The following is a 41788-nucleotide window of genomic DNA, read 5'->3' as shown; positions in this document are numbered from 1 at the left end:
GAAAAGCCCCGTCGCCTTCGAGCGGAAAGTAGCTTAAACGAGCACTTGGGGCGGCACAGAAGCGTGACAGGTCCAATTCTCGCCGAGATCGAAGGCGAGACCAGTGCTCGTCTGATTGCCGAAGCGCAGGGTAGCCCCGCGCTAGACCGCCGCGAACTGGCCTTCGCGAGGCGGTCGCATGACCTGACCCTCTACGGGCAGAGCCATATCAACGCGGCATTCACCTATACCCGCTCAACGGGCAACCGGTTCAACACCGGCGACCGCGGCGCGTGGTACTGCGCCTGGGAGATGCTGACGAGCGCGCAGGAAGTTGGGTTTCACCGGACCCGCGAGTTGGGCTTCATCGGCCGCTACGATGACGAGGCACGCTACGTCGAGTTGCTGGCGGATTTCATCGGCGATTTCCCGGATCTGCACGGGGAGGCGCATCCGGGGCTCGATCCGGCCCCCGAGCGGGGCTATCCGGCCGGGCAACGCCTTGCCGCGGATCTGAGATCAGAGGGGCATCGCGGGCTGATCTACCCATCCGTGCGTCACCCGGGCGGGCGGTGCTTCGTCGCTTTCGATCCTGGCATCATCCAGAATGTCCGCCCGGGCGCGAGCTGGAAGCTGGTCTGGCAAGGTGTGCCCGAGTTCACGATCGAGGGGCTATAACGCCCCTCGACATCTTCATTCAGTGCTTGAGATTATCCCGATAGGCCGTTGATACGAATGCATATTCAATACAATCAAGCTTTCTCCAACAACACCTTCGCCTTGCCCTCCATCACCAGCCGCGCATCCTGCTGCGGCTTGGACCGGGCCACCGCCGTGATCCCTTGCACGAAGTCGAAGACGCTCTCGGGCGGGCGGCCTTCCTCGGCCAGCACCGTCTCGACGATCCGCCCGGTTTCAGCCTTCGAGAACCCGCGCTTGCGCAGGAAATCCTGACGGTCCTCGTCCGACCGCGCGACGATCTTCTCCCGCGCCGCGCGGATGCCGTCGATGAAGGGCGCGGGCGAGGACTCGGCAAAGCGGCTGAGCGCAGGCGCAGCCTCGTGGGCAAAGCGTGAGGCTGCGTATTTGGAGTGACGGATCTTGATCTCCTGGAAGTCCTCGACCCCCCAGAGATTGCGGTTCTGGCAGACCGCGCGCAGGTAGAAGCTGGCGATGCCCAGCGTCTTGGCCCCCACCTCCGAATTCCAGCAGTAAAACCCCCGGAAATAGAGGTCGGGCGAGCCGTCGGGCAGCAGCCCCGCCTCGATGGGGTTCAGATCGTCGACGAGGAACAGGAACACGTCGCGGTCCGAGGCATAAAGCGTCGTCGTCTCCTTCGTCACGTCCACGCGCGGATTGTAGATGCCGGTCGACCAGTCGAGCACGCCCGGCACCTTCCAGCGCGTGTCGCCCGTGCCGTTGCCCGCGATGCGCTGTACGGCGGAGACAAGTTCATGGTCGTAGATGCGGCCATAGTCGGGGCCGGTCACGGCGCGCAGCTCCGTGCGGCCATCCGCGACCTCCATGGTCTTGATCTGCTCGGCACGGTGGTTGGTCAGCCCGTACTGCAGGTTGATCCCCGCCAGCGGCGCGGGAAGTTGCCGCAAGTATGCTGCGGGCGCGCCGACGAGGCCCGAGAGCTGGCCAAAGGACCAATGCGTCGGCGCAATGGGTTCATCCGCACCGGGCAGGACCAGCCCCAGCTTCTCCGGGTTGTCGCGATGCGCCTCGACCCGGATCGCCGCGCTCTCCACCGTGCGCGTCCGGCTCCGCTCCGCCCGGCCCTTTACCGAGGCGAACAGATCGTCGAGCGACAGATACCGCTCATCGTCGGGCCGCGAGAACCATTCGGACGACACCCGGTCTACATTCGTGCCGCGCGACACATCCACCTTGTAGCCGCCGCTGATGTCACGCCCGGCATCGATAATCTCGGTATTCATGGGTTTTCTCCCGCGACGGGCGGCCGAAAGCCTCTCTCTCGACCTCCAAACCCGTCACGGGCAGGGACGGCACCCCTCTGACTCTCTGGTCACTCGGCTGCACGGGTCTCGAGCGGGGAAGGGGCGCGCGACGCGGCAAGCCGGTGCAGCGTTTCCGGGCGGATATGCGTGTACCGGCGCAGCATTTTCCAATCCTTGTGGCCGGTGACCAACGAGACTTGTTCGATCGCGAAGCCGGCCTCGAACAGGCGGCTTGTTCCCTCATGGCGCAAATCGTGGAAATGCAGGTCCTTCACGCTGACCTCGACGCAGGCGCGCCGGAAGGCCGTTCCGACCGATTTCGAGTTGTAGGGAAATATCCGGCCTCTTGCGTGCCCGAGCTCCTTGGCCTGTTCGGTGACCAACGCCCAGGCATCGAACCCCGTGGCGGCGAAGAGTGGGATCCGCTGGTCGTTCCCGGTCTTGTTGCGCGGGTCCTTCCTGTCGCGGATCATGAGCATCCGGCGGTCGACGTCGAGATCGGCCCATTCGACGCGGCATATCTCGTCGAGCCGCATGGCGGTGCCCACCGCGAACTTCACGATCCGCGTCATCGGTGTCGTCAGACGTTCGTTGTCATCGAAGCAACGGAAGAGGCGGTTCAACTCGTCCGTGGTGGGGCGACGATCCCGCTCTGTTCCTTTGCCGATCAGGCCGAGACGCTTTAGCGCGACACGCGCCAGATCAACGGGTTCCGGAGAGATGTCGAGCCCGTGCACGGCTGCAGCGTGGGTTATGATCATCTTGGTAACGCCGATATCGATGCCAAGCGTCACCGGTCCCGCACCTTGCTCCGCGCGCATCTTGCCATAATCGATCATCTTTTGGCGATCGAGGTGCCCGATCCGCTCCTTGCCCAGATCGCGCTTCAAGGCGGCAAGGGTCGCGGCCTTGCTGCGGCGCGGTGGTTTGCCTACCTCGCACATATCGATTATGTGAAGATCGATGAGATCGCCAAAAGTTGCAAGGCGGGACACGGATGACTTGTTCGGGGCTAACCCCTGATCCACCCGGGTCTCCGCCTGACGCGCCCAGCGATGGGCGTCATCGCGCAGGAGAAATGTCTCGCTCGCGTAGCGGCCCTTTCGTCTGATCTGGACCCGGTAAGCACCGGAGGGGAGTTTTGTGATGGAGGCCATTTTCGTGTGCGCTGTGTGTGCAATGAGTCGTCGTAGAGGGGCAAATTCGGGGATATTGGGGCGTAGTGCAGCGTAGCAGCAACCGCCGCCAACAGTTTGAAGATACACAAAAAATGCAAATAAATCAACATTCTAGATTATCTATTGCGCCTATGATGGATTGGACCGACCGTCACTGTCGCTTCTTCCACCGGCAGATCAGTCGGCATGCGCTGCTCTATACCGAAATGGTGACCGCGCCTGCTTTGGTGCGGGGTGGTGCGGTGCATTTGTTGACCTACAGTCCTGACGAACATCCTGTAGCCTTGCAGCTTGGCGGGTCCGATCCGCAAGAGCTGGCGCAGGCCGCGCGGATGGGGGCAGAGGCGGGGTATGACGAGATCAATCTCAATGTTGGTTGCCCCTCGGACCGGGTCCAATCGGGGACGTTTGGCGCGGTGCTGATGAAATTCCCCGGCCTTGTCGCAGACTGCGTGCGCGCGATGAAGGCCGTCGTGGATGTGCCGGTTACCGTCAAATGCCGGATCGGTGTTGACGATCAGGATCAGGCACAGACCTTGCCGGACTTTATCACACAGGTGCAGGACGCGGGTTGCGATGCGCTGACCATTCATGCGCGCAAAGCGTGGTTGCAAGGGCTGTCTCCGAAAGAAAACCGGGACATCCCGCCGCTCGACTATGATCTGGTGTTTGACATGGCCGCGCGGTTCACGGAGCTGCCCATCTCGATCAATGGCGGGATTGAAACGCTTGAGGCGGCCGAGGCCCTGGTTGATCGCGGTCTTGCCGGGGCGATGATCGGGCGCGCGGCGTATCATCGGCCTTGGGATATTCTGGCCGACGTGGACCGGCGCCTGTTTGATGCACCGTCTCCGTGCGCGCGGCGCGAAGATGCGGTGGACGCGATGCGCCCCTACATCGCGGCGCATTTGGCCGGGGGGGGCAAACTGCATCAGATCACCCGGCACATGCTGGGGCTGTTTGCAGGTCAGCCCGGCGCGCGCATGTGGCGGCGGGTCTTGTCGGAAAAGGCCAACCGTCCCGATGCGGGCGTGGCTCTTCTGGACGAGGCATTGGACCGGATGCAGCAACCCGACATGCTGGCTGGGTAGGCCATGGTCACGGACTGGCCGGATGCCGGGTATATCGTCTTTCCGTGGGACGCACAGACTTATGCATGGTCGCAGGCGGCCGCCCCCATCGGGCGACAGGTGACGCAGCAGCCCGACATGCGCGCGCTCTGGCTGCAATGCGATGGCACATGGTTTGTCGGCGTCGACGCGCTGCCCTCGGCACCGGATGGCGCGATGGGGGGCGTGCCTCTGGCGGGCCCGGCGGCGGACAGGATCGGCCCAAGGGAGGATCTGCACCCGGCGCAGCTTTCGGTCATGTATCCCGGCTATCCACGCCCCCGCGCAGGCGACAGCGATGCCGCTTTCCGTTTTCGCCGTGACAGGGATGCGGCCCATATGGACGGGCTTTGGGCCGAAGGCACACCCAAGCGCCGCTTTCTGCGCGAACGCCATGATTGGATCTTGGGCTTGCCCCTGACCGACGCGTCGCCCGGTGCCAGCCCACTGGTGGTCTGGGCGGGCAGCCACCACATCCTGCAACAAGCACTGATCGATGCGCTAGGAAACAGGCCCGAAACGGACTGGCCGCAGATTGACCTCACCGACACTTATGTCGCCGCGCGCCGACAGGTTTTTGAACACTGCCCCCGCAGTGAGGTCTTTACACGCCCCGGAGAGGCGGTGTTACTCAACCCGTTTCTGTTGCACGGCGTTGCTCCTTGGCAGGACGGGGCGACAGCGCCGAAGGACGGTCGGATGATCGCGTATCTGCGCCCGGAAACAATGGAATCGGGTCAGGTCTGGCTGAGGCAGAAATAAGGCACCGCCACATTCCACAACCCGATCCGCGACAATCCCAGCCACCCGAAAAAGACTGTCCCGTATTCCCGGACAATACATGTAAAATTGTCGATTTTATTAGGGGCACGAGGGTTGCCAAGCGTACGTTGAACGCCATTCGGTAATCTTGGGATTAACGTGCTATGGAACTTGCAGCGCTTCTGGCTCTCACGCTTTTAGGTATCACCGCCAGCGTGTTCGCCGATACTGGTGATGATGACGACGACTCCGACACGGAAACGGTTGGGGCTGGCGATGGTGGAAATGGTGATGACAGCACTGATACAGGTGACGGCACGGGTGTCGACACCGGTGTGGTGACAGCGGACGGCGTGACCTTCGGCTCAGAGGGTGGAGACACCCTGACGGCCTCTGACGGTGACACGGTTGTTGGCGCAGGTGGCGATGACCAGATCACCGGCAACGGGGGTGACAACATCCTTGACGGCCAGACCGGTGACGACAGTGTCTTTGGCGGTGACGGCAATGATCAGGTCTTCGGCAGCGAAGGCAACGACTCGCTCGACGGCAATGACGGCGACGATCTCGTTGCGGGCGGTGTCGGCGATGATGAACTCTTTGGCGGTCTCGGCGAAGACACATTGTTTGGCGATGCCGGCAATGACCGGATCGACGGTCAGGACGGCAACGATCAGGTGGTCGGCGGTGACGGGGATGACACCATCTTCGGTGGCGCTGGCAATGACACGCTCTTTGGCAACGCAGGCAATGACAGCATCATGGACGGCGGCGGGGACGATTCCCTGATCGGCGGCGCGGGTGCAGACACGCTTGACGGCGGTGAAGGCAATGACCAGCTCTTTGGGATCTGGGATGGCAACACCGACGATATGATCGAAGCGCAGGACTTGGCAGACCCGGACGTCCTTTTGGGTGGTGACGGCAACGATGACATCCAGATGGGCAGCGGCGACATTGCGTATGGCGAAGCCGGGTCGGATATCTTCTACACCGGAACATGGGTCGATCCGTCGAATGCCCCCGTGGTCTTTGACCTTGAAGCCGACGAAGTGGTGATCGTGTCCGTGCCGGTTGGCACATCGGCAGACACGTCGATCTCGCTCGAAACGGATGAAGACAGCGGCGATACGATCGTTCAGGCCAATGGCCAGACCGTTGTTGTGATCGCGGCCGATGCGGGGCCTGTGTCTCTTGACCAGATCCTTGTTGTCGAAAGCGTCAGCATTGTCCAACCTGTGGAAGACGGTGCAGCGGCCGACGATATGGCCGAGGAAGACGACACTGACGAGGACACCTTTGTCGATGACGAAGATGTTGCCGCCGATGAAGACGAGGACATCGCAGACGAAGATGACGAAGACGTCGTTGCCGATGCAGACGAAGACGAAGACGAAGACGAAGACGAAGACGACGACCTCCTCGACGAAGATGATGCGCTTCTGGCCGACGACGAAACCACTGTGGTTGCGGCCTGATCCAACCGATAACGACCACGCGCCTGAAAGTGTGATTTCTGGACGGCGCGTGGGCATGATAGACACGTTCCGCACCACTCGCGGTTCTTTGAGGGAAATGACATGAGACTTGCCCTGCTGATTTTTGCGCTGATCGCGTCACCCGCGCTGGCGCGGGATCTTCCCCCGGAGCAGCCCACATACGAAAAGCCGACATTCGAGCGCCCGACAACGCCCGAACGTCCGCCCACCACGACGCATAACGACACCGATGAACCACGCGAACCGCGCAAAGTGACCGTGTCACCAAAGCCTGCTCCGGTGTCGTGCCCAAAGGTCAAATGCATTACCGACGACAACGGCCATCGCCGCGCGATGTTCACCGCCGATGTGCAGCCGGATATGTATTACCTGGGCCGCAACTTTTGCGCCACCGCGCCGAAGGATGTCGAAGTGACAGCGTGTTGTCTGGCCAAACCAGATCACACCTATCAAATTCTCTATAATGTAGAGGTCAGCAAGAAAGCGCACAAAAAGGCCAAGTCCTTCTGCACCTGTGTGCTGGGCCTCGACTGATCAATCTGATTTTAACTTTGACGATCGAAAACTCCGGGGCCGCGCGCCCCGGTTTTTTGCCCTCTGATGCGCGCGTCAGCGCAAAAGCCGCGCAGCCCGTCCGCCCCGGCGTTTGGTCAATTGACCGGCCCGCGTCGGCAACTCCGCCATCACGGCACGTCGCGCCTCGGGCGACAGTTTCGACCATGCGCCGATTTCGTCGATGGTGCGCAGACACCCTGTGCACAACCGGCTTTCGGGATGCACAACGCAGATCTTCACACAGGGGCTTTCGATTTCGTCGCGGGCCCAGATGTCGTCCTTCATCGGTGCGCGCTCCTTCATGCCCCGGCCTCGATATGGCGCAAACGGTCCAGCGCCCCTTGCAGGATATAGCTTGCCGCCACATGGTCGATCACCTCTGCGCGACGTTTCCGTGTCGTATCCGCCTCAAGCAGTGCTCTTTCTGCCGCAACCGTGGACAGGCGTTCGTCCCAAAAGCCGATGGGCCTGTCCCAAAGTGCCGCAAAGTTTCGGGCAAAGGCGCGGGTGGATTGACAGCGTGGTCCCTCGGACCCATCCATATTGCGCGGCAATCCCAGCACCAGACCGGCAATGTCGCGCTTTGACAGGATCACCAGCAGCGCCTCGGCATCCAATCCGAATTTGCGCCGCTTGACCGTCTCCAAAGGCGTACCAACGCTGCGCATCCCATCCGACACCGCAACGCCAATGGTCTTGGTCCCAAGGTCCAGACCGGCAATCGCCCGCATCGGGGGCAGGGCAGCCGCAAACTCAGAGATATCGTCGTAGATCAACGCCTTACAACACCAGACCGGCAGCCCGTGCACCATCGCGCACAACCTCAAGCGCGCGGGGATTGTCGGCAAACACCTCTTGCGCATTGTTCCAGACCGCGATGGCCTGCGCCTCGTCGCCCAGAACACCCAGTGATGAAATCAGCCGCGCCCATTCCTCGGGAGAGCCGCCTTCGGTGGCCAGACGATCAGAGAGTTGCGAGACCATTCCTCGGATCATCTCCAGCCGATCCTCTTGGGTCATCTCGCCTGCGGCATCCATGTCCTCGGCGCTTGGGCCGGGCATTCCAGCGATCTGCGGCAATTCGTAATCGCCGACACCGGCACGAAACGCCATTTCCTCGATCTGCGCCACGATCGGCGGCAGCCATGGCGAATCCACGGCGCTTTGACGCAGCAAGCGGTCCCACAGGCGGAACGCCACATCCGGGCGTCCGGTCTGCGCCATCATCAGACCCATGTAATACTGCGACACACCGTTTTGTGGCTCACGGGTCAACGCGCCTTCCAGCACGCGCTCGGCCTCGGGCGACACATACCCGCCTGCCGCAAGGATCATCATATCGGCCAGGTCGGCATAATCCTTGCCCGTCGCATCATCGCCCTTGATCGACAAAACCTGCTGTTGCGCGGTGTAGGCCTCGATGTAATTGCCCATCGCCGCCTCGGAGCGCGCCAAAAGAACATGGCCCTGAAGATCGCCCGGACGCTCTGCCACGGCCCCGCGCAAGCGTTGCACCAGCTCGGCATATTCGGCCTGCACTTCGGTGCTTTCGGTGGGGGGCAGCTGGGTCTCGGCCTCTTGTTGGCTGGGGCGGGTCTGGCGGGCCTGCTCGGCCATCTCCAGCCGCTCTGCCAGCCCAAGGTCACCATACCCCGGCGCACCGATTTGCGCGTAAATCCAATAGCTTCCGCCAACAACCACAGCCGACATCAACCCGGCTGCCGCAAGCCCAAGCGCCTTGGGTTGCGTGCTTGCGATGCCGGTTTCGGTGGCCTTGGCATCGGCGGTCAGAATGCGGCGCGAAATCTCTGTGCGCAGCCGCTCTGCATCCTCGTCCGAGATCACACCGCGCTGCAAATCGCGGTCCACTTCGGTCAACTGGTCGCGGTAGACCTGAACGTCAAACGCCTCGGCAGGGCCGGTGTCGCGCTGCCCACGCATCAAAGCCTTCACCAAAAGCCCGGCCATGCCGAAAGCCATCAGAACGGTCGCGATCCAGAAAAACGTCATCTTTTGCCAAACCCATAAGCTGTTTCGATGTCATGTATAGTCGCAAGCCGCTTGAAAAAAGGGTTAATCCCCGTGACAAAGCGCCATGTCGCAAAAACACGGTAAAAGGGCGCTGTGAGTATCCGCCTCTTGGCCAGTTCAGTCCACATATCCGTCAGATCACCCCAAGCCTCGAGTCGCCCATGAAACGCTATTCCGCCTTTGCTGTTGCCCGAGAAGCCTTGCGCTACCAGACAGGCTGGGAACGCGCCTGGCGCAAGCCCGAGCCGAAGAAGAAATACGACGTGGTGATCGTTGGGGCAGGCGGCCACGGCCTCGCCACGGCCTATTACCTTGGCAAGAATTTTGGCATCACCAACGTGGCGGTGATCGAAAAGGGCTGGCTGGGCGGCGGCAACACCGGGCGCAATACGACGATCATCCGGTCCAACTACCTGCAAGACCCATCAGCGGCGATCTACGAAAAGGCCCGCTCGCTCTATGAAACACTCAGCCAGGAATTGAACTACAACGTCATGTTCAGCCCCCGTGGCGTGATGATGCTGGCCCAGACCGAACACGAGATCCGCGGCTACCAGCGCACCGCCCATGCCAACAACCTCCAAGGCGTCGAGACGAAATTCATCGGCCCCGCCGAGGTCAAGCGTCTGTGCCCGATCATCGAGCTGAAAGGCCCGCGCTATCCCGTTCTCGGCGCGCTCTGGCAGCCGCGCGGCGGCACCGCCCGCCACGACGCCGTGGCCTGGGGCTATGCACGCGCCTGTTCCGACATGGGCATGGACATCATCCAGCAATGCGAAGTCACCGCCGTGCGCCGCGAGGGTGGCAAGGTCGCGGGCGTCACCACCACCAAGGGCGACATCGACTGCGACAAGCTGGGCATCGTCGTCGCCGGTCACTCGGGTGTGCTGGCCGAAATGGCGGGCTTCCGTCTGCCCATCGAATCCGTCGCGCTTCAGGCGCTGGTGTCCGAGCCGATCAAGCCCTGCATGGACGTGGTCGTCATGGCCAACACCGTGCACGGCTACATGAGCCAGTCCGACAAGGGTGAAATGGTCATCGGCGGCGGTGCGGACGGCTACAACAACTACACCCAGCGCGGGTCGTTCCACCATGTGGAGGAAACCGTCCGCGCATTGGTCGAGACCTTCCCGATGATCTCCCGCCTCAAGATGCTGCGCTGGTGGGGCGGCATCGTCGACATGACCGGCGACCGCTCGCCCATCTTGTCAAAAACCCCGCTTGAGGGCTGCTTCATCAACTGCGGCTGGGGCACCGGCGGCTTCAAGGCCATCCCCGGCTCCGGCTGGGGCATGGCCGAGCTGATCGCCAAGGGCTATTCGCCGCTGACGTCCGAGTTTGGATTGAACCGCTTCCGCGAGGGGCGGTTTATTGATGAATCCGTCGCCGCTGGCGTCGCGCACTAGGGAGAGATTAGATGCTTTTGATTAACTGCCCCTATTGCGGCGTCCAAGCCGAGGAAACCGAACTGCACGCAGGCGGCGAAGCACACCTGACGCGCTTTGGCCCCGAAAGCTCGGACGCCGATTTCACCGCCTACCTCTTCCACCGCGAAAACCCCAAAGGGGTGCATTTCGAACGCTGGCGGCACGCGAACGGCTGCGGCAAGTGGTTCCACGCTGCGCGCTGCACAAACACGCTCGAAGTCTTCGGCACCTACGCCGCACAAACGACCGAGCCGCCGAAAGACCTCCTCGACACGATCCGCGCCAAACGTCCCGGATTCACATGGAGGGACATCGCGTGATCCTTCATCTTGCCCAGAAAACTCCCGCCGGAGGCTCCGACACCTCCGCCAGCGCCAAGGTCTGACCTATGAGCACCCGCGTTCAAACCCAAGGCCGCCTGATCAACCGCGACCGCCCCGTGTCGTTCAAGTTCAACGGCGCCTTGCTGAAAGGCTATCAGGGCGACACGCTTGCCTCGGCCTTGCTGGCCAATGACCAGATGCTGATGGGCCGAAGCTTCAAATACCACCGCCCACGCGGCGTTGTGGCCTCCGGGTCGGAAGAGCCGAACGCACTGGTCGGTCTGGGCACTGGCAATCGGTTTGAGCCGAACCAACGCGCCACCACAACCGAGCTGTTCCCCGGCTTGACCGCCGCCAGCCAGAACCACTGGCCGACGCTGAACTACGATGTGGGCATCGTCAACAACACGCTCTCGCGGTTCCTGAGCGCGGGCTTTTACTACAAAATGTTCATCCATCCGCGCCCGTTCTGGAAACATGTCTACGAGCCCTTCATTCGCCATTCTGCCGGTCTGGGCAAAGCCCCGGTCTCCGAGGCGCGCGATGCAGACCGGTACGAGCATTTCTACGCCTTCACCGATGTGTTGGTGATCGGCGGCGGGGTCGCCGGTCTGCAATCCGCCCTGACCGCTGCACGGGCAGGCGCAAAGGTGCTTCTGCTCGAACAAACCGCCCATCTGGGGGGGCGTGCGCCTGTTGACGGCGGCACGATCGACGGGATGGACCCCGACACTTGGGTGGCGGAAGCCCACGCCGAATTGAACGCGCTGCCCAACGCACAGGTCCGCACCCGCACCATGGGGGCCGGGGTCTACGACCACGGCTACGTCCTTGGCTACGAACGCCTGACCGATCACGCGCCCGACACGCCCGGCCCGCGCCATCGCCTGTGGCGTATCCGCGCGCAACAGATCATCACTGCAACCGGCGCCATCGAACGCCCGCTCAGCTTTGCCGGAAACGACATTCCAGGCGTGATGCTGGCCTCTGCGGTGCGCGATTACCTTGTCAATTACGGCGTCAGCCCCGGTGATCGCACCGTGGTTGTGACGAACAACGACGACGCCTACCGCACTGCCATCGCGCTTGTGCAGGCTGGCCTCAAGGTGCCGGTGATCCTTGATGCGCGCGCCAAAGGCGGCGGCGCGCTGATGAATGAGGCCAAGGCGCTGGGTATCCGGGTTGAAACCGGCGCGGCGGCGGTCAAGGTCAAAGGCGCAAAGCGGGTGCATTCCGTTTGCGTCGGTGTGCAGGCCGGGGAAGGCGCTGTGCTGGAAGAGGTGTTCTGCGATGCGGTCGCCATGTCCGGCGGCTGGTCACCCGTGGTGCATCTCTGGTCCCATTGCGGCGGCAAGCTTGCGTGGGACGACAGCCAAGCCACCTTCCGCCCCGATCCTGACCGCGCGCCGACCAGCCATGATGGGGCCGCGTTTGTGATCACCGCCGGTGCGGCGGATGGTGAAATGCACCTGAACGCCGTCCTGCAAAACGCCGCGAACGCTGGCAAAATCGCCGCCGGTCGTGTGGGCGCGAAACAGGCCAGCGCCGACGCCTCCACAGCGGACGCACCGCATGAGGCCGCGCTGGAGCCGGTGTGGATGATGCCGCAAGGCGCGCCATTCAAACTGCGCTCCAAAGCATGGCTCGACTACCAGAACGATGTCAAAGTGTCTGACGTGCAGCTTGCCGCGCAAGAAGGGTTCGAATCCGTCGAGCATACCAAACGCTACACCACGCTGGGAATGGCAACGGATCAGGGGAAGCTCAGCAATATCAACGGTCTTGCGACCCTTGCTGGGGCGCTGGGTGAAGATATTCCGCGTGTTGGCACCACCACGTTCCGTCCGCCCTATACCCCCATCTCGATGGGCGCGATCGCGGGCGAAGCGCGGGGCGCGATCTTTCAGCCGATCCGCAAGACCCCGATGCATGACTGGCACGAGACCCATGGTGCGCATTGGGAACCGGTTGGCCATTGGCGCAGGCCGTATGCCTTTCCGAAAACGGGCGAGGGCGTGCATGACGCGGTAAAGCGCGAAGTCACCGCAACCCGCACCAGTCTTGGCCTGCTGGACGCGTCGACCCTTGGCAAGATCATCGTCAAAGGCCCCGATGCGGGGCGTTTTCTGGATATGCTCTACACCAACATGATGAGCAGCCTGAAACCGGGTAAATGCCGCTATGGGTTGATGTGTTCGGAAAACGGGTTCCTGTCCGACGATGGCGTGGTGGCGCGGATCGACGAGGACACGTTCCTCTGCCACACGACCACCGGCGGCGCGGATCGCATCCACGCCCATATGGAGGAATGGCTGCAAACCGAATGGTGGGACTGGAAGGTCTGGACCGTCAATGCGACCGAGCAATTTGCCCAAGTGGCCGTGGTTGGCCCCAATGCCCGCAAGCTTTTGGAGAAGCTGGGCGGCATGGATGTCAGCAAAGACGCGCTTGGGTTCATGGAGTGGAAAGACGGTGCATTGGCCGGGTTCCCGGTGCGTGCCTATCGCATCTCGTTCTCGGGCGAACTCAGCTATGAAATCGCCGTACCCGCCAATCAGGGTCGTGCGTTCTGGGACACGCTGCTAGAGGCCGGGAAGGACTGGAATATCACGCCCTACGGGACCGAAGCCTTGCACATCATGCGCGCCGAAAAGGGCTTTATCATGATCGGCGACGAAACGGATGGCACGGTGATCCCGCAGGATTTGGGCCTCGGCTGGGCGATCTCGAAGAAGAAGGACGACTATATCGGCAAGCGCGCCCAGATGCGGACACACATGACCGATCCCAAGCGCTGGAAGCTGGTGGGGCTGGAAACGCTGAATGGCGCAGTCCTGATGGACGGTGCCTATGCCATTGACGACGGTGTCAACGAGAACGGCCAGGCCAATACGCAAGGACGTGTGACCTCGACCTATCACAGCCCGACGCTGAACAAGGGGATTGCCATGGGGCTGGTGCTGAACGGGCCGGACCGGATGGGCGAGGTGATCACCTTCACCCATGGGGGCGACGATACCATCAAGGCAAAAATCGTGAACCCGGTCTTCTTTGATCCGGACGGGGAGAAGCAGAATGTCTGATGTGCAACTGCCGCTGGGTGGCGCGTCGTTCGACGGTCTTGTGAAGATCGAGGAATTGGCCGGGCAAGGCATGATCACCCTGCGCGGCGATCTGACGGACAAGAGCATTGTGAAGGCGGTCAAGGACGTGTTCGGCGTGACCCTTCCGGGCGTCCGGCAGACCGCGCTTGACGGCGCAAACGGTGCGCTTTGGATGTCGCCGGACGAGGCGCTCTTGTTGTGCCCTTATGCCGACGCACAGGCAATGGCCGATGCTTTGACCGACAAACTGTCCAGCGCCCATGCGCTTGTGGTCAACGTGTCCGACGCCCGCGCGGTGTTTCAGCTCAAAGGCAGCATGCTGCGCGAGATGATTGCCAAGCTGGCCCCGGTGGACATGGCCCCCGATGCCTTTACCCCCGGCATGGTGCGCCGCACCCGGATGGCACAGGTCGCCGCTGCGTTCTGGATGGATGACGCCACCACCGCACGCATTGTCTGCTTCCGCTCGGTCGCGGGGTATATGTTCGGGATTCTGAGCACATCGGCAGACGAGGCGTCTGCGGTGAACCATTTCACCCGCTGACGCGTTAATACCCGGACAGACGGGTTAATTGCCGGATTGGCACACCACCGGGCTTGACCTTGGCGGTGTGCCACATCAGGTATGCCTGTGTAATATGACGCACCAACGAGGGGACAACACCATGGCTTTTGAACTTCCTGATCTGCCCTACGCCCATGACGCGCTGGCCAGCAAGGGCATGTCCAAAGAGACGCTCGAATATCACCACGACCTGCACCACAAGGCCTATGTCGACAACGGCAACAAGCTGATCGCCGGCACCGAGTGGGACAGCAAGTCGATGGAAGAGATCATCAAGGGCACCTATGATGCCTCTGCCGTGGCGCAGAACGGGATCTTCAACAACATCAGCCAGCTTTGGAACCATAACCAGTTTTGGGAAATGATGGGTCCGGGCGACAATTCCATGCCGGGCGCGCTTGAGGCTCGGATCAAGGACGCGTTCGGCACGGTCGATACGTTCAAGGAACAGTTCTCGGCGGCAGGCGCTGGCCAGTTCGGGTCCGGTTGGGCATGGCTGGTGGTCGACACCGATGGCACGCTCAAGATCACCAAGACCGAAAACGGCGTGAACCCGGTCTGCTTTGACCAAACAGCGCTTTTGGGCTGCGACGTGTGGGAACATTCCTACTACATCGACTTCCGCAACAAGCGCCCCGCGTATCTGGCCAACTTCCTCGACAATCTCGTCAACTGGGAAAATGTGGCAGAGCGGCTGTCCAACGCCTGATCCGGTTACATCGCATTTCGAAAAGCCCTGTCAGACTGGCAGGGCTTTTTGTATTCTGGAAAGCCAGTGCCCATGCTGCTGATCTACACTTCGGATCATTCGCTTTATTGCGCCAAGCTGCGGATCATTCTGCGGCACAAGCAATTGCCCTTCGAAGAGGCACCGCCGCCCGGTGGGGGTGGGTCGCCCGAATACCTGTCCATCGTGCCGTCGGGCAATATCCCTGCGCTGTTGGATGGGGGGCTGGTGCTGAGCGATAGTGAGGCGATTGCCGAATATCTTGAGGAAAAACACCCAGAGCCAAAGATGCTGCCCGACACGATTATCGGGCGGGCGCTGTCGCGGGAACGGTCGCGGTTTTCCGACACGCGGCTGGAGCCTGCGCTGCGGCTTACGTTTCCGCATGTCAACCCGACGACCCGCGATGCCGACGCGATCCGCGCCGCGCATGCTGTCATCAACACGCGGCTGGCGGCGATTGGCGTGATGCTGGGCCGGTCCACCCTGCCGCGCGACCAATTGTGGATGGGGGATGCGGGCACGATCGTGACGCTGGAATGGATTGCGCTGTTCGAAGGCCCTGTGATCCCGGCGCTGGACTGGCCCGAGGCAGTGACCACCTACCGGAGCCAGATGTTGAACCATGCGGCCGTTGCAGATGAACTGACGGCCTACCGTCCCGAGATGCTGCGCTACATGCACGAAAAAGGCGCGCTATGACGCGACAAAGAGCACCTGAAATGGAAGACTGCGCGTCGGTCCTACCAGACACGGGGCGCAGAGCTATATGACTGCCAAACAAACCAAGGCTGTGCCGTGACATTGATCGACGTCCCCGAGGCTGAAGCCGACCCCATTGATGCGGTGATCACCTGGGTCAACGGAAACACCGAGACGCATCGCCGCAAACGTGCCCGCTACATGGCCGACGCGGGCGCATCCCTGCTTGAGAACGCGATCAATCCGCACCGCTGGAACAGCGACGACGAAATCCTTTATTGCCTCCAATCCATCGAAAATTTCGCCCCCTGGACGCGCACAATCTGGATTGTGCTCGACAGCGACCCTCCCGATCTGTCGCGCCTGTCTGACGCACTGCGCGCAAAGATCCGTTTCGTCGATCACCACGATATCTTTGGTGCGTTCAGCGCGGTGCTTCCGACGTTCAACTCGCTCTCCATCGAAAGCATGATCTGGCGTATTGAGGGACTCAGTGATCGGTTCATGTATTTCAACGATGATGTGTTCCTGTCAGCCCCGTTGGCACCTGAGGATGTGTTTCTGGGTCCGAACCCGGTTCTTCGGGGCAAATGGGTTGATTACACTGCGGTGCTCGACGCGCCAGAGATGCGCCATGATCCGGCGAAATTTCATCATTTCATGCATATCAATGCGGCCAAGATGGTCGGGTTCGAGGCCAGTCGGTTGTTCGCGTCTGCGCATGTTGTCCACCCGCTGCGACGTTCGGTTATGGCGCAGCTTTTTGATCAGCACGCCGATGCGTTTGTCGAAAACATCAAGTACCGCTTCAGGGATCTCAATCAGTTTCTGCCACAGGGTTTGCACAATCACGCGTGCATTGTGGCGAGGACGGCAGTTGTTCAGTCCGCGCAGGACCACCTTCATATCAAGAGCGGGCATGGCAATGGCCGCCCGCCGGACGAAACATGGGCGAAGATGCGAAAGGCCATTCAGCCGGGTGTGAAATTCGTCTGTGTCAATGATCTGCCCCAGTTGGAGATCCTGATCCCGGACCTGCGCGTCTGGCTGTGCGATGTCGTGGGCGGGTTTCCGGGGGTCGCGCAATCAGGTCCGCGCTAGGCGGTCTTTCACGCCCTCGTTTGCAATGCCTTTTCCCGTTGCTCCGCAGGCTTTTATAGCCATCGGCCCCTTGTCGTTGCGCGACCCAACGGCTACCGCGTTGGTCAGAGGATCTGATATGACCGACACGAGCAAAGGCATTCTGGCGCTCATCGCCGCTTGCACCATCTGGGGGCTGTCGCCGCTCTTTTACAAAGCGCTGAGCGATATTGCCCCGCTTGAGGTGCTGGCGCACCGGACCCTGTGGTCGCTTGCCTTTTTTGCGCTGGTTCTGATGCTGCAAAACAGGTTGCGGGTGCTCTGGGCAGCGGTGTCTGATTTTGCATCGGTGCGGGTCATCGCTTTGGCAGCGATCATGATCTCGACCAACTGGTTCTTGTTCATCTTTTCGATCCAGGTGGGCCGCGCGACCGAAGCGTCGATGGGATACTATATCTTTCCGCTGGTGGCCGTCCTGATCGGGCGTGTGGTTCTGGGCGAACAGCTCAGCCGGGCGCAATGGAGCGCGATTGTGCTGGCGGCGGTGGCGGTGCTGTCCTTGACCATCGGGCTGCACATCGTGCCATGGATATCGCTGATGCTGGCGACCACCTTTGGCGTCTACGGCCTGCTCAAGAAGCGGCTGGATCTGGGGCCGGTGGTGTCGGTCACCGCCGAGGTGCTGATCCTGTCGCCGATTGCGGCGGTGTGGCTGATCTATCTGCATTTCGGGCAGGGCGGGGTGTTTGGCGACGACACGGTGCAGACCGCGCTATTGATGACCTCCGGCCCGCTGACCGCGTTGCCGCTGATCCTGTTCTCCTATGGGGCGCGCCGGTTGACCCTGTCGACCGTTGGGATCGTGCAATATATCAACCCAACACTGCAATTTTTCTGCGCCGTGGCGATCTTTGGCGAACCGTTTGGTCCGATCCACATGATTGCGTTTGCGCTGATCTGGACGGCGCTGGTGATCTATTCCAGCAGCGCCTTTCGTCAGGACAAGGCGCGGCGCAAGGCCAGGATGGTGTCAGAAGCCGAAGTTGTGGTCTCAACGAAGTCCAGCAATGACGAGTCGGCAAAGCCCTGATCCACGATATGTGCCATGAGCGCCGACAGTGGGGTCCAATACCCGTCCACGTTCATCAGCAGGATCGGTTTGTCATGCAGCCCCAATTGCCGCCATGTGAGCGCTTCGAAAAATTCGTCGAGCGATCCTGCGCCGCCGGGCAGCACAACAATCGCATCGGCGTTCATCAGCATGACCTTTTTGCGCTCGTGCATGGTTTCGGTGACGACAAAGCGGGTGAGATCGGTTTTGCCCACTTCCATGTCGATCAGATGTGTCGGGATCACGCCGAACGTGTCGGCCCCCGCATCCTGCGCCGCGCGTGCGGTTGTGCCCATCAGCCCGACATCTCCCGCGCCGTAGACAAGCCGCCAGCCTTCGGCGGCAATGGCGCGGCCCAAGGCGTCGGCCTCATGCGCATAGGCCGGGTTCTGGCCCGAACGTGAGCCGCAATAGACACAAATGGATTTCGAGATCATCGGCGGCGTCCTTGACAAGAGGGGCGAAGTTGCCTCGTGATACCTGCGTTGATAGGAACGCTCAACAGCGGGATCAGCACTGTGCCGCGTTTTGACAAACACTTGGGGAATGATGGGTAAATCGGCTTTGACACAAGGCGCCTCCGGGATGGTTCTTGGGGGTGTGGCGGCAGCAGGGGCTGTGGTGTTGGCGGTGTATGCCAGCGTACAGTTGTTCCCCGCTCAGGACACTGTGCCTGCCGTGCCGGTGATCGCTGTTCCCGCAGGTGAACCTGCGCCAGCACCCGAGATGGACGTGGTAGCCCAGAGCGACGCATCCAAAAGGGACGCTGTTCCGCCAGAGGCAGAGGCCGTTGCGCCGCCAGAGGCAGCGGCAGAGCCCGCCGCTGATGGCGCGCCGACCGAAGTGCCCGCACTGCCGCTTTTGACGCCGCCTGCTTTTGACATCGTGCGCGTTGCGCCGGATGGGCAAACGCTTGTTGCGGGGCGCGCGGCGGGGGCGCGGGATGTGACGATCCTGATTGACGGCGTCGATGCGGGCCGCGTCGAAGTGGATGCCTCGGGCAAGTTCGTGGCGTTCCTGGATGTGGCGCAAAGCGATGCACCGCGTGTTGTCAGCCTTGTGGCAGAGGGCGATCTTGGCCGCATTGAAAGCGACGATCAGGTCATTCTTGCGCCGGTCCTGCGTATGGCCGAGGCACCTGTCGAGGCGGCGAACACAGACGATGTTGCGCCGGATGTCGCTGCCGCCCCCGAACCTGCCCCCGAGGTGCCTGCCGAGGTGGCGGTGCTGCCGGATGCAAACGCCCCCGAAGATGAGGCGGACCCTGTGACGCCAGCCCCGGCTGTGGTCGAGGGCGCACAGGCTGAACCCACAAAACCCGTTGCCACCGTAGAGCCCCAAGCGCCTGCGGTGATCCTGTCGACCCAAGAGGGGGTGAACGTGCTGCAATCGGCGGGCAGTGCGCCACAGGTGCTTGACCAGATCGCGCTTGATGCCATCACCTATGAAGAGGCCGGGGCAGTTGCCCTGACCGGGCGTGGCATAGCGGACGAGTTTGTGCGGATATATCTGGACAACCAGCCGGTGCAGACGACATCGATTGGTGTGGACGGCACATGGCGGGCTGATCTGCCCGATGTCGACAGCGGCACCTATACGCTGCGGGTGGATGCGGTGGACGCCGCAGGTGACGTGACCTCGCGGGTTGAAAGCCCGTTCCGACGCGAAGATCCGGTGGCGCTTGCTGCGGCGGTGGACGGGGCGCAAAGTGCGTCAATCATTCAGGTGGTGACGGTCCAGCCTGGCAACACGCTTTGGGCGATTGCGCGCGACCGCTACGGCGAAGGCCCCTCCTATGTAAAGCTCTTCGAGGCCAACCGCGACCGAATCCGCGATCCCGATCTGATCTACCCCGGACAGGTGTTTTCGATCCCCGACTGACCGATTGCGTTGCAGGCCTGTCATATCCCCGTCATTTTCAACCGGTAGGGGTGCCATACACACTGTATATTGCGGGGCTTGCCCCTAGGTTTCCCCGATATATAGTATACCTATGTGATTGGGGCGGGGCTCCCGTCCTGATGCTGAAACAGGCAGACAGGGCAGGAGACGAGTCCCCCGATGGATGGCAATTTCAGAACAGCTTTCGTACGCGAACCGGGTGCGTTGCGACATCACCCGGCATTGGTGTTGAACGCGGATTATAGGCCGTTGTCCTATTATCCGTTGTCACTTTGGCCTTGGCAGGATGCGGTCAAGGCGGCGTTCCTCGACCGTGTGGATATCGTCGCGGAATATGACGAGGTGGTCCGCAGCCCGTCGATGACGCTCCGAATACCGAGCGTAGTGGTGCTGAAAGATTATGTAAAACCGCAAAAGCGCGTGGCCTTCACGCGCTTTAATCTTTTCCTGAGGGATGAATTCCGCTGCCAGTATTGCGGTGCGAAGGGTGAATTGACCTTTGACCATGTGGTGCCGCGCGCATCAGGTGGGATCACCTCTTGGGAAAACGTGGTGGCGGCCTGCGCGCCGTGCAACCTGCGCAAAGGCTCCAAGAGCCTGAGACAGGCAGGATTGTCACTGCGCAAACCACCGCGCCAGCCTGCCGCCAACGAGTTGATGAACATGGGACGCAAATTCCCGCCCAACCATCTGCACGACAGTTGGATGGATTTCCTGTATTGGGATGCGGAATTGCAGGCGTAGCCTTCGCCTGCGCGCACCGTGCCCGGTTGGGCAGGGCGGTCTGGTCAAGGTAGGCCGGGCTGGCCCGGTTATCCTGTTGTCAGGGTCCTTGGGTCAGGCCCGAGGAGGATTTTTTGGTCCGGCGTGGACCTGAAAAAGAGGTGACGTCACCTGAGTTGGGTGGACATCCTCTCCCCCGTGCAGAGCGGCGTAGACCGCTCCGAACCTGTATCCCGGCAGACCGGGACCTGTGAAACGCGTCTCTCATGGTCTGAACGCGCAAAAAGCGTCCGCAGAGAGAGGGTAGTCGCCTGGGGTGTTGCGCCAAAAGGGGCAACGGGTATCGGATCCAATGCGACGGACATTCGGCGCTATGGGTTAAAGGGGTCGAAATACACCGTACGCCAGGACCGTGCCCTGCGGTCGCGGTTATCGGGGCAGATGCGCGGCTTCGCGGGCCAGATCCTCGATCGCTTTCCAGTCGCCTTTGGCAACCAAATCTTTCGGCGCGACCCAGCTTCCGCCACAGCACAGCACGTTGGACAGGCCAAGATAGTCACCCGCATTCTTGAGCGATACGCCCCCCGTGGGGCAGAACCGCACCTGCGGGATCGGCGCGCCGATGGCCTTGAGCGCGGGCGCGCCACCGTTGGCCTCGGCGGGAAAGAACTTTTGCACGGTATAGCCCCGCTCGAGCAGTGCCATCGCTTCGGATGCGGTGGCCGCCCCCGGCAGCAGCGGCAGGTCGGCGGCTTCGCAGGCATCCAGCAGTCGGTCCGTGGCCCCCGGTGCAACGCCAAACCGCGCGCCTGCTTGCACAGCAGCCTGAACGTCAGACGGGGTAAGCAGGGTACCGGCCCCCACTACACCGCCTTCGACCTGTGCCATTTCGCGGATCACATCAAGGGCGGCTGCGGTGCGCAACGTGACTTCGAGCACGGGCAATCCGCCCGCAATCAGCGCCTCAGCCAAGGGGCGGGCGATGCTGGCATCCTCGACCACAAGCACCGGGATGATCGGCGCCATGTGGCAGAGTTTTTCGGAGTCGACGCTGGCTTGAAGAGGCGTGATCATGTTTTTTCTCAATTCACTAGAGGGCGTTATGGATGTGATGCGTTACACGACCACACCGGCACCATATTCGGCAAGACCGACATTGGCACGGAAGGCCGCGAAGAGTTCGCGCCCGACACCGTGGCCATTGCCGCTCAGGTCAGCGGTGACAGGCTCGCGTGTGTCGAAATCTTCGGCCAGACAATCAATCGTGCCGGTGACCGCATCAACCCGCACCAGATCGCCGTCGCGCACCCGTGCAAGCGCGCCGCCTTTGGCCGCTTCGGGCGAGACGTGAATGGCGGACGGCACCTTGCCGGAAGCGCCGGACATGCGCCCATCGGTGACCAGCGCTACCTTGAGGCCACGGTCCTGCAAGACAGCCAGCGTCGGCGTCAGACTGTGGAGTTCCGGCATCCCGTTCGAGCTGGGGCCCTGAAAGCGCACGACAACCACCGTGTCTTGGGTGAATTCACCGTTCTTGAACGCGACTTTGACGTCGTTCTGATCGTGGAAGACACGGGCCTTTGCCTCGATCACATGGCGTTCGGGGGCGACGGCTGAGGTTTTCATCATGCCTTTGCCAAGATTGCCCGCCAATTGCTTCAGACCGCCCGTGGCCTGGAACGGATCACTGGCGGGGCGGAGGATCTTGTCGTTCTGGCTTATCCCCGCACCGGGGCCATAGACGACGCGGCCATTGGCGAGTTTGGGTTCCTGCGCATAAAGATGCAGCCCGTCACCGGCGATGGTTTTGACGTCTTCGTGCAAAAGCCCGTTTTTGAGCAGGTCACCGATCATAAAGCCCAGACCACCTGCGGCGTGGAAGTGGTTCACGTCCGCCAGACCGTTCGGGTAAACCTTGGCCATCAGCGGCGTCACCGAGGAAATGTCTTCGAAATCCTCAAGCCGCAGTTCCACCCCGGCGGCGCGTGCCATGGCAGGCAGGTGCAGCACAAGGTTGGTCGACCCGCCCGTCGCCATAAGGCCAACAATGCCGTTCACATAGGCTTTTTCGTCCAGCACATCGCAAACAGGGCGGTAATCATTGCCCAGTTGCGTGATTTCAAGCGCGCGTTCGGTGCCCGCGATGGTCAGCGCCTCGCGCAGCGGCGTGCCCGGATTGACAAAAGACGCGCCGGGCAGGTGCAGGCCCATGAATTCCATCAACATCTGGTTGGAATTGGCGGTGCCGTAAAATGTGCAGGTGCCAGGTCCGTGGTACGAGGCCATTTCGGCCTTCATCAGTTCTTCGCGGCCCACTTCGCCGGTGGCAAATTTTTGCCGGACCTTGGCTTTTTCGTCGTTGGGCAGGCCCGAGACCATGGGTCCGGCGGGAATGAAGATGCCCGGCAAGTATCCAAAGGTGCCCGCTGCGATGATGAGGCCCGGCACGATCTTGTCGCAGACGCCCAGATAGAGCGCGGAATCAAAGGTGTTGTGGCTAAGCGCGACACCGGCAGCCAGCGCGATCACGTCGCGCGAAAACAGCGACAGCTCCATCCCGACCTGACCTTGGGTGACGCCGTCGCACATGGCGGGTACACCGCCTGCCACCTGTGCCGTGCCGCCTGCGGCGCGTGCGGCGGTGCGGATGATATCAGGATATTTTTCAAACGGTTGGTGTGCTGACAGCATGTCGTTATAGGCTGTCACGATGCCGATATTCGGGCTGGGTTTGGTCGCCAGCGTGCCTTGATCCGGGCCCATCGCGGCATAGGCGTGGGCCTGGTTGCCACAGCTCAGATGGGCGCGGCGCGGGCCTTCGGCCGCAGCTTGGCGCATCCGTTCCATATAGCGGCCGCGTGACGCCTCAGAGCGTTCCTGAACACGGTCCGTGACCCGTTTGATCGTGTCATTCAGCGAGTGTGCCATGTTGCCTCCGCGCAAGATCAGCGTTTGATTGGCCAGTGATGTAGTCAAGTTAGCGCTAACAGTAAAGGTCTAACAATTGAGAACGCTCAAAGCCGCAGGCGTATGGTTTTGTCACGCGCCGTTCGGATCTCCATACAACATTTGCGCGAAATTGTACGGGTTTTGCCCTGATACGGCCCATATCCGCGATCATTCTAGCTGAAATGAAAAAGCATTCGCTTTGCGATGGAGGCGTCATCATGACATTGATTTTCAAGACACTGACCGGGCTGGTTCTTGCGGCGACGTTGACGGCCTGTGGCACTGTGCCGACGGCAACACGGTCTGCGATGCCCGACAGCGCGTTTGTGGGCATCCCGCAACCGAACCTGCGGGTCGAGAGCTTTACCGTCTCTGTGCCCCGGTCGCTTGAGGTGAATGAGCGCAACACCTATTACCCTCGCGGTGACATTGTGTGGCGCGGCGACCCCATGGGCGACCGTCACAGCCAAGTGAAAGCGATGTTCGAAGCTGGTTTGCGCAGTGCGTCCCCGCAGATTGACGGCACCCGCGCGGTGCGTCTGGATGTGCAGGTCACGCGCTTCCACGCGCTGTCCGAAAAAGCGCGCTATTCCGTAGGCGGTGTGCATGACATCGAATTCAAGTATCGGCTTGTGGACGTCATCACCGGCCAGCCAATTGGCCCCACCAAGGATGTCAGTGCCGATCTTGCAGGTCTGGCAGGTCAGGCGGCCATGGCTGCGGATGCCCGTGGCGAGACCCAGAAGGCGCGGATCGTTGCGCATTTGAACCGGGTCTTTATCGAGGAACTGACCTTGCCCGGAGGCCACCAAAACGCGCAACTTGGCCTGTTGCAACAGATCAACGACCTCTGACATCAAAAGACGGCTTCCCCCTTTTGAGTGAGGGGCGTAAAGGGGGCGGTATGACACTGTCCCCTTTGCCGATTATTCGCCTTTTGCCCAAAACCAAACCGCAAGCCATTCGGCGCGGCTATCCTTGGGTCTATGCCAACGAAGTGGTCACCGACCGCCGGACCCGCGCGCTTGAGCCGGGCACGATTGCCGTGCTTGAGGATGCAGAGCGCACTCCGCTGGCCTTGGTGGGGGTGAACCCGAACTCCAAGATCATTGGCCGCGTGCTGGATGGTCCCGAGGGCACAGCCCCCGATCAGGCATGGTTCGAAGCCCGTCTGAGCAAAGCGCTGAGCCTGCGGGAACGCATGTTCCCGACGCCTTTCTACCGCCTGATCCACGCCGAGGCCGATGGCCTGCCGGGTGTGATCATTGACCGGTTTGGCGACACTGCGGTGGTGCAGCCGAATGCGGCTTGGGCTGATCTGCTCTTGCCGCAGCTGACGGCTGCGCTGGCCAAGGTCACGGGCGTGACCACCATCCTCAAGAACGCAGGTGGCCGGGGTCGGTCGCTTGAAGGGTTGGATGATGTGGATGCGGTGCTGTTGGGCGATGCCCCCACCGGGCCGATCTCGGTCGAGATGAACGGCGCCACCTACATGGCGGACCTTCTCGGCGGGCAGAAAACCGGATTGTTCTTTGACCAACGCCCGAACCACGCCTTTGCCGCACGGCTGGGCGCGGGCGCGCGTGTGCTGGATGTGTTTTCGCATGTCGGCGGCTTTGGTCTTGCCGCGCTTGCGGGCGGTGCCGTGTCGGCCCATTGCATTGACGGGTCTGACCCGGCCTTGGCGCTTGCGTCAGAGGGGGCAAGACAGATGGGCGCGGTTGACAAGCTGACCGTGACCAAAGGCGATGCGTTTGATGTGCTGACGACCTTGGGCACCACCGACGACCGGTTTGAGCTGGTGGTTTGTGATCCGCCCGCCTTTGCACCGTCGAACAAGGCGCGCGAAGCCGGGTTGCGGGCCTATGAACGGGTTGCGCGGCTGTCTGCTCCGCTGGTGTCAGAAGACGGCTATCTGGTCCTGTGTTCCTGCTCGCATGCCGTTGATATGACTGCCTTTACCGGCGCATGTCTGCGCGGGATCGGGCGGGCTGGACGGCGGGCGCAATTGATCCACACCGGACAGGCCGGACCGGATCATCCGCTGATGCCGCAGCTTGCGGAATCGGGTTATCTCAAAGCGTTGTTCTTCCGTCTGTGAAGGTGCTGCTTGACACCTGTGTGCTGTATCCAACGGTGATGCGCGAGGTGTTGCTGGGGGTTGCGGGGCAGGGCCTGTTCGAGCCGCTCTGGTCGGAACGCATTCTGGGCGAATGGTCTCGCGCGGCGGCCAAGCTGGGCGCGCAGGGACAAGTGCAGGCCGATACCGAGATTGCGATGGTGTCGGCCCAGTGGCCCAAGGCCAAGGTGATGCCCATGGCGTCTTTGCTTGACCGGTTGTGGCTGCCTGATGCGAACGATGTGCATGTGTTGGCGGCGGCGATTGCCGGGAATGCGGACGTGATCATCACACTGAACGCCAAGGATTTCCCGCGCAACATTCTTGCAGAAGAGGGTCTGTCGCGGGCGGATCCGGATGCGTTTCTGGTGGGGGTGCACGCCAGCGCACCAGAGGTCGTGGCCGGAGCCGTGGCGCGGGTGCATGACGAGGCGAACCGGCTGTCTGACCACCCTTGGGACTTGCGCAAGCTGATGAAAAAAGCGCAATTGCCGCGCTTGGGCAAAGCGCTGAGCGTGGACTGAGATTATTCGTACGAATAATCTTGGACATCTCTATAAAACATTAAAGCGTGCCAAAGATCAGGCGGATTTTTTGCACGTCACATGCACGATTTGTGCACCTGCAAACCCTGATCCCGTCAGCGCAGATAGGTCATCGGATCGACGCTGTCGAAACCCTTGCGGACTTCGAAATGCACGCGCGCTGGTTCGAAATCGGCAACCTTGGCAATGGATTGCCCCCGGCTGACCGCATCGCCTTTGGCGACAGTGATGTTGTCAACATGGGTATAGACCGTCAAAAGGTTGTCCGGGTGGCGGATGACCAGGATGTTGATGCCATCGGTGTTGCGCGTGATGGCTGCGACCTGACCGCTGGCTGCGGCCTTGACCGTGGTGCCGACCGATGCGGCGATGTCGATGCCATCGTTGCGGCCTTTGGAATACTCGCGGATGATGCTGCCCTGCACTGGAAACGCCATCGCCGCGTTTGACGCGCTTGCGGCGGTTTGGGTGCCGACATTGGCCACTGGTGGCGCGGCAGCGGCGGCTGCGGTGGCGGCCTGTGTGGTCGCGGCCGCAGCGGCAGGCGTTTCGGTGGGCAAGGGCTGTGATGCTGAGGGTGGCTGGGGAGTGGGTGATCCACGGCCGGGCTCAATCGGTGCAACTTCGCGCGGCGCGGGTGCCTGCGTGACCACTGGGATCAGCAGATATTGCCCTTCGCGCACCGAGAAATTGCTATCGAGGCTGTTCCACTCGGACAGCGATCGCACCGACACGTTGTAGAGCCGCGAGATGGTGAAGGCGGTTTCCCCGCGTTCGACCTGGTGGCGGATCGGTTCGGTGCCGACTTGCGGTGTGGGCCGCTGTGCGGCTGGCGTCGGGGCCGAGCGTTCGATGGCGTCATTGGCCAGCGTTGTGATGTCGATTTGCGAACTGGGCCGGATCGGGCCGGTTGTGGTGGCTCCGGTGGCGGGCGACGGCTCGGACACGCGACGGGGCAGGGCAATGATTTCGCCTGCGCGCAGCGTATCGCCGCTTTGCACGCCGTTGTAGCGGGCCAGCTCATCCGCAGGCAAACCCACACGCGCCGCCAGAGCCGCCAGCGTATCGCCGCGCCGGGCGACGGCCACTTGATAATTCGGATAGGAAATCACGCCGCGATTGTCGGCGGCAGGACGCGGCGCGGTTGAGGCGCGCGCGGCGTCGGCGGTGTTGAACCCGCCATTCATCAGGCCGCGCATATCAAGATCGAGCGGTTCCGAACAAGCCGCCAAGAGCGCCAAAAGCGACAGGCTGCCACCCACTCGAAACCCGATACCAAAAGAAACTGTGCGTGCTGCCATGTCGAAATCCTCGGATGCGCCGGTTATGCCCCGGTCGTCGCACGATACTATGCCCGTTTTATCCGTCGCGGGCCACCCCTTCGATCAAGGGAACAAAGCGAACGGGCCTCAATTCATCGTAATCAAGTCCTGTCTCGGTCCGGCGGACCCGGATCAGATGTTGCACCGCGTCCGATTGCCCAACCGGAAGCACCATGATCCCGCCCACCTTGAGCTGGGCCAACAGCGGCCCCGGTGGGTCTTCGGCGGCGGCAGTGACCAGAATACGGTCGAACGGGGCCTGATCGGGCAGGCCGAAACTGCCATCAGCAGTAAAGGCGGTGACATTGGTCAGGCCAAGCTGGTCGAACACCTCGCGGGCCTCGCGCACCAGACGCGAATGGCGGTCCACGGTATAGACGCGGCGGGCAAGCTGGCTCAGGATCGCGGCCTGATAGCCGGACCCGGTGCCCACTTCGAGCACGGTATCGCGCGGGCTGATTTCGAGCGCCTGCGTCATCAAACCCACCACCGACGGCTGGCTGATTGTCTGTCCGCAGGCAATCGGCAGCGGCATGTCTTCATAGGCGCGTTCGGCGAAATAGCCCTTGATAAAGGGCGCGCGGTCAACCTGCTCCATCGCGGTCAGCACCGCAGTATTTGTTACGCCGCGCGACCGGAGCGCGTAAAGGAACTGCATCTTGAGTTCCGCATCCTCCATTAGAGAAAGGCGTCCTTTAGGGCACCAAGGTGATCAGTGGCCGTCAGGTCGGCGCGCATCGGCGTGACGCTGATATAGCCCGACAGGTTTTCGAACGCATCGCTGCCGGGGGCGGTGGGGGCGCGCTGATCGCCGCCCTTGATCCAAAGGAACCGACGCCCCGAAGGCGACTCGTGCGGTTCAACCGAAAAGCGCGTGCCTTGGCGGATGCCTTGCGGTGTCACACGGGTGCCTTTCACGGCGGCGGCTGGCACGGGCGGAAAATTGACATTGTAGAACAGCCTGTAGCCGTCTTGGCCCTTTGGATCATGGGCAAGAATCCGCCGGATCACCTCGGTCCCATGTATGCGGGCGGCCTCGAACGGGTCTTGCGCGTCAACATTGTCGGGGCCGTAATACTGTGACAGCGCAATCGCCGGGATGCCTTGCAGCGCCGCTTCCATCGCGCCGCCCAACGTGCCGGAGTAAAGCGCGTTCTCGGCCGAGTTATTGCCACGGTTCACGCCAGACAGCACCAGATCCGGTGGCGTGTCCTTAATCACGTCATGCAGACCGGCCAGCACGCAATCGGCGGGGCTGCCTTCGGTGGCGAAACGACGGTCGCCCATTTGGCTGACCATCATCGGGTGGGTATAGCTGATGCAATGACCGACGCCGGATTGTTCAAAAGCGGGGGCCACTGTCCAGACCTCGCCATCGGGGCCTGCCAGAGCCTGCGCGATTTCGCTCAGCGCCATAAGGCCCGGTGCATTGATCCCGTCGTCATTCGTGATGAGTATGCGCATCTGCTCTGCCTTGCTTTTTTCCTGCATAGGCCAAGCCCCGCCCTGCGGCAAGCATCCGCCGGGACAATACGGGCCTGGAGGTTCCAGGGACGGACCGTCGCGGATGCGCCGACGCATCCGGCACTTGGTTCAGTCGCTGAGGATTTCCGGCAACAGCCGCGCGGCTTCGGCAATGGGCGATGCCAGCGTGGAGCGGTCTTCGCCGGGGAAGAACCGCGCGCGCAGGTGAGTGCCCATGGGGTTTGGCGCAAGGATACGCACCTTGGGGCCGATGGACTGGGTTTCGGCCTGCCAAGTCCGGGCCAGATTGATCTGGGCGGCCTTGGTGGTGCCGTAATGGCCAAAGAACTTTTCGCCCGCATGCCCATCGTCAAAGAACACGGCTTTGCCTGTCTGGCCCAGCAGCGGTGAAATATACGGCACAAGGTGGGACATCGCATCGACATTGATCGACAGCGATTTTTTCCAGTCCTTGGCGTCAAGATGGTCGACAGGCGCAAGCGGGGCTGCGTGAATGGCGGTGTGCACCCACAGTCCAATCTGCCCCCAGCGGTCATGCACCGACTGGCACAATTGGGCCATCGCATCGGCCTTGGTGATGTCCATCGGCGCCAGCGTGGCGCTGCCGCCTTTGGATGTGATGCGATCGTCAAGATCTTCGAGCCCGCCCACGGTGCGGGCCACTGCGATGATGTGATGCGTGTCGGCCAATGCCTCTGCCAGCGCAAAGCCAAGACCACGAGAGGCGCCGGTGACCAGCGCGAGGGGGCGAGATGTGTCGGTCATGCTCTGTCACATGCCTTTTTGCCGCCGCGCCCGCAAGAGGGCAGTGCTTGACTTGATGCTGCATTTGCAGAATTAACGGGGGCAAAGCAAAGATGAACAAGGGACCATGGTCATGACACTCACGCAAGCTGCCTTTGGCACAACCACTCTATTCCGGCAGGTGCTTTTGGCGCTTGGCGGCGCGGCGTTTATCGCGGCGGCCACGCAGGTGTCGGTGCCGTTCTTTCCGGTGCCGATGACGCTCCAGACACTTGCGATCCTGCTGGTCGGTCTGAGTTTTGGCGCACGTCTTGGAACGGCGACCTTGGTCACGTATCTGAGCTATGGCGCGATGGGTCTTCCGGTTTTTGCAGGCGGCATGAACGGTTTGGCGTTTGCCGGTCCAACAGCGGGCTTTTTGATGGGCTTTGTCCTGATGGCCGGTTTGGCCGGTCTGGCGGCGGATCGCGGGATCGCCAAGGGTGTTGTGTCCACGGCGATCGTTGCGCTGATGCTGTCGGCGCTGCTTTACATTCCCGGTATCGCGTGGCCGATGGCGGTTGCGTCGGCGACAGGTGTGGATGCGGGATGGGTCGGTCAGGAGATCGGCTTCTACTGGACGCATTTCGCAGCCCCGTTCGTGATCGGTGATGCGGTCAAATCCGTGGTTGCAGCGCTGATCGTGACGGGCGCGTGGAAGATGCTGGCCGGTCGCAAAGCCTAACAGTTTTTACCGTTCGGTAAAATTTGGACCCCTGCTGAGAGATTGGCGGGGGTTTTTTGTGACATTGGACAAAGCGGGGGCTTTGCCCCCATCCGCCTTTGGCGGGCTTTCCCAAGATATTTGTGAACCATAGAAGATCGGGACGCGGTCAGGAGCGTGGGGCGGGCATGGTCAGCCAACGGGCGGTGCCATTGCGGACCAGTGCCACGCGGCCTGCCTCAATCGCAAGGACCGTTTGGCCATTGATGGCGTCTCCGCGCGCCACGGTTTTGGTTGTGCCGCCGCGCAGTTTGAGCAGGGCATGGGGGTCTGATTGGGGTCCAAAAGTGCCCAGCAGGATCAGCCTGCCGTGCAGATCGTCGGTGGTTTGGGTTGCGCTTTGCGCCACCTGCGGTGGGGGTGCGTCTTGGGTCATCGGACATACTGTTTCAATCGCCTGCCACATGGGCGCGATTACAGGCGATGACCAGAGCGTGTTTTGGCGCTGCGCGGAAGGCTGCCGAGGGTTACTCGGCGGCCTTCATCTGGAATCCCTGTTCCACCATGTCGGAGGGTTTGACCGGGTATTCGCCGGAGAAACAGGCATCGCAATATTGCGGCGATTTGGGATCGCGGCCCGACGCTTCGCCGACAGCACGGTAAAGCCCGTCAAGCGAGATGAACTTGAGGCTGTCCACGCCCAGATGGTCGCGCATCTCATCCTCGGACATGGTTGCAGCCAGCAGCTTTTCGCGCTGCGGCGTGTCGACACCGTAAAAACACGGCCAAGCTGTGGGCGGCGACGCGATGCGGAAGTGCACTTCGGCAGCACCGGCATCCAGGATCATTTCCTTGATCTTGCGGCTGGTGGTGCCGCGCACAACGCTGTCATCCACAAGGACCACGCGTTTGCCCTTGATCAGGGCCCGGTTCACGTTGAGCTTGAGTCGCACACCCATGTTGCGGATCTGTTCAGTCGGTTCGATGAAGGTGCGGCCCATATACTGGTTGCGTATGATGCCCATGCCGTAGGGAATGCCGGATTCGTGCGCATAGCCAATGGCGGCAGGCGTGCCGCTGTCAGGGACTGGGCAGACCAGATCTGCGTCCACGGGCGTTTCGCGGGCCAGTTCCACACCGATCTGGCGGCGGGTCTCATAGACCGAACGGTCGCCGATGATGCTGTCCGGGCGCGAGAAATAGACGTGTTCAAAGATGCAGAACCGCGATTTCTGTGGCCGGAAGGGGCGGATGGATTCGACACCCTTTTCTGCGGTGATGACGACCATCTCGCCGGGGTCGATTTCACGCACGTATTCGGCACCGATGATGTCAAGCGCACAGGTCTCTGATGACAGCGCCCAGCCATCGCCGATCTTGCCCAGAACCAGAGGGCGCACGCCCAGCGGGTCGCGGACGCCGATCAGCTTGGTGCGGGTCATGGCCACCACCGAGAATGCGCCTTCGACACGGCGCAGCGCGTCTTCCATGCGTTCGGGAATGTTGCGCTGCAAGGACCGCGCCATCAGGTGAATGATACATTCGCTGTCAGACGACGATTGAAAGATTGATCCGCGTTCGATCAGTTCCTTGCGCAGGGCAATCGCGTTGGTGATGTTGCCATTATGGGCAATCGCCGCTCCGCCCATGGAGAATTCGCCAAAGAAGGGCTGCACGTCGCGGATCTGGGTCTGGCCCTTTGATCCGGCGGTGGAATAGCGCACATGGCCGATCGCCAATTCGCCGGGCAGGGTTTCCATCAGTTTGTGGCTGGTGAAGTTGTCGCGCACATAGCCAAAGCGGCGGGCCGAGTTGAAGCCATGTTCGGGGTGGTGGCTGACAATGCCGCCGGCTTCTTGGCCGCGATGTTGCAGTGCGTGCAGGCCGAGAGCGACAAAGTTCGCCGCGTCGGTCACGCCGACAACGCCGAAGATACCGCATTCTTCTTTCAGCTTGTCATCGTCAAAGGGATGGGCGGGTGGCATCTGGGTGTCGGACAAACCGGTACTCCGAATCCGTGGCAGCAGAGGATGCCCCCTCTTAGAGGCCAGAGCGCCGAGTGTCACGAAACTATCATGGTTCCGTGACAGGTTCACGGAAGTTTCGTCAGGTGTCGCTGTCCGAGGGGGCGTCACAAACGCCGACAAGCTCTTCATATTGTGCGGTGATCCAGCCCAGAGCCTGTTCGGGGTTCTGGTTTTCGATCTGGCCTGTCATGCGGCTGAACACCACGGCAGAGCGGCTGTCGTCGATCATGGCCACATCCTGAGCGGTGATCACAACCTGATAGACAAAGAACGCCACCGCCACGAGCAGCACGCCGCGCGCCACGCCAAACAGGAACCCAAGCGCCTGATCGACACCGCCCAGGGCAGAGCGTTGGACGATGGTGGAAAACAGCGGCGTGAAAAAGGACATGATCACAAGCGCGATGGTGAACACGGCAGCAAATCCGCCAATCACGCTGAGTTCGCAACTGCCGGTCATGAATTCGCCCAGCACGGGAATTTCGGTCATCAGCGGGCGCATTTGCGGGCCGAACATAAAGCCCAGCACCGCCGCAGCCACCCAGCCCAAGATCGCCATCGCCTCGCGGACAATGCCACGGGAATAGGCCAAGAGCGCAGACAGAACGATGACGACGGCAACAATGCCGTCAATAATGGTGAACCCTTCCATCGGTCCTTGCCCTTTTCTTCACGCGGATGACGCTAACCAGCGCCGAACACATCACCAACAAAACTTGCCAAAGCGTCGATCTCGGTGGCTGTGATCCCATCACGGGTCACCGATTTACCACCCTTTGGCACTATCGCGGCGGTAAAACCAAGTTTTTGTGCTTCTTTCAACCGATTTTCGGTTTGCCCCACCGGGCGCAGCGCGCCAGACAGGCTGATTTCGCCAAAAACCACCGTCTCGGCGGGAAGGGCGATGTCTTCGCGGGCGGACAAGAGCGCGGCGGCCACAGCCAGATCGGCGGCGGGCTCTGAGACCTTCATACCGCCTGCCACGTTAAGATAAACGTCCATTCCCGCAAACGGGATGCCGCAGCGCGCTTCGAGTACCGCCAGGATCATGGCAAGCCGTCCCCCATCCCATCCGACAACCGTGCGACGCGGTTGGCTGTGTGGTGTGGGGGCCACAAGCGCCTGAAATTCCACCAGAACGGGACGTGTGCCTTCGATCCCGGCAAAAACAGCCGAGCCGGGCGAGGGATCGCCGCGTTCCGACAGAAACAGGGCCGAGGGATTCGACACTTCGGCCAGACCCGCGCCTGTCATTTCGAACACGCCAATCTCGTCCGCCGGGCCAAAGCGGTTCTTGACGGCGCGCAGGATGCGGAACTGGTGCCCGCGTTCACCTTCGAAATAGAGCACGGTGTCGACCATGTGTTCGACCACGCGGGGGCCAGCGATCTGGCCATCCTTGGTGACATGGCCGACAAGGATCACCGACGTGCCGCGCCGTTTGGCAAAGGTGGTCAGCTCGTGCGCCGAGGCGCGCACCTGTGCCACGCTGCCGGGGGCAGAGGCCACGTTGTCGGCCCACATGGTCTGGATCGAGTCGATGATTGCCAGATCGGGCTTTTCGTTTTCCAGCGTGGTCAGGATATCGCGCAGGTTCGTTTCGGTCGCCAGTTTGACCGGCGCGTCCTGCAATCCCAGACGGGCGGCGCGCATGCGGACCTGTGCGCTGGCCTCTTCGCCGGAAATGTAGATGACCTTGAGACCGGCATTGGCAAAGGCGGCGGCGGCTTGCAGCAGCAGAGTTGATTTGCCGATACCAGGATCACCCCCCACCAAAAGGGCCGAGGCGGGGACCAACCCTCCGCCCAGCACGCGGTCAAGTTCGTTCAGGTTCGAGGTGGTGCGCGGCGGCGGCGCTTCGGTGCCGGACAGATCGCTGAGCGGCAGGGATCGGCCCTTGGACACACCCAGCGTCTTGGCAGCAGGGCCAGCGGCCAGCGGCACCTCTTCGACGATGGAATTCCATTCACCACAGGAATCGCAGCGGCCCGCCCATTTGTTGGTGGACGCGCCACAGGCCTGACAGACAAACGTTGCAGAGGATTTCGCCATGACGCTGCTTGTGGCGCAAGCGGCGCTGGCCTGCAAGCGTCGGCACAGGGGACCGCGCGTTATTCGGCGGCGCGCCGTGCGAGCAGGGCGACGATGCGGTTGTCGTCATTGTCGGGGAAATGCGCCGGGTCATCCCAATCTGTGGACGCGGCATCGCCGATCGTGGCGGATTTCGCCATATCGCGGGCGGGGATCTGCGGCGTGTCGTCGTGCGAGAACAGCTCTGGCAGGATATCGGACAATTCTTCGTTGAGACGGCTGAGCTGGGCCTGTGCGACGCTTTCCTCAAGCTCGACCTTGTCGATCCAGACGCGCATCTGGGTAGCGGTGGCCTTGGCCTCGTTCAGGCGGGTGTTGAAGTCTTCGATCTCTTGCTGGCGCTGGATCAGGAAGTCACGGGCGCGCGCCACGCTGCGGTCAGAATAGGTCTGGGCCAGGTCCTTGGACAGGTGACTCATTTGGCTGGCCACCTCAAGAAGCGACGGCTCCAGTTCGGCCAGATCGGGGTGATCGCGCAGGAATGCCATGCGTTCGCGCACCGAATCAAATTCGGATTTCATCTTGAACACGCCTTCGCGGTCTGATGCGTGCGACAGGCGGTAGGCGCGCGCCACGTCTTCCATAGCGATCTGAAAGCGCCGGTGCGAGGTCTCAAGCGCCATGATCCGCGCGTTTGCAGGCAGGAAAAAGCACAGGCCCAAGACAAACACTGTCAGGGCGACCTGTACCACCAGTCCGGCCTGAGGGTAGGCGATACCCCCAAATGTTGCGGTCATCTCAAGCCAAGGCGCATAGCCAAAGGTACTGGCCAGTGTATAAACAAGCAAGCCGAGACCAAGAATCGCAATCGTTGCAAACATCAACCGTTGCATGAGCCAGCCCATGGCAACGAAAAGCGAACGCGCCGCACCAATCATTAGAAACCCCCAAGTATCTTTCGTGCCAGTGGCAACGTCGGCGACTTTATGCCGAACACACGAGAGGACATACTGTTTTTTAACGATTTTTCCGACTGTCCTTAAAGAAGTGAACAATACGCGCTGTTTCGTGTGATTGTTGCCGGAACAGGATCAAACCTGTGGCCGACGCGCCTCAGTCATGTTGATGAGCAGAGACGCCATGATGCATGCGGTGAACAAATACAGGCCCCATGCCGTCTCGATCCGTCCGATCCCGATGCCTTTGACCACGGTGATATAAAGCGCGATCAGAAACACATCCGCCATGGCCAGTTTGCCCATGATCCCGATGGCAGGCAACGCGCGGCGGCTGATCAGGTTGAACTGGACCAGCGCCAGACCAAGGGTTTTGACGTAAGGTGCAATCAGCGCAAAGACAGCGACGAGACTGGCTAGGAACAGGTCAGTGTCCCAAAGGGCTGCAAGTCCGGTCAGGACGCTGATTTCGCTGAACCCGAACAGTGGTAACAGACCCGCACGCATCAAGGGGGGCAGACCATGCCACCGGGTAGAGGACCAGCAGCGACAGGTTGATCCACTTGAGGGCGGTCATGTGTCAGACACGGGTGGCCAGCCAGAGCGCCATAAACGCCAGAACGCCGACCCCGTGCACCGGATCAATCCAGCGCCAGCGCCGTGCCGGGATCAGCAGCGACACGGCAAAGATACCCGAAGCAATCAGCGGCAAAACCACGCCGCCGCCCCATGCCATAGCACGGGCGATATCGGGATAGAGCGGGGCCGTTTGCAGGTTGAACGCAGGCGCAAAGGTGGCAAAAACCGCTGCTGCACAGATCAGGCAGGTGATCAGTGCGGGCAGTCGCGCGATGCCCGGCCCGACGATCAGCCGCAACAGGGCAAGAAGGGCCAGCACTTCGAACACCACGAAACGCTGCACGAAAATGAAGGCGAACAGGATCGGCGAAGGTTCGAACATGGACCGGCCTCCTCAGCCGCCGATATAGCGCCGTTCATACCGCGACCCAAGAGACGTGAGAATCTCGTATCCGATGGTGCCTGCCGCGTCTGCAAGGCTGTCCACTGACTGATGCTGTCCCAACAGTTCGACCGTGTCGGGCATGTCCTTGACCGGGCCGACATCGACGCCAATCAGGTCCATCGAGATGCGTCCGACGATCTTGCAGCGGGTCTCGCCGGCCCAGACAAAGGCTTTTGGACCCATCGCGCGGAGGATGCCATCTGCATAGCCTGCGGAAATCGTGGCGATCCGGCTGGGCACGCGTGCAACCCAGCTGTTGCCATATCCAACGGATTCGCCGGGATTGACGTCGCGGACCTGAATCACCGGGATCGACAACGAGACGACCGGGCGCGCATCCACATATGGCAAGCCGCCGTAAAGCCCGATACCGGGCCGCGTCATGTCAAAATGATAGTCCGGCCCCAAAAGGGTGCCGCCCGTGGCCGAGAGCGATTTGGGCACATCAAGCCCGTCAGTCATCTGTTGGAACGTCTGAAGCTGAAAGCCGTTCATGCCGTGGTTCGGCTCGTCCGCGCAGGCCAGATGGCTCATCATCAGAACGGGTTTCTGGCTCAGCGCGATATCGCGCAGGGCGGACCATTCCGCAGGTTCCATCCCCAGACGGTTCATGCCGGAATCGAGCTGGATGCCGAAGGGATGGCCGGGCAATGCTTCGACATGGCGCAGCATCTGGTCGATCGAATTGATCATCGGCACAAGGTTGGCATCGCGCAGCAGGGCCGCGTCGCCCTTCATGTGGCCGCCGAACACACAGATCGTGGGGCCGGGGCCAAGCGCATCGCGCACGACAACGCCTTCTTCAGCCTGAGCCACGAAAAACGTGCGCACGCCCGCCTTGGCCAATGCCTTGGACACGGTATCGGCCCCAAGCCCGTAGGCATTGGCCTTGACCACAGCGGCGGTTTCGCCGGTGCTCATCGCGTCCAGCGCGTTCCAATTGGCGCAGATCGCACCCAGATCAATCGTCAGTACAGCTTGTGTCATGTGGGGTGTTTGGCATGTCCGTCCGGTGGGTCAAGCCGGAAAACGGTGCCGCGTGCGTTTCGGAACGGGATGCGTCGGTTTTGCAGTTGTCGCGCGCACGGGGCAGGGCTAGGCAGACTTTATGACAGATCAGAATTTTGCGACCGCCCTTGCCGCCAAGATTGACGCCAAGACCAAGCCACTGGGTGCCTTGGGCCGGATCGAGGCGTTGGCCGCGCAGGTGGCGCAGGTGCAGGGCACGTTGACGCCGCAGATGGCGACGTGCCGGTTGATCATTTTTGCCGCCGATCACGGGATTGCACGGTCTGGCGTGTCGGCGTTTCCGCCTGACGTCACACGGCAGATGGTGGTGAACTTTGCCCGCGGCGGGGCCGCGGCGAACGTGTTTTGCGCGGCCAATGACGTGGCGCTGTGCGTGGTCAATGCAGGGGTGCTGGGCGGGGCCTTTGGCCTTGAGGGGGTGCTGGATTGCCCCGTCGCCGAGGGCACAGAAAACAGCCTTGACGGCCCCGCGATGACGGCGGCGCAACGCGATGGGGCACTGGCGCAGGGCCGCGCCCTTGGGCTGGCCGATGCCTGCGATGCGCTGGCCTTTGGCGAAATGGGGATAGGCAACACGTCGGCGGCGACATTGATCGCGCATTGCCTGACGGGCCGGGCGGTTGCGGATCTGACGGGACGGGGCACAGGGTTGGATGACGCCGGATTGGCGACCAAGCGGGACATTCTGACCGCAGCGGCGGCGCGCTGTTCCGGGGTGACCGATCCGGCAGAGGTGCTGGCGGAATATGGCGGCTTTGAAATCGCAATGATGACAGGCGCGATGCTTGGCGCGGCAGAGGGGCGGCGGATCATTCTGGTGGATGGGTTTATTGCCAGCGCAGCGGCGCTGATCGCGGTGCGGATGTACCCGGCGGCACGGGATATCATGGTCTTTGCGCATCGCTCGACCGAGCCGGGGCACAATGCGATCCTGGAGGCGCTGGACGCAGAGCCGTTGTTGGACCTCGGGTTGCGGTTGGGCGAAGGCACGGGCGCGGTGCTGGCCTGGCCCTTGGTGAAATCGGCGGTGGCGATGCTGAATGACATGGCCAGTTTCGACAGCGCTGGCATTTCGGGGAGGGCGGTGTGACGCGTATTCGCCTTGAATGGCATCTGTTCCTATTGGCGGTGCAATTCCTGACCCGTATACCCGTGCCGCGCGACCTGCCATTTTCCGATGATCTGTTGATCCGGGCGACCCGGTATTATCCGCTGGTCGGGATGGCGGTTGGCGTGATCGGCGCCGCAGTGCTCTATCTGGCGTCATTCGCGGTGCCCATGCCGGTGGCAGTGCTGTTGTCGATGGCGGCAACGGTGTTTGCCACGGGTGCGTTTCACGAAGACGGGCTGGCAGATGCGACGGACGGGTTAGGCGGTGGCCTGACCCGTGAGCGCGCGCTTGAAATCATGCGAGACAGCCGGATCGGCACCTATGGCGCGGTGGCGCTTGGGCTGGTTCTGGCGCTCAAGGCGGCGCTGTTGATGGGGTTTGCGCCTCTGGATGCGGCCGTGGCGGTGATCCTCGGGCACGCGATCAGCCGTATGGCACCGGTGCAGGTGGTTGCCCGCGATGCCTATGCCCGCGAGGTGGGGGCTAAGTTTGTCGCGCCAACGGTGACAGCAGATGGCTACCGCGTGGCGCTGGCAAGTGCGATTGGATGTGCCGCGGTGACGCTGATCTGGTTTGGTCCGGGTGCGGCGGTGTTGGCATTGGCCGTGGGCACAGGGGCCGCCGCAGTGTTGCGGGCGATGTTCCTGCGCAAGCTGCAAGGCTACACGGGCGATTGTCTGGGCGGGGTGCAGCAAGTGTTCGAAGTCGGGTTCTATCTTGGGCTGGCGCTATGGCTGTAACGCTGATCCGCCACACCACGCCGAATGTGGCCAAGGGCACATGCTACGGACGCAGCGATCTGGGTCTTGCCAAGAGCTTTGGCACAGAGGCCGCGCTTGTGCTGGCCGACATCCCCGGTGCAGAAATCGTGGTGTCGTCGCCCCTGACACGCTGTCATCAACTGGCGCAGCGGATCTCTGCTCATGTAACGGGTGACTTAATCATATCAAGCAATTGGATTGAAATGGATTTCGGGTCTTGGGAGGGTATCCCTTGGGCCGATGTGCCCCGAGCCGGGCTGGATGCTTGGGCGGCGGATTTCATGCGATATGCTGGCCATGGCGGCGAAAGCGTTGCCGATCTTGAAACCCGCGTGACACAGGCGCTTGCGGCAACACCCGACAACGCGATTGTCGTCACCCATTCCGGCTGCATCCGCGCGGCTTGTGCCATCTACGGTATCCATGACGGCTGGAATACGGAAACGCCGTTTGGTGGAAAAGTCACGCTGCCGTAGAGCGGATCACATATCGCCCGCGCCCTGCTGCCACGGCTTGATCAGGTTGCCAAAGCGGGTAAAGCGGCCTTCGAAGCTCAGTTCAATACTGCCAATCGGGCCGTGACGCTGTTTGCCGATGATGACCTCAGCGCGCCCGTGCAGGCGCTCCATCTCGTCTTGCCACGCAGCCATTTTTTCCAGCTCGTGCTCACCCGGTTTTTCGCGTTCCTTGTAGTATTCCTCGCGGAACACGAACATCACCACATCGGCATCCTGTTCGATGGACCCCGATTCCCGAAGGTCGCTGAGCTGTGGGCGTTTGTCTTCGCGGCTTTCGACCTGGCGCGACAGCTGGGACAGGGCGATGACCGGAATGTCCAGTTCCTTGGCAATCGCCTTGAGGCCCTGCGAAATCTCGGAGATCTCGTTGACGCGGTTGTCGCCTTTGCCAGTGCCTTTGACCAGCTGGAGATAGTCGATGATCAACACGTCGAGACCGTGCGTCCGCTTCAACCGGCGTGCGCGGGCAGCCAACTGGCTGATCGGAAGGGCGGGTGTGTCGTCGATATAAAGCGGGCAAGCTTCGAGCGATTTGGCGGCATCCACAAAACGGCGGAACTCGGTTTCCGTCATATCGCCACGTCGGATCTGTTCAGACGGCACCTCTGCGGCCTCGGACAGGATACGCGCGGCCAATTGTTCGGCGCTCATTTCCAGACTGTAAAAGCCGACAACACCGCCTTCGACGGTGCCTTCGGTGCCATCAGGCCGCAGCCCCTTGCGATAGGCTTTGGCGATGTTGAACGCGATGTTGGTTGCAAGCGAGGTTTTGCCCATCGATGGGCGCCCTGCAAGGATCAGAAGGTCGGATTTGTGCAACCCGCCCAGTTTGCGGTCCATGTCGACCAGCCCTGTGGACACACCGGCCAGCCCGCCTTCGCGCTGATACGCGGCATTGGCGACGTTGACCGCATCGGTGACCGCTTTGAGAAAGCTTTGAAAGCCGCTTTCGCTGCGGCCCTGTTCGGCCATCTTGTAAAGGGCTTGTTCGGCCTCAACGATCTGTTCGCGGGGTTCGGACAGGACATCGACCTTGGCGGCGCGCGCGCTGATATCGCGGCCCAGCGTGATCAGGTCACGGCGCACGGCAAGGTCATAGATCATCTGCGCATAATCGCGCACGGCAAACGAGCTGATCGCGGCCCCGGCAAGACGGACCAGATAGGCGGGCCCGCCCAGTTCCTTGAGGCCCTCATCGTCTTCCATAAACGCCTTGAGCGTCACCGGAGAGGCAAGGTTGTTCTTGGCAATGCGGGCAGCCGCGATTTCGTAGATTCGTGCATGTACGGGATCGTAGAAATGCTGCGGGCCTATGATTGACGCAATACGGTCAAACACGTCGTTGTTGGTCAGGATCGCACCCAGAAGCTGTTGTTCGGCCTCGATGGAATGGGGCATCGTTTCGGGGCTTTGGATTTCCGCGCCGGTCGGATTGAAAGTTGTGATCTCATTCATGGCCTATTCCCCGAAGTTCCCGGAAATGAGGTAGCGATATGTGCGGCGCAGGGCAAAATGTATATCCTGTGGAAAACTCGGCTGATGCGTGGATTTAATCTATCTTGCGTTATTGGGTAAGTGCTCGTCAACATCTGGTAGGTTGGGAGGCGCTCTGTGTCGAAAGAAACACGCGTGCGTCGATCCTGCATTGGGTTTGCAGCAAGGCGTTGCGCATGCGACCCTGTGATCACCTTTGGAAAGGCGTGCGTGTCATGAAAACGATTCT

The 41788-nt window shown here is 61.6% G+C and carries 43 protein-coding genes and 1 pseudogene (1 of these 44 only partly in view); 23 read left to right on the top strand and 21 right to left on the bottom strand.

Annotated elements, in window-relative coordinates; all coding sequences use genetic code 11:
- Positions 1-657, top strand: a 657-nt coding sequence (locus tag ACSHXH_RS12690) for an RES family NAD+ phosphorylase (protein ID WP_435672166.1), incomplete at its 5' end; no start/stop codon positions are given.
- 74 nt (positions 658-731) lie between these two features.
- On the opposite strand, the gene ACSHXH_RS12685 is transcribed toward ACSHXH_RS12690, so the two are convergent.
- Together ACSHXH_RS12685 and ACSHXH_RS12680 are read right to left on the bottom strand one after the other, a co-directional pair.
- Positions 732-1922, bottom strand: a complete 1191-nt coding sequence (locus tag ACSHXH_RS12685) for a DUF932 domain-containing protein (protein WP_435672165.1) — start codon at positions 1920-1922, stop codon at positions 732-734.
- Positions 1923-2011: 89 nt separating this feature from the next.
- Positions 2012-3100 (bottom strand): site-specific integrase, encoded by a 1089-nt coding sequence (locus ACSHXH_RS12680; protein ID WP_435672164.1) that lies wholly within the window; start codon positions 3098-3100, stop codon positions 2012-2014.
- 113 nt (positions 3101-3213) lie between these two features.
- On the opposite strand from ACSHXH_RS12680, the gene dusA reads away from it, so the two are divergent.
- From dusA to ACSHXH_RS12660, 4 genes are all read left to right on the top strand, one after another.
- Positions 3214-4212 carry a tRNA dihydrouridine(20/20a) synthase DusA gene (gene dusA / locus ACSHXH_RS12675; RefSeq protein WP_435672163.1) on the top strand — a complete coding sequence of 333 codons (999 nt, stop codon included), beginning with the start codon at positions 3214-3216 and terminating at the stop codon, positions 4210-4212.
- Between the two features lie 3 nt (positions 4213-4215).
- Complete coding sequence (locus tag ACSHXH_RS12670) at positions 4216-4992, top strand: hypothetical protein (RefSeq protein WP_435672162.1); 777 nt, start codon at positions 4216-4218, stop codon at positions 4990-4992.
- A gap of 164 nt (positions 4993-5156) precedes the next feature.
- Entirely contained in the window at positions 5157-6470 is a 1314-nt protein-coding gene (locus ACSHXH_RS12665) for a calcium-binding protein (protein ID WP_435672161.1), read from the top strand.
- 102 nt (positions 6471-6572) lie between these two features.
- Positions 6573-7025 carry a hypothetical protein gene (locus ACSHXH_RS12660; RefSeq protein ID WP_435672160.1) on the top strand — a complete coding sequence of 151 codons (453 nt, stop codon included), beginning with the start codon at positions 6573-6575 and terminating at the stop codon, positions 7023-7025.
- Between the two features lie 75 nt (positions 7026-7100).
- Here ACSHXH_RS12660 and ACSHXH_RS12655 read toward each other — a convergent pair whose 3' ends face one another.
- From ACSHXH_RS12655 to ccmI, 3 genes are read right to left on the bottom strand one after another with little or no spacing between them, the layout of a single operon-like run.
- A complete protein-coding gene (locus ACSHXH_RS12655) occupies positions 7101-7331 on the bottom strand; it encodes a DUF1289 domain-containing protein (RefSeq protein WP_435672159.1) in 231 nt (76 codons plus the stop codon).
- A gap of 14 nt (positions 7332-7345) precedes the next feature.
- A complete protein-coding gene (gene ruvX / locus ACSHXH_RS12650; protein WP_435672158.1) occupies positions 7346-7858 on the bottom strand; it encodes a Holliday junction resolvase RuvX in 513 nt (170 codons plus the stop codon).
- Positions 7827-9056, bottom strand: coding sequence for a c-type cytochrome biogenesis protein CcmI (ccmI, locus tag ACSHXH_RS12645; RefSeq protein WP_435672157.1), 1230 nt, complete (start codon positions 9054-9056; stop codon positions 7827-7829). Before ccmI ends, ruvX begins: the two co-directional genes overlap by 32 nt.
- A gap of 182 nt (positions 9057-9238) precedes the next feature.
- On the opposite strand from ccmI, the gene ACSHXH_RS12640 reads away from it, so the two are divergent.
- The 8 genes from ACSHXH_RS12640 (at position 9239) to rarD (ending at position 18095) form a co-directional block, all read left to right on the top strand.
- Entirely contained in the window at positions 9239-10483 is a 1245-nt protein-coding gene (locus tag ACSHXH_RS12640) for a sarcosine oxidase subunit beta family protein (protein WP_435672156.1), read from the top strand.
- Positions 10484-10494: 11 nt separating this feature from the next.
- Positions 10495-10824, top strand: a complete 330-nt coding sequence (locus tag ACSHXH_RS12635) for a sarcosine oxidase subunit delta (protein ID WP_435672155.1) — start codon at positions 10495-10497, stop codon at positions 10822-10824.
- A 68-nt stretch (positions 10825-10892) separates the two neighbouring features.
- The gene (locus ACSHXH_RS12630) at positions 10893-13910 is read left to right on the top strand and encodes a sarcosine oxidase subunit alpha family protein (protein WP_435672154.1); all 3018 of its coding nucleotides are present in this window, start codon (positions 10893-10895) and stop codon (positions 13908-13910) included.
- Entirely contained in the window at positions 13903-14475 is a 573-nt protein-coding gene (locus tag ACSHXH_RS12625) for a sarcosine oxidase subunit gamma (protein WP_435672153.1), read from the top strand. The genes ACSHXH_RS12630 and ACSHXH_RS12625 overlap by 8 nt, the downstream gene beginning before the upstream one ends.
- Before the next feature lie 121 nt (positions 14476-14596).
- Positions 14597-15205, top strand: a complete 609-nt coding sequence (locus ACSHXH_RS12620; protein WP_435672152.1) for a superoxide dismutase — start codon at positions 14597-14599, stop codon at positions 15203-15205.
- A 72-nt stretch (positions 15206-15277) separates the two neighbouring features.
- The gene (locus ACSHXH_RS12615) at positions 15278-15925 is read left to right on the top strand and encodes a glutathione S-transferase family protein (protein ID WP_435672151.1); all 648 of its coding nucleotides are present in this window, start codon (positions 15278-15280) and stop codon (positions 15923-15925) included.
- Positions 15926-16021: 96 nt separating this feature from the next.
- The gene (locus tag ACSHXH_RS12610) at positions 16022-17026 is read left to right on the top strand and encodes a Stealth CR1 domain-containing protein (protein ID WP_435672150.1); all 1005 of its coding nucleotides are present in this window, start codon (positions 16022-16024) and stop codon (positions 17024-17026) included.
- Between the two features lie 118 nt (positions 17027-17144).
- On the top strand, positions 17145-18095 hold the full coding sequence (gene rarD, locus ACSHXH_RS12605; RefSeq protein ID WP_435672149.1) for an EamA family transporter RarD: 951 nt from the start codon (positions 17145-17147) through the stop codon (positions 18093-18095).
- Here the strand turns inward: rarD and ACSHXH_RS12600 are convergent.
- Positions 18002-18553 (bottom strand): TIGR00730 family Rossman fold protein, encoded by a 552-nt coding sequence (locus ACSHXH_RS12600; RefSeq protein WP_435672148.1) that lies wholly within the window; start codon positions 18551-18553, stop codon positions 18002-18004. The two genes, rarD and ACSHXH_RS12600, sit on opposite strands and share 94 nt — an antisense overlap.
- A 127-nt stretch (positions 18554-18680) precedes the next feature.
- On the opposite strand from ACSHXH_RS12600, the gene ACSHXH_RS12595 reads away from it, so the two are divergent.
- Together ACSHXH_RS12595 and ACSHXH_RS12590 are read left to right on the top strand one after the other, a co-directional pair.
- Positions 18681-19997: a LysM peptidoglycan-binding domain-containing protein gene (locus tag ACSHXH_RS12595; protein ID WP_435672147.1), complete on the top strand. Its 1317-nt coding sequence runs from the start codon at positions 18681-18683 to the stop codon at positions 19995-19997.
- Positions 19998-20177: 180 nt separating this feature from the next.
- Positions 20178-20762 carry an HNH endonuclease gene (locus tag ACSHXH_RS12590; protein ID WP_435672146.1) on the top strand — a complete coding sequence of 195 codons (585 nt, stop codon included), beginning with the start codon at positions 20178-20180 and terminating at the stop codon, positions 20760-20762.
- A gap of 408 nt (positions 20763-21170) precedes the next feature.
- Here ACSHXH_RS12590 and eda read toward each other — a convergent pair whose 3' ends face one another.
- Both eda and edd read right to left on the bottom strand, forming a co-directional pair.
- Entirely contained in the window at positions 21171-21815 is a 645-nt protein-coding gene (gene eda / locus ACSHXH_RS12585) for a bifunctional 4-hydroxy-2-oxoglutarate aldolase/2-dehydro-3-deoxy-phosphogluconate aldolase (RefSeq protein WP_435672145.1), read from the bottom strand.
- A gap of 42 nt (positions 21816-21857) precedes the next feature.
- A complete protein-coding gene (edd, locus tag ACSHXH_RS12580; protein WP_435672144.1) occupies positions 21858-23669 on the bottom strand; it encodes a phosphogluconate dehydratase in 1812 nt (603 codons plus the stop codon).
- A 239-nt stretch (positions 23670-23908) separates the two neighbouring features.
- Here edd and ACSHXH_RS12575 point away from each other — a divergent pair, with 239 nt between their 5' ends.
- Genes ACSHXH_RS12575 through ACSHXH_RS12565 form a run of 3 tightly spaced genes read left to right on the top strand, consistent with a single transcriptional unit; the run spans position 23909 to position 26333 of the window.
- Positions 23909-24544 carry a DUF6778 family protein gene (locus ACSHXH_RS12575; protein WP_435672143.1) on the top strand — a complete coding sequence of 212 codons (636 nt, stop codon included), beginning with the start codon at positions 23909-23911 and terminating at the stop codon, positions 24542-24544.
- A 50-nt stretch (positions 24545-24594) separates the two neighbouring features.
- Positions 24595-25791, top strand: coding sequence for an RSP_2647 family RNA methyltransferase (locus ACSHXH_RS12570; protein ID WP_435672142.1), 1197 nt, complete (start codon positions 24595-24597; stop codon positions 25789-25791).
- Positions 25788-26333: an RSP_2648 family PIN domain-containing protein gene (locus tag ACSHXH_RS12565; RefSeq protein WP_435672141.1), complete on the top strand. Its 546-nt coding sequence runs from the start codon at positions 25788-25790 to the stop codon at positions 26331-26333. The genes ACSHXH_RS12570 and ACSHXH_RS12565 overlap by 4 nt, the downstream gene beginning before the upstream one ends.
- Positions 26334-26449: 116 nt before the next feature.
- On the opposite strand, the gene ACSHXH_RS12560 is transcribed toward ACSHXH_RS12565, so the two are convergent.
- From ACSHXH_RS12560 to ACSHXH_RS12545, 4 genes are all read right to left on the bottom strand, one after another.
- Positions 26450-27655 (bottom strand): peptidoglycan DD-metalloendopeptidase family protein, encoded by a 1206-nt coding sequence (locus ACSHXH_RS12560; RefSeq protein WP_435672140.1) that lies wholly within the window; start codon positions 27653-27655, stop codon positions 26450-26452.
- A 58-nt stretch (positions 27656-27713) separates the two neighbouring features.
- Positions 27714-28355, bottom strand: a complete 642-nt coding sequence (locus ACSHXH_RS12555; protein ID WP_435672139.1) for a protein-L-isoaspartate(D-aspartate) O-methyltransferase — start codon at positions 28353-28355, stop codon at positions 27714-27716.
- On the bottom strand, positions 28355-29140 hold the full coding sequence (gene surE, locus ACSHXH_RS12550) for a 5'/3'-nucleotidase SurE (protein ID WP_435672138.1): 786 nt from the start codon (positions 29138-29140) through the stop codon (positions 28355-28357). The genes ACSHXH_RS12555 and surE overlap by 1 nt, the downstream gene beginning before the upstream one ends.
- A 129-nt stretch (positions 29141-29269) precedes the next feature.
- Positions 29270-29926, bottom strand: a complete 657-nt coding sequence (locus ACSHXH_RS12545; protein WP_435672137.1) for an SDR family NAD(P)-dependent oxidoreductase — start codon at positions 29924-29926, stop codon at positions 29270-29272.
- Between the two features lie 112 nt (positions 29927-30038).
- Here ACSHXH_RS12545 and ACSHXH_RS12540 point away from each other — a divergent pair, with 112 nt between their 5' ends.
- The gene (locus ACSHXH_RS12540) at positions 30039-30629 is read left to right on the top strand and encodes a biotin transporter BioY (RefSeq protein WP_435672136.1); all 591 of its coding nucleotides are present in this window, start codon (positions 30039-30041) and stop codon (positions 30627-30629) included.
- A 148-nt stretch (positions 30630-30777) separates the two neighbouring features.
- On the opposite strand, the gene ACSHXH_RS12535 is transcribed toward ACSHXH_RS12540, so the two are convergent.
- From ACSHXH_RS12535 to alr, 8 genes and pseudogenes are all read right to left on the bottom strand, one after another.
- Positions 30778-31044 (bottom strand): amidophosphoribosyltransferase, encoded by a 267-nt coding sequence (locus ACSHXH_RS12535; protein WP_435672135.1) that lies wholly within the window; start codon positions 31042-31044, stop codon positions 30778-30780.
- Positions 31045-31135: 91 nt separating this feature from the next.
- Complete coding sequence (purF, locus tag ACSHXH_RS12530) at positions 31136-32593, bottom strand: amidophosphoribosyltransferase (protein ID WP_435672134.1); 1458 nt, start codon at positions 32591-32593, stop codon at positions 31136-31138.
- A gap of 121 nt (positions 32594-32714) precedes the next feature.
- On the bottom strand, positions 32715-33287 hold the full coding sequence (locus ACSHXH_RS12525; protein ID WP_435672133.1) for a CvpA family protein: 573 nt from the start codon (positions 33285-33287) through the stop codon (positions 32715-32717).
- Between the two features lie 32 nt (positions 33288-33319).
- A complete protein-coding gene (radA, locus tag ACSHXH_RS12520; RefSeq protein WP_435672132.1) occupies positions 33320-34687 on the bottom strand; it encodes a DNA repair protein RadA in 1368 nt (455 codons plus the stop codon).
- Between the two features lie 59 nt (positions 34688-34746).
- Positions 34747-35559: a DNA repair protein gene (locus ACSHXH_RS12515; RefSeq protein ID WP_435672131.1), complete on the bottom strand. Its 813-nt coding sequence runs from the start codon at positions 35557-35559 to the stop codon at positions 34747-34749.
- Positions 35560-35757: 198 nt separating this feature from the next.
- A pseudogene (locus tag ACSHXH_RS12510) lies at positions 35758-36199 on the bottom strand (paraquat-inducible protein A).
- A 3-nt stretch (positions 36200-36202) separates the two neighbouring features.
- On the bottom strand, positions 36203-36583 hold the full coding sequence (locus tag ACSHXH_RS12505) for a hypothetical protein (protein ID WP_435672130.1): 381 nt from the start codon (positions 36581-36583) through the stop codon (positions 36203-36205).
- Between the two features lie 12 nt (positions 36584-36595).
- Positions 36596-37633 (bottom strand): alanine racemase, encoded by a 1038-nt coding sequence (alr, locus tag ACSHXH_RS12500; RefSeq protein ID WP_435672129.1) that lies wholly within the window; start codon positions 37631-37633, stop codon positions 36596-36598.
- A 121-nt stretch (positions 37634-37754) separates the two neighbouring features.
- Between alr and cobT the strand changes: the two genes are divergently transcribed.
- From cobT to ACSHXH_RS12485, 3 genes are read left to right on the top strand one after another with little or no spacing between them, the layout of a single operon-like run.
- Positions 37755-38765, top strand: coding sequence for a nicotinate-nucleotide--dimethylbenzimidazole phosphoribosyltransferase (gene cobT, locus ACSHXH_RS12495; RefSeq protein ID WP_435672128.1), 1011 nt, complete (start codon positions 37755-37757; stop codon positions 38763-38765).
- On the top strand, positions 38762-39526 hold the full coding sequence (locus tag ACSHXH_RS12490; RefSeq protein ID WP_435672127.1) for an adenosylcobinamide-GDP ribazoletransferase: 765 nt from the start codon (positions 38762-38764) through the stop codon (positions 39524-39526). The genes cobT and ACSHXH_RS12490 overlap by 4 nt, the downstream gene beginning before the upstream one ends.
- A complete protein-coding gene (locus tag ACSHXH_RS12485; RefSeq protein WP_435672126.1) occupies positions 39517-40023 on the top strand; it encodes a histidine phosphatase family protein in 507 nt (168 codons plus the stop codon). Before ACSHXH_RS12490 ends, ACSHXH_RS12485 begins: the two co-directional genes overlap by 10 nt.
- Before the next feature lie 6 nt (positions 40024-40029).
- Here the strand turns inward: ACSHXH_RS12485 and ACSHXH_RS12480 are convergent, their stop codons facing one another.
- Positions 40030-41520, bottom strand: coding sequence for a replicative DNA helicase (locus ACSHXH_RS12480; RefSeq protein ID WP_435672125.1), 1491 nt, complete (start codon positions 41518-41520; stop codon positions 40030-40032).
- Positions 41521-41774: 254 nt separating this feature from the next.
- Here ACSHXH_RS12480 and ACSHXH_RS12475 point away from each other — a divergent pair, with 254 nt between their 5' ends.
- Positions 41775-41788, top strand: the beginning of a protein-coding gene (locus ACSHXH_RS12475; protein ID WP_435672124.1) for a vWA domain-containing protein. It continues 706 nt past the right edge of the window; the window shows 14 of its 720 coding nt (coding positions 1-14); it begins with the start codon at positions 41775-41777; the stop codon falls past the right edge of the window.

The sequence above is a fragment of the Marivita sp. genome (genome assembly GCF_051251565.1).
Taxonomy (GTDB): Bacteria; Pseudomonadota; Alphaproteobacteria; order Rhodobacterales; family Rhodobacteraceae; genus Marivita.
The sequence above is the reverse complement of the archived record's forward strand: the minus strand, read 5'-3'. Positions and strand labels throughout refer to the sequence as shown.

Coding starts and splice junctions, on each gene's coding strand:
- dusA (WP_435672163.1), top strand. CDS start 3,214: ATGCAAATAAATCAACATTCTAGATTATCTATTGCGCCTATGATGGAT.
- ACSHXH_RS12615 (WP_435672151.1), top strand. CDS start 15,278: ATGCTGCTGATCTACACTTCGGATCATTCGCTTTATTGCGCCAAGCTG.
- ACSHXH_RS12670 (WP_435672162.1), top strand. CDS start 4,216: ATGGTCACGGACTGGCCGGATGCCGGGTATATCGTCTTTCCGTGGGAC.
- ACSHXH_RS12480 (WP_435672125.1), bottom strand. CDS start 41,520: ATGAATGAGATCACAACTTTCAATCCGACCGGCGCGGAAATCCAAAGC.
- ACSHXH_RS12685 (WP_435672165.1), bottom strand. CDS start 1,922: ATGAATACCGAGATTATCGATGCCGGGCGTGACATCAGCGGCGGCTAC.
- rarD (WP_435672149.1), top strand. CDS start 17,145: ATGACCGACACGAGCAAAGGCATTCTGGCGCTCATCGCCGCTTGCACC.
- ACSHXH_RS12555 (WP_435672139.1), bottom strand. CDS start 28,355: ATGGAGGATGCGGAACTCAAGATGCAGTTCCTTTACGCGCTCCGGTCG.
- alr (WP_435672129.1), bottom strand. CDS start 37,633: ATGACACAAGCTGTACTGACGATTGATCTGGGTGCGATCTGCGCCAAT.
- ACSHXH_RS12635 (WP_435672155.1), top strand. CDS start 10,495: ATGCTTTTGATTAACTGCCCCTATTGCGGCGTCCAAGCCGAGGAAACC.
- ACSHXH_RS12620 (WP_435672152.1), top strand. CDS start 14,597: ATGGCTTTTGAACTTCCTGATCTGCCCTACGCCCATGACGCGCTGGCC.
- ACSHXH_RS12640 (WP_435672156.1), top strand. CDS start 9,239: ATGAAACGCTATTCCGCCTTTGCTGTTGCCCGAGAAGCCTTGCGCTAC.
- eda (WP_435672145.1), bottom strand. CDS start 21,815: ATGATCACGCCTCTTCAAGCCAGCGTCGACTCCGAAAAACTCTGCCAC.
- ruvX (WP_435672158.1), bottom strand. CDS start 7,858: ATGGTGCACGGGCTGCCGGTCTGGTGTTGTAAGGCGTTGATCTACGAC.
- ACSHXH_RS12655 (WP_435672159.1), bottom strand. CDS start 7,331: ATGAAGGACGACATCTGGGCCCGCGACGAAATCGAAAGCCCCTGTGTG.
- ACSHXH_RS12660 (WP_435672160.1), top strand. CDS start 6,573: ATGAGACTTGCCCTGCTGATTTTTGCGCTGATCGCGTCACCCGCGCTG.
- ACSHXH_RS12570 (WP_435672142.1), top strand. CDS start 24,595: ATGACACTGTCCCCTTTGCCGATTATTCGCCTTTTGCCCAAAACCAAA.
- edd (WP_435672144.1), bottom strand. CDS start 23,669: ATGGCACACTCGCTGAATGACACGATCAAACGGGTCACGGACCGTGTT.
- ACSHXH_RS12545 (WP_435672137.1), bottom strand. CDS start 29,926: ATGACCGACACATCTCGCCCCCTCGCGCTGGTCACCGGCGCCTCTCGT.
- ACSHXH_RS12515 (WP_435672131.1), bottom strand. CDS start 35,559: ATGCAACGGTTGATGTTTGCAACGATTGCGATTCTTGGTCTCGGCTTG.
- ACSHXH_RS12600 (WP_435672148.1), bottom strand. CDS start 18,553: ATGATCTCGAAATCCATTTGTGTCTATTGCGGCTCACGTTCGGGCCAG.
- ccmI (WP_435672157.1), bottom strand. CDS start 9,056: ATGACGTTTTTCTGGATCGCGACCGTTCTGATGGCTTTCGGCATGGCC.
- ACSHXH_RS12560 (WP_435672140.1), bottom strand. CDS start 27,655: ATGGCAGCACGCACAGTTTCTTTTGGTATCGGGTTTCGAGTGGGTGGC.
- surE (WP_435672138.1), bottom strand. CDS start 29,140: ATGCGCATACTCATCACGAATGACGACGGGATCAATGCACCGGGCCTT.
- ACSHXH_RS12540 (WP_435672136.1), top strand. CDS start 30,039: ATGACACTCACGCAAGCTGCCTTTGGCACAACCACTCTATTCCGGCAG.
- purF (WP_435672134.1), bottom strand. CDS start 32,593: ATGCCACCCGCCCATCCCTTTGACGATGACAAGCTGAAAGAAGAATGC.
- ACSHXH_RS12680 (WP_435672164.1), bottom strand. CDS start 3,100: ATGGCCTCCATCACAAAACTCCCCTCCGGTGCTTACCGGGTCCAGATC.
- ACSHXH_RS12525 (WP_435672133.1), bottom strand. CDS start 33,287: ATGGAAGGGTTCACCATTATTGACGGCATTGTTGCCGTCGTCATCGTT.
- radA (WP_435672132.1), bottom strand. CDS start 34,687: ATGGCGAAATCCTCTGCAACGTTTGTCTGTCAGGCCTGTGGCGCGTCC.
- ACSHXH_RS12535 (WP_435672135.1), bottom strand. CDS start 31,044: ATGACCCAAGACGCACCCCCACCGCAGGTGGCGCAAAGCGCAACCCAA.
- ACSHXH_RS12665 (WP_435672161.1), top strand. CDS start 5,157: ATGGAACTTGCAGCGCTTCTGGCTCTCACGCTTTTAGGTATCACCGCC.
- ACSHXH_RS12505 (WP_435672130.1), bottom strand. CDS start 36,583: ATGTTCGAACCTTCGCCGATCCTGTTCGCCTTCATTTTCGTGCAGCGT.
- ACSHXH_RS12630 (WP_435672154.1), top strand. CDS start 10,893: ATGAGCACCCGCGTTCAAACCCAAGGCCGCCTGATCAACCGCGACCGC.
- ACSHXH_RS12625 (WP_435672153.1), top strand. CDS start 13,903: ATGTCTGATGTGCAACTGCCGCTGGGTGGCGCGTCGTTCGACGGTCTT.
- ACSHXH_RS12575 (WP_435672143.1), top strand. CDS start 23,909: ATGACATTGATTTTCAAGACACTGACCGGGCTGGTTCTTGCGGCGACG.
- cobT (WP_435672128.1), top strand. CDS start 37,755: ATGACAGATCAGAATTTTGCGACCGCCCTTGCCGCCAAGATTGACGCC.
- ACSHXH_RS12485 (WP_435672126.1), top strand. CDS start 39,517: ATGGCTGTAACGCTGATCCGCCACACCACGCCGAATGTGGCCAAGGGC.
- ACSHXH_RS12590 (WP_435672146.1), top strand. CDS start 20,178: ATGGATGGCAATTTCAGAACAGCTTTCGTACGCGAACCGGGTGCGTTG.